Below are 50,561 nucleotides of genomic sequence, written 5' to 3'. Positions count from 1 at the left end.
TCTAACTAAACTACAAGGACGAAACAGTCTGCCGCTAGCAGCGTCGCCGCCCTCGTTGATCGCCATATAGACCTCACCTAGAAGGGAAGTCAACGGATAATTCTAAAATAATATGCATTTATTTCCACAGGCATAAGCCTATTGTTGAAAACATTATAGTCGCGCTCAAAAGTCAGTCACAAGCTTTGCCCGACAGAAATGAAAAGCGGTCTTTTAAAAAGTGGATTCGGTCGTCAACAAGTCCAAATGAAAACGGCGCCCACAGGAGCGCCGTTTTCGTTTCAACAAGATCGATAATTATTCAACCTTATCAAGATCGACGTCTTTGGTTTCCTTGACGAACAGGAGACCAATCACAAGCGTGATTGTTGCAATGATGATTGGATACCAAAGACCATAATAGATATCACCCTTGGCCGCACTCATTGCAAAGACTGTTGCTGGCAGTAGCCCACCAAACCAACCATTACCAATATGATATGGCAGCGACATACCGGTATAACGAATGCGGGTTGGGAACATTTCAACAAGGATAGCGGCAATCGGGCCATAGACCATCGTTACATAGATTACGAGAACGGTCAGGATCGCGATTGTCATTACCCAATTAACCTGTGCAGGGTCTGCAACCATTTTAAATGCACCGGCATTTGGAATGGTATAAACAGCCTGACTTGGTTCACCTGCGGCATCCGCTTCGATCTGCGTTACGATATTTGCCTTTACCAATTCCTCATTGGTCATCGTCGTGCTTTCGCCCGCACGAACGGCATCTGCATTCAGAGCCAGCTCTGGATTTGCAGCAATGAAAGCCTCAAGCTTGGAATCTGCAACCTTTGCCGGGCTACGAACCAATGGCCAACCGGCTTTTTGCAGAGCAAGGTTAATATCATGAGCTAGAGCAGCCTGTTTTGCTTTTGCATCAGCTCCAGCCTGGTTCGCATCGAAAGAAACAACTGTTACATCGCCAATCTTGACGGTTGCCGGCTGGCCCGCAGCGCCAGTTACGACATCATAAGGCACGGCACTGCGCGACAGGAAGCTGGTCGCAATATCGCAAGAGCTGGTGAATTTGGATGTACCGGTTGCATTGAACTGAAAATTACAATCGCCGGGAGCGGCTGTAACTGTTGCACTAATTGTCTGTTCTGCATGTGCAAGTGCCGGATTTGCCGCTTGAGTAAGAGCTTTAAATAACGGGAAATAGGTCACTGCCGCGAGAAGAAGCCCTGCCATAATAATTGGTTTGCGGCCAATCTTGTCCGAGAGCCAACCGAACACAACGAAAAAGCCTGTTCCGAGGACCAGTGCAGATGCAACCATGATATTGGCCGACTGGTTCTCAACCTTGAGGACGTTCTGCAAGAAGAAAAGGGCATAGAACTGACCACTATACCAGACAACAGCCTGACCCGCGGTTAGTCCGAAAAGAGCAATTAATGCGATCTTTGCATTTTTCCACTGACCAAAAGCTTCAGAAAGCGGAGCTTTGGATGTCTTTCCCTCTTCCTTCATTTTCTTGAATGCCGGCGATTCGCTCATCTGAAGACGAATCCAGACAGAAATGGCCAAAAGCACGATAGAAACCAGGAACGGAATACGCCAACCCCAGGATGCGAAAGATTCTGTGGTCATTACATTCTGGATGCTCAGAATGACCATCAAAGAAAGAAACAAGCCAAGCGTTGCGGTTGTCTGAATCCATGACGTGTAGAAACCGCGGCGGCCATTAGGCGCATGCTCAGCCACATAAGTAGCCGCACCACCATATTCGCCACCCAGTGCCAATCCCTGCAACATACGCAGAATGATCAGGATTGCGGGCGCAACAATACCAAGCGTTGCCGATCCAGGAAGAACGCCAACGAGGAATGTCGAAGCACCCATGATAACAATGGTGACAAGGAATGTATATTTACGACCGACGAGGTCGCCGATACGTCCGAAGACGAGTGCACCGAACGGACGGACAAGAAAGCCAGCCGCGAAGGCAAGCAGAACAAAGATATTACGGGTTGTTTCAGGATACTCATTGAAAAACGCAGCGCCGATAAAGGCAGCCAGCGTTCCATATAGATAAAAATCGTACCATTCAAAAACAGTACCAAGTGAAGAAGCGAAAATAACCTTCTTTTCTTCACGCGTCATTTTAGGTGCGCCAGCCTTGGCGCTTGATTGCATTGACATAGGGTTCCTCCCAACAGCATTTTTGCTGATATGTGCGGGCGTTCTCCTCCAACTTCCGCACACTTCTCCACCCGTTTATGATGAACTGAATCGGTTCAAACAGTTATTATCTTTTAGTATGAGAAACCGAGTTTTATCTATTGGTGGGGAGCGCAGGATTTAAACCCGTTAACAGATGGCTGTCTCAACGAATGCGCCAAGATTAAAGGCTGTGGTGAGCCTTGCCGTGGACAGTTTTCCGCTCTGCCGTTTTTTTGAAAAACCATGACGCATTGCATAATATTGCTGTGCAAACGCTCGTTTTTCAAAAACAATATCTATTTTGAGAAAACAGACATCCACAATCAACCTGTTCATTGTGATACACTTTAATATATTTCGTTTAGTGCTGATTGTCGCTTGCAGCCGCCACATCCTTTTCGTAATCATTCCAATAGAGCTAGAATCTGTCACGCACGCGGTGTGAACAGCATAATCAGTGGAGATTTTTAGTCGGTGTCAGGTCCATCCTTTTCTTTGATGGGAGCATATTTTCCATCCTGGATGCTATGTCTATTAATTGCGGTAGTAATCACGATCCTGCTGCGTGTGATTTTCATTCGCATTGGTCTTGATGACATTCTTCCTTTTCGCCTGACTGCTTACACTGCTATTGTCATAGCAATCGCCTCTGGTCTCGCGCTTTTTGTGTATGGTCGATAAATATGGAATCCAACGCTTACCGCAAAAAAGAATTCAGTATTGTTGGCGTGGCGCTAACCGGCATTCTGATTATTGTCGCCTTTGTAATGGCATGGCTTTATCTACGTGATTCCTATAAGAACCCGCTTTCCAACGATGCTGTGATTGGTGCTAATTATGTAAATATAGCGGCAACAGTTCCGGGTAAAATTATCTCCATCAATGTCACTGAAAATCAGGCAGTCAAAAAAGGCGATACTCTTTTTTCCATTGACCCTGAACCGCTCAGACTGCTGGTTGAACAGACAACGGCTGACCTTGCTATTGCTGAAGCTGCCCTTGATTCTCAAAGACGCGCTGTCGCTGCTGAATCACAAAATGCACTGATCGCTGATGAGCAAGTCACTCGGGCCAGAACGAACCTTGATCTTGCTGAGGCAACATTGAAGCGTTTGGAGGCACTTAGTCCAAAAGGCTATGTAACACGCCAGCAAGTTGACGATGCAAAAACCCTGCGTAATGATGCACAGATCAGTCTTAACCAGGCGGTGAAACAAGCTAAAACTGCGACCACTCTGGTCGGCACACTCGACAGTGCGCAGGCACTGGTCCGCGCCCGGCAAGCAGCCCTTGCTCTTGCGCAGCACAATCTCGATAACAGTGTTGTCAAATCACCCCATGATGGGCGTGTTGTTGGGCTGACGAATGGCACAGGCCAGATTGTTGCACCTGGGCAATCCTTGTTTACACTCATCGATACTTCCAGCTGGTATGCCACTGCTACTTTTCCCGAAACAGAACTGAGCGGCATCAAGGTCGGAGATTGTGCACAGGTACGAATTCTAGCCAACAGTTCGATTGTCGTGAAAGGCCGTGTTGAAGGAATTGGCTGGGGTGTTTCGTCGGAAGATCTCATCAATATTCCGCGAAATCTTCCTTACGTGCCCAAAAATCTTAACTGGGTTAGAATAGCGCAGCGTTTTCCAGTGCGTGTAAAATTAATCAACCCTCCAGCAGAACTTACGCGTTCAGGAGCGTCAGCCGTTGTGACAGTGCATGATGGCGACAAGTGTTAAATATAATCTATTCGATGCGATCCGTGAAACTTTAGCGGATCTCGCGCCATTTCCTGGACGAATGGCCACTGCATGGCGCGTAGCGGCTGTATGTGCCCTTGTGGCGGGCATTGCCATGATGTTTCACATCCCGGAATCCGCGATCAGCTGTTATCTTGTTATTTTTCTAATGAAAGCCGACGGCGCTGAAAATACCATTGTGGCAACCGCTGCCATTATAGCCATTACATTATTGGTAGCGCTGATGGTTCCGGTGCTGCAATGGACAATTGAATCTGCATTGCTGCGCATTCTTGTCATGATCATTGTATCATTTGTTTTTATATTTCTTGGTGCTGCAAGCAAACTTGGTGAAGGCGGCAGTATTGTCGCACTGATCATTGCATTTATTCTTAGCCTAATAAACGAAGTTCCCATAAATGGCGTTATTTCTCTCGCCTTGCGTTATGCATGGGAAATGGCGATTTTGCCGATGTTTGTTATTGCGGGATTCAGCCTGTTTTTTGGCCGCTGGAGCGTGTCATTGTTACGCGATGAACTGCGCGAGCGACTTTTAGTTGCCCGTAATTCATTGTTACGCAAAGATTCTGAGGCCAAGACCTCCCTGCAGGAAAAACTTGCTGCGGCTAATGATGATGAAAACAAGCGCTCAATGCTTGTTAAAATATTGCATCAAACGACGGCCAGGAAATCAGCGAAAATTCAATCTGATATTCCCGCATCCTATCAGTTACTCTTTGCAACGTCAGCGCTGCCTGAGGATATACCGGATGAGAGCCGGCAGCACTATGCGCAGCAAATTGATTCAATGGTTGAGGCCATAGATCAAGGAACGCCGATACCAGCGCCTTTAATTCAGGAAGAAGCCACTCTTACGCAAGAAGAGAAAGGGATAGTTCAGTCCCTGCGCAACATCGCAGGGATTGAAAAAACCGAATATAATAAAGGTTCAGGTGACAGTTTCTTCGCCGCTGATGCCTTCACCAACCCAGTTTATCAACGTTTCGCGCTGAAAACGACCTTGGCCGCTATCCTGTGTTATATGTTCTATGCTGCGATCAACTGGCAAGGCATCCATACTGCAATGGTCACATGCTATGTCGCATCAATGGGCACGGCTGGCGATACAATTCACAAACTGGCTTTGCGCATAGGCGGCTGTCTTATTGGTGCTGCGATCGGTATTGCGTCGCTTATTTACCTTATGCCACAGCTTGAATCGGTTGGCGGACTTATGGTGCTGGTTTTTGCTGTAGCGCTCGTTGCTGCCTGGGTTGCTGCAGGCAGCGAAAAGATTTCCTATGGTGGTGTACAAATTGGCCTTGCCTTTACGCTAACCGTTCTACAAGGTTTTGGCCCAACAACCGACATGGATACAGCACGTGATCGTATCATCGGTATTCTTGTCGGTAATTTTGCTGTCTATATTGTTTCAACACTCATATGGCCTGCCCCCGTTGCAACAATTATCCGGCAACATCTGTCAGATGTGCTCAACAAAATAGCAAAGGTTGCAAGTGTTGCTCCAGATGAGCGTATGAAACTGATTTCTACCGCAGCAGAAACAGAACGCCTTCTGGGAGAAATACGTTATTGTTTCTATTTGTTGCCTTTTGAACCGGCTGGTCTCAGACCTTCAGAAAAGCTTGAAAAAACATTCAGGGGCTTTGCTGATCAGCTTGCCTCGCTTAACAAGGAAGTCTACTTCTCTTGCGATTCTCAGCCCGGGGCTGTGGAACGATTAAACGCAATCTCGATGCATATTGGTTCTGAGCAACGCCAGGATAAGTTTGCTCCGAAAGAACAGACCGATACTGCCACAGGAGCAGGAAATACAGAGACGAGTAAAATCGATATGCATCTTGCGCATCTTGAAGCACTTTTGAAGGATGGTAAGGAATGAAAAGGCCTTTCAATCCGGGCTTTGTTGCCATGATTGCAATTATCGCTACTATGCTGAGCGGTTGTGCTACCGACGCCTTGAAGCTTGCGCCTGCAGCATCTGATGAACCATGGCAGCCAGAGCAGGACAAGAATGCTCCGGCCAAAAAAGTTGCGGCAGGCGAAAAGGATTTTAGTGTTCCCGCTAATCCTGAACTGGCGCTCATCTCAAGCCCGGTGTCTATTGACACACGCCCCTCCTACAATCTGGCAGAGTTAATCGACCTGGCACAGCGCAGCAATCCCACGACACGTAACGCCTGGGAAAAAGCACGGCAGGCTGCTCTTGCTGTAGGAATGGTCGAGGCAACCATGCTGCCGATCATTTCTGCCAATGTCATCGGTGGTGTTCAGAAAACATCAACCCCGGTTGATGTTCCGTTGATCGGTGAGCGCAATATTAATACAACTCTCAAAGGTGTTTCTCCCTCGATTGCCCTTCAATGGCTGGTTTTCGACTTTGGACAACGTGCGGCACTGGCCGATGCTGCAAAACAGGTCTCATTTGCCGCCAATGTGACATTCAATGCGATGCATCAGAAAGTGATTTTTGATGTTACACGCACCTATTATGAATATAGCGCCGCTGTTGCAGGACAACGCATTGCAGAACAAACACTACGCAACAGCAAGGCGGTTCTTGCGGCGGTTCAGGCAAAGTTGAATGAAGGTCGTGCCACAACTGTTGAGCTGGCTCTGGCCAGACAACAGGTAGCACAAGCTGAATTGCGTGTGGTCAAGGCACAGGGGCAGAAACAAAACACCTATCAGGCGCTTCTGGCATCGATGGGCGTTAATGCGATGCTCAATATCAATATTGAAAGCTCTATGAAAAAGCCACTGCCGGGCAAGTTCGAAGGCATTACACAGTCTGTCGTTGAAACAGCATTATCGAGGCGTCCTGATGTAATTGCCAGCTATGCAGCATTGCAGGCCAGCAAGTCGGGTATCAAGGTAGCCCAGGCTGAGTTTATGCCAAAAGTATTTGTGGCTGGTGCCCTTGCTTCAACGTCCAATCGCTTTGATGCAGGAAGTTTGCCATCAATTGGCAATCAATCCTCTGGTGCAGGCATTCTTGTCGGGGCAACAATGCCGCTCTATGACAGTGGTCTTAGAGCGGCGCAGCTAAAGAATGCAGAATCCACACACAATGCAGCAACCGAAACCTTCCGCAAGGTGCAGCTTGATGCCGTTGCAGAGATTGTTCTTGCATCAAACCTGCTCAAAACATCACTCGCTGCCAACAAGGCAGCCGGTGTTCTTGTGCAAACGTCGGCAACTGCGTTTGATGCGGCGCTCGAATCCTACAAAAACGGGCTTGGCACAATTACAGTGGTCAATGAAACGAACAATGCCCTGCTTGATGCAAAACTGGCGCAAACCGATGCCCATGCGACTTCACTCATTGCCGCAGCCAATCTCGCATTCTTAACCGGCAGTTTGACATCAAGTGCCAAAACAGGCTTGCCCGGGGTTGCATCCAGCCAATAGCACCTATTCTTAAGGCGAAATAGAATGACAAAATACTGGATAGCCGCAGGCATCATTCTGCTTTTGACGATTGTAGCCTTTGCTGTCTGGTTTATGATCCGTCGCAAGCGGACCTGGGCAAGAAGCATCATCGCCCATATTGCATTCGTCGTTTCAATGTGCGGATTGATTATGACTTTCCGGCAAATAGCATATATGCTGCTGGGTGATTACAAGATTACAGCGATTACGCCCGATCTTATTAATACAATATGTGCTTTCGCCATGGCGTTGCTTGTTATGCAGCAGCTATTTCAGCTCATCAATCGCCTTACCCACAGCCAGATCAACCGAGGTAACGATGCCACTACGGCACGCATGATTGCGCGGATATTAAAACTCGCATTATTCATGATCCTTGTACTGCTTTTTGGCGAGCATTTTGGCATAGGGCTTTCAGGACTGCTTGCTTTTGGCGGACTTGGCGGCGTTGCCATCGGTATCGCCGGAAAAGATATGCTGAGCAACCTATTCTCAGGCGTCATGCTGTATTTTGACAGACCCTTCAGTATAGGGGACTGGATCAGTTCTCCAGACAGAAATATAGAAGGCACAGTCGTAGAAATTGGCTGGCGTCTTACCAAAATAACCACATTTGATCATCGCCCGCTATATGTACCCAATGCAGCCTTTTCTACTATCAGCGTAGAAAACCCCGGACGCATGACCAATCGACGCATCAAAACGACAATTGCTCTGCGCTATGAGGATGCAGACAAGCTCGCTCCTGTCATCAATGACATCCGTGCAATGCTGAAAGCCAACCCAAAAATTGATCAGAAGCAGACGACTCTTGTTTATTTCAATGAATTTGCCGGATCATCGCTTAACATATTGATCTATTGTTTTACCAAGACCACGGTTTGGGCAGAATGGCTCGATGCCCAGCAGGAGATATATCTCAAAATTGTTGACATCGTGCACGCCCATGGAGCTGACTTCGCCTTCACATCCGAGACCCTTTATATCCAACAGGATAAGCCGGCTAAGGAAGAATCATCTGAGGTTAAAAGTGTCTCCTGACCCTAGGGTCAGGACCCTAAACAGCTTGTCCTGCACTCCAGCCAGATGACCATGCCCATTGGAAATTATAACCGCCCAGCCAACCGGTAACATCAATCACTTCACCAATGAAATAAAGGCCCCGAACAGTCTTTGATTCCATTGTTTTGGACTCGAGATCGCGTGTATCCACGCCGCCCAGTGTAACTTCTGCCGTGCGATAACCTTCCGAACCTGCCGGCTTCACACGCCACTCATTCACAACAGTCGAAACCTGACGCAGCACAGCATCCGGCAGGTCGGCCAGATTTGTTGGAGGAAAATCTGCGGCAACAAGCTGAGCCAGCTTTTTTGGAAGATACAATGACAAGGCAGTTTGCAATGCTTGCTTGCCATTTTTAGAACGCTGATCACGCAAGGCTTGAAACAGATCGAGCTTCGGCAGCATGGAGATCGCGATTTCATCCCCCTCCCGCCAATAAGACGAAACCTGCAATATAGACGGACCGCTGATACCACGATGGGTAAACAGCATTGCCTCTGTAAACTTCATTTTGTTGCATGAAACGACTGCATCAACTGCGATGCCCGCCAATGGTTTCAGGCGTTCAAGCAAAAGCGGCTCAAAAGTCAGAGGTACAAGACCGGGGCGCGTCTCGACAAGGCGCAGCCCAAACTGCGTGGCAATATTATAGCCAAAACCTGTTGCCCCCATTTTCGGAATGGATTTTCCACCCGTTGCAATGACCAGCGATTTGGCATTAACTCTTCCTGCCGAATGGCTAACCACGAAACCACGTTCATTTTTTTCAACACTCTCGATTGATGTTTCAAGCTGCAAACGAGCGCCGTTATGCCTCATCTCATCAAGCAACATATTGATAATTTGCGTAGCTGATCCATCGCAAAACAACTGCCCAAGTGTCTTTTCATGATAGGCAATATGATGCTTTTCTACCATTTTGATGAAATCAGATTGGGTATAGCGACTTAAAGCGGAAATGCAGAAATGCGGATTTTGCGACAGGAAATTCTTTGGACTTGCATGAATATTTGTGAAATTGCAGCGTCCCCCGCCGGAGATACGAATTTTATCACCGGGCATTTTTGCATGATCAAGCACAAGGACCGAGCGACCACGTTTAGCTGCTTGAATTGCGCACATCATGCCAGCAGCACCAGCGCCTATAATCAAAACATCGACGCTCTGCAAAATTCAACTCCAGCTTGATGACCAAACCGGCAACATATTCAGAGAATTTACAAGCGCAAGGTGTGTTTTGCAGTTTTTAACCGTATAGAAGGTAGAAGAACAAAAGTCTGACCAATTATACCGCACGGGGGAGCGTTTGAAAATTTTAGCCTCGACATCATCAGGAACAGCGCGGGGAAAGCCCTGTTTTCCGTTCGGAGCTGTCTTCTGGATGCTGCTCATTCTTGTAGCTCTTATTGGTCTGTTAAGCATCACGCTCACCGTTCCAATCGGCCCGATGTATTGGGACACATATCTCTATCTCGATGCTGCACAGCGCATCAATAGCGGACAAATACCGTCAGTAGATTTTTCAACACCTGCCGGACCGCTGGGATATTATCTTTTCACATGGGGCATGAAGCTTTTTCCACAAGCGCAATCAATGCTGCTTGCGCAATGGTCCTTCCTTGCAATTGCAGCGCCACTAATGACAATCGTGCTGCTGGAAACGGAGAGAAAAAGCAAAGCACTAAGCTTCGCACTTCTCATTCCATTTCTGGTTTTTGCAATCTCCCCGGTCAATGTGCAAAGCTATTCATCTTATCCCGGGCTTGACGGTTTTGGCATTTATAATCGTCAGGCAGCGCTACTGCTCTATGTCCTGACTTGCGGGCTGATCTTCATTACCGATAGCCGCAAACTTGCAGCTTTTTGTGCAGCTGTAATGCTCGCGCTGTTTCTAACAAAAATTACAGGCTTTCTGGTCGGCGGTCTGTTTGGCTTGACTGCTCTTCTTGCTGGGCGGATATCTATCAAGAGCATATTGATCGCAACAGCTATCGTTCTTGTAGTTTTCGCTTTACTTGAATTAAACAACCATATGATTTCGGCCTATATGGCCGATATTCAGCAGCTTTTATCGTTGAATGAAAGCGATTTGCTACCACGCTTCCTCACCGTTATTTCCGGTAAATTTGACGTCATATTGCCAGCAGCAATACTTGTGCTGTTTCTCTTCTGGTTTGAGACGACGCACAATATCACTTCAGCACACTTCTTTGATCGCGGATCAGTATGGCTTGCGATCACCCTTATCGGAGGTATTGTTTTAGAAACTCAAAATACCGGCAGTCAGGAATTCATCTTCCTCTGGCCCGTATTGCTTATGATCTATCAGCGCATCAAGCATATTGAAGGAAAATCAAAAGCCGCTTTCATAGTGCTCGCTGCCTTCTGTGTTATTCCCACTATCAGCAAGGTAACACACAGAACCTTACGCGCAATTGCCGTGGCACCAACCTATATCCAGCCACCTGTGAGCGAATTGAAGAATATGCGTCAGGTTTCGGCCAGACCTGACATCATGGATCGCGCAAAGCTTCTGCCAGAGCATTATGCCGACTATCCAGAGCCTTATGAAGCGCTTGCCAAACAGGGGCAATTGCCAAGCTGGCAACTTTATTCCGAACTTGATTATCAGATGTACTGGCTCATTTCAGCCGATGAGGCACTCAAGGCCTTAAATTTGTTTGAAGCAAAAACAGGCATACATCTTGACACGCTGATGACGCTTGATTTCACCGACCCCTTTCCATGGCTTCTCAACAGAGAGCCAACACGAAAAATCCAGATCGGCGCTGATCCATTTCGCACAGTGGGGGCAATGACACCGGAGACCAAGGCCGCAATTGAAGCAACAGATGGCATATTGCGCCCAAAATGCCCAATGACATCCTCGCGTCTTGCCTTGCAAAAAATCTATGCTGATGCGCTTGAAAACCGCGATATCATTGCGCTCACCCCTTGCTGGGACATTCTGTTGCGGCGCAATATGCTGCCCAGATAAAAACCGGGTGAAATCACCCGGTTTTATTCATTATTTGATCTGCGCTTTAACGAAGTCTTTGACAATGCGGACAATTCCGCGTCCGAGAACTTCGTCAAGAGCGTTGATAAACGCATCAACATGCACGCGGCCACAAATCAATGGCGGCTCTAGCCGGATAACATTACGATTATATTCCGTGAAAGCCACAAGAACACCGTGATCGCGTAAAAGGTGACTGCCGATAAAGCCAGGCAAAGAGCCTTTCAGCTTGTCATCAAGCATAGCCAGCACAGGGCGCAGCACGATTGGCATGGCATTGGAGAAGTCGTGGAATTCCAGCCCGACCATCATGCCTTTGCCGCGCACTTCTTTGATGAGTTTCGGGTAACGCGCATGCAACTCATTCAAACGTTCGAGCAGATAGTCGCCCGTTTCCGCTGAGTTATCGATCAAATGCTCGTCGTAAAGTATGTTGATCGTTTCAATGGAGGTGATACAGGCTTCACCAATACCACCAAAAGTCGCCATTGCATGAATCATTGCCGTCTTCGGTGTACCGTAAGCTTTCATATAGACGTCGCGCCTGGCAATCATTGCGGCCATTGCCGTCTTGCCGCCGCCAAGTGACTTGGCCAAAGCGGTGACGTCGGGAATAACGCCATAATGTTCAAAGGCATAGAATTTTCCAGTGCGGCCAAAACCGCATTGTACTTCATCGGCAACCCAGATCACGCCATACTGATCACAAAGCTGGCGAAGTTTCTGCCAGAATGCCATATCGGCCTGAATGATGCCGCCGCCACCCTGAACGGTTTCCAGCACAATGACACCAATTTCCGGGTCTGCACGGAAAGCATTTTCAATAGCATCAATATCACCAAACGGGACGCGCACCGTGTGATCAACCAGTTTGAACTCGCCACGATAAAGCCCGCCATCGGTGATCGATAACACGCCTTTGGTCTTTCCATGGAACGAGTTTTCAGCATAGACGATCTTCGGTTTTTTCGGGCCTGCGGCACGTTCTGCAACCTTGATTGCCGCTTCCATCGCTTCCGAACCGGATGAGCCTAAAAACACCATATCAAGATCGCCCGGCGAACAGGCTGCGATGTCATAGGCAAGGGCTGCCGCATATTGCGACATGAAGGCAATGGCGATTTCATGCCGCATTTCTTCCTGAAACTTGCGACGCGCTTCAAGAATACGCGGATGATTATGCCCCAGTGCCAGCGAGCCGAAGCCACCAAAGAAATCTAATATCTTGCGACCATCCTGGTCAAAATAATACATGCCCTCGGCACGTTCAATTTTCACCTTGTGGAAACCGAGCAGCTTCATGAAGTGTAACTGACCCGGGTTAAGATGGCTGGTGAACAGCTCGGTCATACGTGGCAAATCAAGTGCCTTGGCGTCTTCTACTGTCAGAAGCTTCGGCTTAGGCGTGGTGTTTGTCAGGATTTGATTGGTCATGGCCTGTCCTCATGCTTCCTTCGATGCAAGCTTTTTATGATATTCGCTATAGGCTGCAATCAGCATATCCTCATCGCGATATTGCGGTACCCAGCCAAGTTCTCGCTCGCCCTTCGACACATCGAGAACACACATTTCATCGGCAATCAGATATTGCTCCGGGTCCATCAAAGGCTTGTTAAGCCAGTCGAGAAAATCCAGTGTGCGCTTGACCGCCCAGGCTGGTGTCGGCACCAGAATGGATTTTGATCCAGCATGCTTGACCAGATCACCGAGCAATTTTCGTACTGGCGGCGGGTTGAGCGAGCCGAGATTATATACCTCGTTCGGCACGCCTGCCTTGAAAGCTGCATAGCATGCAGATGCACAATCAAAAACAGAAATGAATTGATAAGGGTTTTTCCCGGACCCGATCATCGGTACCGGCAAATTGTTATCGATCAGCTTGAACAGTTTTTCCAAAATACCAAGGCGTCCCGGACCGATAATCAGGCGCGGACGAAACAGAGTAATATTCATGCCGTGATTGCGCCATTCGGCAGCCAGTTCCTCGGTCTTGAGCTTTGACAGTCCATATTCACCGAGCGGGTTGCACGGGTGATCTTCCTTCTGCGGCCAGACATAGGTGTGACCATACACCATATCAGTGGTGAAATGCACAAGACGCTTTGCACCGGCCTCGTCCATAGCCTTGATGATGTTTTCTGTGCCGTAATAATTGACCGGAAAGAAGAAATCATGACGCTTGGCCCGCACCTGAAGCGGCGAAAGCATCTTGGCCGAGAGATTATAGACCATATCATCGGCACGCAGGCCGAGCTTGCGAATGGCCTGCGGGTCGGTCACATCCGTTTGCACGAAAGTTACCTGGCCATAATGCTCGAGATCGCTTTTCACAATATCCGCCACGATCACTTCATGACCATCAGCGAGAAGCATGGGAGCCAGATAACGTCCCACAAAGCCATCACCGCCGAAAATAATATGTCTCATAATTCTGCCCCGACTTTTAAAATTAGAATCTATCCCGACAAGTGTGAAACGCTTTGCGGGATAGCATTAAAGTAAATGATTATAGTGCTGAGCGGTCATGGACCGCTGCACTCTGTTCGGCATTGGTTGTTTTGCCGCTCTGTGCAATCAGCACTGTTCCAATGCAGATGAAAGCGATACCCGCAATCTTGTAAGCGCCCAACTCTTCCTTGAATAAAAGCCATGCGAAAACTGCCACGGCGACATAAGCAAGGCTCAAAAAAGGATAGGCAAAAGACAAATCAACCTTTGAAAGCACATACATATGGGATGCCATGGAAATTACGAACATGGTCAGACCAGCGAAAACCCACGGATTAAAGACAATCTGAAATATCCGGTAAATCAGCGTATCCGCTGTATAGCTGGCATTGCTGAATGACATCATGCCATATTTGAGCAGCAACTGTGCGGCTGCATTGGTCATGACCGTGAAAAGAATGAATGGGATATATTTCATCATCTGTCCCGTGGTTTAATTTTTTAATGCGGTACGCCGCCAGAAATCAGAGCAGAACCGTGTATCGCGCATGTCTTCAAGTTGCTGCCATTCCGGAAAGCCAGCCTTGAATGTTTCAGAACTCATGCGCTGGTCCTTATATGGATTGACGCGCCCGCCAGCCTCAATTGTCAGACTGTCAAGCTGATCAAGCAGATCCAGCGTCTTGCGTCCTTTATTGGGGAAATCCATTGTCAGCGTATAGCCGGGCTTTGGAAATGACAGCAGCCCGGGAGAGTGCAGATTGCCGAAACGCTTGAGAACTGTCAGGAAAGAGGATTGTCCGGCATCACGACTTGCTGCCAGCATTGCCGGAATTGTCTTCTCAGCCATATCAAAAGCTATGACGCTTTGATGCTGATACAGCCCGGATGGGCCATAGAAACGGTTCCAGTTACGCAGTCCATCCAGCGGATAGAAAAAGCTCGAAAAACCTGTCAGATGCGCTTCCTGCCTGCGTCTTTTGCCATGAAAATAAAGGGTGTTGAACGCAGTCAGGCTCAGCTTGTTGAGCATAGAAAACGGAAGATCAAAGGGTACACCCAGCCGTGCTGTTCCACTGCTTGCGCTACGATTGCCATTGATGGCATGATTACCGGTAATCAAAACACCACGCCCTTCCGAGCGTCCGCGTGCCAACTGATCAACCCATGCGACGGCATATTCATTGTCGCGATCTGATCTTTCCGCGATCTCAAAATATTCAGACAGGTTCTCAAAAGATGTGATGCGTTCCTCGACATCCAAAGAACCAACCGGCATCAGACGAATACGAGCATTGAGGATAAGCCCTGTCAGACCCATACCGCCAATTGTTGCCGCGAATAGCTCAGCATTTTCAGAACTGGAACAATGATAATGCACACCATCAGAGCGAAGCAACTCCAGGCTCTCGACATGGGCGCCAAATGTTCCGCGCACATGGTGGTTCTTGCCGTGCACATCATTGGCGATTGCACCACCAAGCGTCACAAAGCACGTACCTGGTGTTACCGGCAGAAAATAACCATATTGGGCAACCTTCTGGATAATCTCGTTCAATAGCACACCGCTCTCCGCTTCCAGAACTCCGGTATGCGGATCAAAACTCACAATGCGGTTATGCGCCTGCATAGGTACAAGCAAACCTGCATCATTATGGCAACTGTCGCCGTAAGAGCGTCCATTACCGAAAGCAAGCAAGCTTTCCGGCCCTTCCAGTCTGGAAAACACCTCATCGAAAACGATCGAACTTCGTTTTCTGCGGTCAATGCGCCCAAAACTGTCGAAAAACTGTTCCATCACCTTATTCCGGCTACGAACAGCAAGACCACACCAATTGCTATCACCACCTGACTGCGCCAGTCATGAGCAAGAAAGACAACCGGATCGTCATCCACCTCTTTGCGATGTGCGAGAATCCAGACACGCATAACGATATAAAGAACGATCGGCACAAGCGGCCAAACAAGCCAAGGGTATGTATAGAGCTGCTGAACAGCAGCGCTGTTGATATAAAGTGCCAAAACCACCACAGCCGTAAAGCCGGATGCAACACCACTCTGACCAACAATACCAATATCTTCAGGTCTGTACCCCCGCCCAGCAATACGGTCTTTTTCAGTCACCATTGAATTATCAAGCTCCACATAGCGTTTGACGAGCGCAAGTGACAGGAAAAAGAACATCGCAAAAGCCATCAGCCAGAATGATGGAGGAATTTCAGTCGCCGCCGTACCACCCAACAGACGCAAGGTGTAGAGCGCTGCCAGACAGAGCACATCGACCAGCAACATACGCTTCAATGCCAGCGAATAAGCCGTCGTTGCAATCAGATAAAGACCGATAACAAAACTGAACTCCAGTGGCAGAAAAAAGCATAATACTCCTGCAATCAACAAAAGCAAAACCGATATTTTAAGGCCAAATGGAATACTCAATGTGCCGCTTGCAAAAGGCCGCAATTTCTTTTTGACATGCTGTCGGTCAAGCGGAAGATCGATTATATCGTTGAGAATATAGATCGCAGATGCAGCTGAGGAAAAAGCGATAAAGGCAAGAATTGAAGCAATTAAATCATCTGGCAGAAAAATGGTATGCGCCAGAATAGCCGGAACAAACACAAGCAGATTTTTAAGCCATTGATGGACACGAAGCATTTTCAGATATGGCTTAATTCCAGTAACAGGCTGCTCAAATAAATGACTTTCACTAGCCTTTTGAAAACGCGATGCAGCACGATCAGGCGCCACCACAATCGCCTTGCGTGCAGCAGCAAAAACCGCAAGATCAGCACGATCATTGCCGGCATAGTCAAAGCCTTTGGCTCCATAATGTTCAGTCAGAGCCTGTGCTTTTAATCGAGACGAAAGATTAGTCCGCTCACGCGTTGCAAAAACGGTTTCAAACAGCCCAAGTTCATCAGCAACGGACTGCGCCAAAGGTTCTGCAGCCGCTGTCGCCAGCACAAGTCTGCGCCCGTTTTTATGTTGAAGACGCAAATATTCCAGAAAATCCTGCCGATATGGAAGCAGTGAAGCATCCAGTACAATACGTTTGGCAATCTGAAGTTTCAAATTAGCCTTGCCGGAAAGTAACCAGACAGGCAAACAAAACAGATATAAGGGATTTTTCTTCAGCAACACAAAAACGCTTTCCCACAACAGATCTGTTGCAACCAGCGTTCCGTCAAGATCAACGGCCAAAGGCACTTCATGGCTTTTAAGCCGTTCATCCATGATCGTTTATCCCCCTGATATAAACCCGCTTTAAAAAATTTGATCTGATCAAATCAGATTAGCGCTCTAATCCATCATTTGAACGCGCATCTTTGCCCGAAAAACGCTTCATATATTCACAGCGTGCATTAATCCGCACCTATAGAATGTGAACATAAATAAAATATATAAAACCCCCGATACAATCGATAATTGTTATCGGCCTGTTTGTCTCTATCAATCTGATATTACCGAAAACACTTATGGTTTTGGTTAATAAACCCGCAGCTATATAAACGCTGGTTAATTATAGATATCCATCATATAAGGCGTTTCCGGTGCAGCACCTGCCATGCATCAGTTACCATTTTGCTTCGGTCCGAGAGCCTGGTTATGAATATTGAATTCGCTTTGACTGACGGTGCCAATATTTTCGAACTTGCACCAATTTCTCTCTGGCTCGAAGACTATAGCGGATTGCGTAAGCAATTCGAACAATGGCGTCAACTTGGTGTTACGGATTTACGGGCATTTCTTAAAGAAGACACAAGCCGCCTGCGCATCTGTACAAGTCATATCCGTGTTCTCAAGGTTAATCGCAAGACATTGTCGCTCTACGAGGCACGTGATCTTCCTCATCTGGTTGAAAACCTCAGACATGTTTTTCGTGATGATATGGTTGATCCCCATATCGAAGAAATGGTCCAGCTCTGGAACGGCGACAACGCCTTTATGAGCGACACTGTAAATTACTCCCTTGGTGGCAAGCGCCTTGATATCCAGCTCAAGGGCGTGGTTTTGCCCGGCCATGAACAAAGCTGGGACCGCGTTCTTTTATCCATTGAAGATGTAACTGCCCGCGAAGAAGCACGGCGTGAACAGAGCAAGCACAAGCAACATGCCGAAGGGCTGTTTGAGCATTCACCTGTCTCGCTCTGGGTTGAAGATTTCAGCCGTATCAAACAAATGATGGACGATATTCGCGAACGCGGTATTGTCGATTTCCGTGTCTTTACCGATGTGCATCCTGAATTTGTACGTCAGTGTATGAGCGAAATTCGTGTTCTCGACATCAATCATGAAACACTCTCGCTGTTTCTCGCCTCCGATAAACCAACCCTTCTCAAAAATCTGCCAAATATATTCAAGGCAGATATGGAAACGAATTTTCGGGAACAATTGATTGATTTGTGGAATGGCATTTTGTTTCAGCGCCGTGAAGTGGTCAATTATGCGCTCGATGGCTCGGAAAGGCATTTGCTTCTGCAACTTTCTGTTTTGCCCGGCCACGAGAAAGACTGGTCGCTGGTTCAGGTGGCGCTCACCGATATTACGGCACGCAAGAAAGCAGAAGCTTATCTCGAATATCTTGGAAAACACGATGTGCTGACCAAGCTGCATAATCGCGCATTTTATGTCGATGAACTCAACCGGCTTGAGCGCAAAAACCACACGCCGGTTTCCATCATTATTATTGATCTCAATGGCCTGAAAAAAGCCAATGATCAGCTTGGACATGCAAGTGGTGACAGCTTGCTGCGCCGTATTGGCGAAGTTTTGAACGAAGCTGTAAAGCTGCCCGGACATGCCGCCCGTATCGGTGGCGACGAATTTGCAGTCGTCCTGCCTTATGTGGATGAACGCGGCGCAGAGACAATCATGGAAGATATCCGCCGGTTGATAGACATCAACAATCAATATTATTCGCAACTCAGGATCGAACTGTCGATGGGGGCTGCGACCAGCATGCCCGGCGAAAAACTCGAAACTGTTGCAAAACGCGCTGATCTTGAAATGTATAAAGACAAACGCCAGCATTATTCCGCGGAAACTATACGAAAAGCGCAAACTTCCTGATCATTCATCGAATTTGATAATCGTCTTCCCGCGTGTAAGATCGGTGGCAAGCTGCGCCAGTTCAGCTTGCATCGCAAGTGGCATGGTACCAATCATTTCTACACCCGTTGCAGTGAAGTTTTCATTCTCAATCTTGACGTGCTCCACAGCTGACAGACGCGCTTTTAAAAGCGCATGATCCGAAAAATTGCAGGCAAGTGCAAAACCAATAATAGGGATTACTTCGGTCTTTTCCGCCTGCCGCAAACACATTGCTGCCGTGCCGCCATAAGCACGCATCAAACCGCCGCTTCCTAACAGAATACCGCCAAACCAGCGCGTGACAAGCACCACAATATTATCAAGCTGCTGTCCATCAATCGCTTGCAGGATGGGTTTTCCTGCCGTTCCGCTCGGCTCCCCATCATCGCTAAAACGATAATTCTGCCCGATACGCCATGCCCAGCAATTATGGGTGGCAGCTAGATCCGAATGCCCATTGAGAAAATCCTTCGCTGCCTGCTCATTTATCACCGGCGCGGCCAGACACAAAAAACGGCTTTTCTTTATCTCCTGCGAGATGGTTTCAATGCGGCTGATGGTAAACATGACGACCCTGCAAATAGTATTTTTGCGGACTAGCATTTTACGTGGCTGATGACGACCCCTTCCGCCTGCCTTTGCATTGCGCCCGTACAAAGTTGGGTATAAGGCAATGAAAAGTGAACGTGCATTCTGCCCAGACTATGAAAGGTTTATCAATGTTCGACCTGATTGTGAAAAATGCCAATCTGCCCGACGGACGTGAAAAACAGGATATTCTGGTCAAGGATGGCAAGATTGCCGACATCGTTCCATCAAAGGGCGAGTTTCAGGCAATCAGGGAAATCGATGCTTCCGATCGCCTCGTCACACCACCTTTTGTCGATCCGCATTTCCATATGGATGCGACCCTCTCGCTCGGGCTACCACGTCTCAACCGCTCAGGCACACTTCTGGAAGGCATTGCGCTCTGGGGTGAATTAAAGCCCATGCTGACGGTTGAAGCCATGGTCGAACGTGCCTTGCGCTATTGCGATCTTGCAGTCAGTCAGGGACTGCTTGCCATTCGCAGCCATGTCGATGTCAGCGATCCACGCCTGCTGACCGCCGAAGCGATGATTGAAGTACGCGAAAAGGTGAAACCTTATATCGACCTGCAGCTCGTGGCTTTCCCGCAGGATGGCTATTATCGCTCGCCGGGTGCAGTCGATCTGGTCAATCGCTCGCTCGATATGGGTCTTGATGTTGTGGGCGGCATTCCGCATTTCGAACGCACAATGTCAGACGGGGCGGCCTCTCTTGAAGAACTTTGCCGCATTGCCGCCGAACGTGGTCTGCCAGTCGATATTCACTGTGACGAAACCGACGATCCGATGTCGCGTCATGTCGAGACACTGGCCGCACAGACAATGCGCTTTGGTCTGCAAGGTCGCGTATCCGGTTCGCATCTCACTTCCATGCATTCCATGGACAATTACTATGTCTCAAAACTCATTCCGCTGATTGCGGAAGCCCGGATGAATGCCATTCCCAATCCACTCATCAACATCACATTGCAGGGCCGCGCTGACACCTATCCAAAACGCCGTGGCATGACCCGGGTGCCGGAACTGATGGCTGCCGGTGTTAATGTTGCATTTGGCCATGACTGCGTTATGGACCCATGGTATTCAATGGGTTCTGGTGACATGCTGGAAGTCGGTCATATGGCGGTTCATGTAGCACAGATGACGTCGATTGAAGGCAAAAAACAGGTCTTTAATGCGCTTACAGTCAATTCGGCAAAAGCCCTTGGCCTTGAAGGTTACGGTCTTGAAAAGGGTTGCAATGCAGATTTTGTCGTGCTTCAGGCACGCGACCCGCTGGAAGCATTGCGTCTGAAAGCCAATCGTCTCACAGTCGTCAAACGTGGCAAGATCATTGCTGAAACGCCACCACGTATCAGCACGCTCAACCTCGAAGGACGCCCATCATCTGTCGACGGTGCAAATTATGCACCACGCGGATAATACCCACAGAAATGCACCGGATAACTGATGCCTGTTTTTCAATCATCTGATAAAAGCGCTTGAATTAAAGGCAGACTCGTCTGAAATACGTGACATTGTTCATAAGCCTCATGAAAAAAGGCAAAGCAATCAGTTGCGCATAATTGCACGTCTAAACTCACCCAAGAGGGGTTCCTATGACCATTACGTCCAAATTCTCTCGCCGCAGCGTTCTCGCAATGGCGGCAGCACTGAGTGCGAGTGCTCTCACGAGCAATGTTTTTGCTGCCGATGAAAAGCTTAAAGTTGCAGGCATTCATGCTTCGCCTGTTGAAAATGCATGGAATTCGCGCCTCCATGAAGCACTCAAGCAAGCCAATGACGAAGGCGTTATTGAATATGTCTTCTCGGAAGGCGTATCGGCCAGCGACTATCCGCGCGCCATGCGTGAATATGCCGAACAGGGCATCAAGCTGATTATTGGTGAATCCTATGCAGTTGAGCGTGAAGCACGTCAGGTTGCAGCCGATTATCCGCAGACAACATTCATTATGGGCTCCTCCGGCAAGGAGCAGGGTGATAATTTCGGTGTCTTCGGCACATGGAATTTTGAAGCAGCTTACCTTGCTGGCATGTTGGCAGGCGGGATGAGCAAGACCGGCACTTTTGGCTCAGTCGGCGCAATTCCAATTCCTGAAGTCAACATGCTGATCAATGCGTTTCAGGACGGCGTGAAGGAAACCCGGCCGGATGCTCAATTCAATGCTTCTTATATCGGCACCTTTTTCGATCCACCCAAGGCACGTGAAGCAGGTCTTGCACAGATCGATGCCGGGGCAGATATCCTGTTTGGCGAACGCATTGGCACGGCAGATGCTGCCAAGGAACGCGGCGTCAAGGCAATCGGTTCGCTGATCGATTACACTCAACGTTATCCTGATACCGTCTTCGCCAATGCGATGTGGTATTTCCGCCCGATCCTCAATGCAGCCATTGCTGACGTCAAGGCAGGAAAACCGACTGGCAAGGATTACACGCCGTTCAGCCTGATGAAGGAAGGTGGCAACGACATCGTCTATGTCAAAGGCTCAGCACCAGCAGAAATTGAGGCCAGGATGGAAGCACGTCGCGCCGAGATCAAGGCTGGGACTTTCAAGGTCGAGCCAAACCCGGCTGAACCAAAGTAACCGATTTCAGGACCGCAGACATGGCACTCGATATGAAGCAACAGGATGCAACAGCGCTCGCATTCGCTATTGCAAAAGGTGCTTTGAGTGCACAAGAGGCTGTGGATGCCGCGATCGAAGCCGCCAAAAAATGGCGCCCATTGGGCGCCATTACATATCTTGATGTTGAGTTGGGCCGTCGAAATACAACTACGCTTGATAAAAAAGCCCCCTTCGCCGGTGTCCCATCATTGTTCAAGGATCTTGGCGGGCCGTGCGCTGGCTTACCGATCCGCCTTGGCTCCCGCGCTTGTGCAAACGCACCACGCGAGCTTGATTCCGAACTCGCCGCTCGTCTGCGCAAAGCCGGTCTTAATTTCTTCGGTACAACCACTGTGCCAGAATTCGGTCTGGCGCTTTCAAGTGAGCCGATAGATGGCCCCCTCGCCCACCACCCATTTGATGAAAAACTCTCGCCTGCGGGGTCATCGGGTGGTGCAGCCGCAGCCGTTGCAGCAGGAATTGTTGCGATTGCACATGCAACCGATGCAGGCGGCTCCATCCGCGTTCCGGCAGCAACATGTGGGCTGATAGGTCTCAAACCCAGCCGCGGCGCAATGCCAGCTGGCCCGATTTTCGGTAATTATCTTGCAGGGATAGCAAGCGAATTTGCCATTTGCCGTTCAATCCGCGATGCAAAAACACTGTTCCCGCTCGTTGCAGGAAAGATTGAAAGCTTTTTGCCCGATGTAACGCTCATATCCGATACTGTGCCTTCAAAATTGCGTATCGGCATTGTTACTGGCAATCTGGCCAAATATCCAGTCAATGACGAACGCCGGCAAGTGGTTGCCGATGCAGCCCATTTTCTAGAGGCACAAGGCCATAGGATCCGCAATATTGATGCAGCGACGCTAACACCGCTTATTGATGCCAGTGCAATAAGCTTTGACCATATCATTTCGACTAATCTTGCATCAGCAATCGATGCGCTATCGATTGATGAAACACAGCTTGAGAAACTCACACAGGCCGTCGCATCTCGTGGGCGAAAGATGAGCGCAGTCGCACTTTATGACGCCATGAATGGCGGCGTATTAACAGCCTATCAGCTCTGGCAGATTTTCCATGATATTGATGTTCTGATCACGCCAATGCTGGCAAGCGGGCCGCAGCCTGTCGGTTCTTATTCAATGGATCATGACGATGTGGATGCCCACTGGCATAAGATGAATGCGTTTGCGCCTTATGCAGCACTGGCAAATATTTCCGGCTTCCCGGCGCTTTCCATGCCTTTTGGTACAGATTCACAGGGGATGCCGGTTGCAATTCAGTTGATTGGACCAATGGGAGAAGACAATCTTCTCTTGAACCTTGGCGAGCAGTTGGAAGAGGACCAGCGCTGGCAGCACAAATTTGGCGTTGCGGGGTTGAACACATGACCACCACAGTTCTCGAACTGCAAAACATCACCAAGCGCTTTGGCACACTGGTGGCCAATGACGATATTTCATTAAAACTTGAACGCGGTGAGATACTCGCTTTTCTGGGTGAAAATGGTGCTGGCAAAACCACGCTGATGAACATCCTCTTCGGCCATTATATCCCGGATGAAGGCCGCGTTTTTATCAAAGGTGCGGAAATACCTCATGGCAAGCCACGTGCTGCAATTCATGCGGGCGTTGGCATGGTGCATCAGCACTTTACCCTTGCGCCCAATCTCACAGTTCTTGAAAACATTATCACCGGCACCGAAAGCCTCTGGAAGCTGAAATCGGCGCATGGTACGGCCCGTACAAAAATCACAGATATTGCCAAACGTTTTGGCTTACAGGTCAATCCGGATGCGCGACTTGGTGATCTTTCAGTTGGCGAGCAGCAACGGGTAGAAATTCTCAAAGCGCTTTATAACAATGCCGACATCCTGATCCTTGACGAACCAACCGCAGTTCTGACCACACAGGAAGCCGAAGGTCTGTTTGCAACGCTTAAAGAAATGGCGCGTCAAGGCCTGTCGCTTATTTTTATCTCGCACAAGCTGCATGAAGTCATGTCTGCTGCGGACCGGGTTGTGGTGCTGCGCGGCGGAAAACTCGTGGCTGAACGCAAGACTCACGAGACTTCAAAAGAAGAACTGGCCGAACTTATGGTCGGGCGCCGTGTTTCACGTCCCTCACGGGCTGCAGCCACCCCTGGCAAAACCATGCTTGAAGCACAAAATGTGAGCGTGGTTGAGGATGGCGCGATGCGCCTGACAAACCTCGACTTTCATTTGCGCGCTGGCGAAACGCTGGGCATCATTGGCGTTTCGGGCAATGGACAGGCTGCACTCGGACGACTGGTAGCTGGCCTCAGCCAACCTGCCAGCGGCTCGCTTATCCTGTTTGGGCAGGCAGTAAAAAAATTTGATCCCCGCCAGTTTGTAGCAAAAGGCATTGGCCGCATCCCGGAAGATCGCAATGCTGAAGGTGCAATCGGTGATCTGACCATTTGGGAAAATGCTGTGCTTGAACGCATATATGAGCCCAAATTTTCCAATGGAATTCTGGTCAATCGCACAGCGGCGCGTGAATTTACTGACCGCATCATCAAAGATTTCGATGTGCGTGGAGGAACTCCCGATAGCCGTATCCGTCTGCTTTCGGGAGGCAATATGCAAAAGCTTATTCTAGGCCGGAATCTCGAAACAGCGCCGCGCATTCTGATTGCAGCGCAACCAACTCGCGGACTTGATGAAGGAGCAGTTGCAGCCATTCATGCCCGTATTCTGGAAGCACGCAGCAATGGCACCGCCGTATTACTGATCTCGGAAGACCTCGATGAAGTGCTCGGCCTTGCCGACCGCGTACAGGCAATCGTCAAGGGCAGATTGTCGCCACCAATTGATTCAGATGAAGCCAATGCGCAAAAGCTTGGACTGATGATGGCTGGCGAATGGCAGAATACTACAGCGAAAGGGCTCAACTGATGCGTATTGAACGACGCGAAACGCGGCCCATGGCTCTCGTGGCAACGGCTCCTGTTCTGGCTGTTCTTGCTGCATTTGTTCTTGCTGGACTGTTGATTGCAGCCGCCGGTGCTCCAGTGTTTGAAGCCTTTAAACAAATCGCAATTGGAGCCTTTGGCACAAAGCTTTCAATCACCGAAACACTGACCCGCGCAACTCCTCTGATGCTGACTGGCCTTGCTGCCGCAGTCGCTTTCCGTTCCAAACTCTGGAATATCGGTGCTGAAGGACAGTTTTACATGGGTGCGCTTGCAGTTGTCGCTTGCGGCACACAATTGGCGCTGCCGACACCTTTGCTTATTCCGCTCCTTCTGATCACTGGCGCAATTGCTGGCATGATTTTTCTGCTGATCCCGCTTGGTCTGCGCCTGCGTTTTGGCGTCGATGAAGTCGTGACAACCTTGCTGCTTAATTTTGTGGCTGTTCTGTTCGTATCCATGATGATTGAAGGTCCAATGAAAGACCCGCTTGCTTTCGGCTGGCCCCAGTCAGAACCCATACCAGATGCAGCCATATTGCCAAAAATCATGTCAGGCATGCGTTTGCATATCGGCATCGTGATCGCAATAATTCTCGCCCTCATCATTGCCTATGTGCAGAAGCGAACTGTGTTTGGCCTTGAAACCAAGGCAGCCGGGCTTAACCCGCAAGCAGCTCGGTTTGCCGGTGTCCCACTTAGCAAGACACTGGTAAAAGTTGCCTGCATTTCCGGTGGCCTTGCAGGTCTTGCAGGCGCAATTCAGGTCATGGGCGTCAAAGGCTATGTCACAACCGATCTTTCACCGGGCTTTGGCTATTCGGGCATTATTGTTGCAATGCTCGCCAACCTGAACCCGATTGGAGCAATTTTCTCTGCACTTTTTGCCGCTGCCATGTTTGTTGGTGCTGATGGCATGAGCCGCGCCATTGGCATTCCAAGCTTTATCGCTGATGTTACAGTGGCGCTTTCTTTGCTAACCATGCTGGTTGCTCTTTTCTTCACCCAATACAGGATCGCCCGATGAACGAGTTGATGGATATCCTGCTTTCGGCTGGCCTTTGGGTCTCGGTCCTGCGCATTGCAACGCCACTCATTTTCGGCACATTGGGTGCGCTTTATTGTGAACGTGCAGGCGTTCTTAATCTTGGCATTGAAGGTATCATGACCTTCGGCGCTATGATCGGCTGGCTGAGCGTTTATAACGGGGCCGATCTTTGGGTAGGCGTATTAGCAGCCGCAGCATCCGGCGCATTGTTCGGCCTGCTTCATGCAGCACTCACCGTACCGCTGGGTCTCTCACAACATGTAGTTGGTCTCGGTATCACGCTGTTTGCATCAAGCCTCAGCTATTTTCTGTTTCGCCTTCTGGTGCCCCTGTCTTCAACACCACCATCCATTACGCCGTTCCAGCCGGTTAATCCGTCATGGCTTGTAGATATTCCGTTTATCGGACAGGTTCTTGGCACACAGACTGCGCTGACATGGCTTGCCATTCCGCTGGCACTCCTGCTTGGCTATGTGCTGTTTCGTACACCTCTGGGCCTTGCCATTCGCATGACCGGCGAAAATCCACATGCCGCAGAAGCGCAAGGCATCAACCCCATCCGGGTACGTATTTTCACAATCATGTTCGGCAGTGCACTTATGGCTGTTGGCGGTTCATTTCTAACGCTTTCCGCGTTCAACTCTTTCTTCCCAACCATGATGCAGGGACGCGGCTGGGTCTGTATCGCTCTTGTTGTCTTCGCTTCGTGGAGACCAGCGCGTGCACTTCTGGGGGCATTGCTCTTTGCACTGTTTGATGCATTTCAGCTGCGCTTGCAGACGATTTATGGCAAGCTTGTGCCCTACCAGCTTTTCCTGATGATCCCTTACATCATGTCGATTATCGCACTTGTTGTCATGGCGCGTCGTGCACGTGTGCCCCAAGCACTGATGCAGCCCTATCGCCGCGGCGAGCGCTGATCAAAAAATGGCGGCGTATTTGCCGCCGTTTTTGTCTCCGATCAAGCACTATAGCGTTTCTGACCATCCATCCAGGTTTCACTAACCTTGATTTTACTGATCCTGGTCGGCTCGACTTGTGTTGGATCCTCTTCGAGAATGGCGAAATCTGCGCATTTGCCCTCCTCCAGACTACCCACGAGATCGTCCATTCTGCAATGATAGGCAGCATCAATTGTCACACCACGAAGGGCTGCTTCAACCGGAATACGTTCATCGGGAAAAAACACATCGCCCCCGTCATTCATGATACGTGCAACCGCATCTTCAACATAGCGCAATGGTTCAATCGGCGTCACATTCCAGTCAGAGTGGAAGGAAATACGCAACCCTTGAGCCAATGCAGTCGCACAGGGATCATAGAATTTTGCCCGATCAGGCCCAAGAATTTCATCGCGGAACGCTTTACCCCACCAGCGGACATGCCCAATGAGAAATGTCGGCTGCAAGCCCAGCTCTTTCATTTTTTGCATTTGCTCAAGGTGAAAAACACTGCAATGTTCAATGCGGTGGCGATGATCATCACGTGGCGTCTCTTTCAGCACGCTCTCATATGCTGCAATGACAACGTCGATTGCCGCATCACCATTTGTATGAACCCCGACCTGCCATCCACCTTGATGGGCGCGACGAATAGCAGCCGTCAGTTGCTCGGGCGTGTAATTCATCGCACCACGCGCATCAGTACCAAGATAGTTTTCGCGCTGATAACCTGTACGCGCCTGATTGGAACCATCTGCCCAGGCCTTGATACCATCATACCGATAAAGATCATTGCCACGGCCCGGCTTGATATTCATCTTCTCCCATTGGTCCATGGCAGTTGATACCAGCATGCCGCGATAGCGGACCGGTGGATTCTGCGCCATGACCTCATCAAGTAAGGCCAGATGTTGCGCCGGAGCCATCATGCCTACGCCGCAATCATGCAATGTTGTGCACCCGACTGAGGCAGCATTATCCAGCATATGCCGGATATTTGTTGCAACTTCAGAAGCCGTTGGCAGAGGCATTTTTTCAATAAATGCATTAAATGCAGGTGACTCTTCCAGACGCCCGCTCAGCTTGCCATCACTGGCTTTGCCATAACGTGCCTCAGCCGGATTGGGGGTCGCATCCGTGATGCCAGCCAGTGCGAATGCCTTGCTATTCGCATAGGCAATATGACCGTTATTTTCCATCATGAAAAAAGGGTTATTGGGTGCGAGCGCATCAAGTTCCGCCAATGTCGGAATATGAGCACCTTTCGTGATGCTTGGATCAAACTGCTTGGCGCGAACCCATTCGCCTTCTTTGGCCTTATCGATATTGCTACGCAGCTTGGACCACACATCATCAAATGTCGGCGTGATAATAGGGCCGACATCAATCCAGTCATCCATCACAACAAAAACCGAATGCATGTGCGGATCAATCAGACCCGGCATCAATGTTCTGCCTTCCAGTTCGACAAGCTGCGTGGTCTTTCCCCGAAATTTCTCAACATGTTCCAAAGAGCCGACCGCTATAATACGGTTTCCACGCACAGCAATTGCCTCCGCACGCGGATTTTCATCGTCAAGCGTCAGGACCGTTCCTTTATGAAAAATTATATCGGCTGGCGTATTAACCGCTACCGAATTTCCCATAGCAAAGGCCGGTTGGACTGCCGTTGCTGCAAAAGCGGAAGCCGCAGCTCCACCCATATATTTCAAAAAATCACGTCGTGAAGTCGTGTGCTGGAAAACAGCCATCATTCCAGGATTGCAAGCTAGACACATCTTTCGCAACTCCTACAACTATAAATTATAATATAAATTACACAGACAAATGAACAGCAAAACTCTAAACAAATCAATAAATAAAAATATTGTGCAAATATTACAGAAAACTAATATAAACTCTTCTTACGAAGATATGATTTTTACTTAATAATACAGAGATGGCGCCCGAAGGCGCCATCTCAATTTGATAATATATTACCGATCAGGCAACGCCCGATCTGCCACTTTTTTCAAAACGCTTACGCTCATTTGGATCAAGATAGAGCTTGCGCAAACGGATCGATTTTGGCGTTACTTCGACCAATTCGTCGTCCTGAATCCATGACAGAGCGCGTTCCAGCGTCATACGGATCGGCGGCGTCAGCTTCACAGCTTCATCCTTACCCGCAGCACGAATATTGGTGAGCTTCTTGCCTTTCAGCACGTTCACTTCCAGATCGTTATCGCGCGAGTGAATGCCGATCAGCATGCCCTGATAAACCTTGACACCGGCATCGATGATCATCGGGCCGCGATCTTCAAGGTTGAACAATGCGTAAGCAACCGCTTCACCCTGATCGTTGGAAATCAGAACACCGTTGTTGCGACCAGCAATCTCACCCTTAAAGGGCTGATAATCATGGAACAGACGGTTCATGATCGCCGTACCGCGTGTATCGGTCAGAAGTTCCGACTGATAACCGATAAGACCACGGGTTGGTGCATAGAACACCATACGAACGCGGCTTCCACCTGAAGGGCGCAATTCGACCATTTCAGCCTTGCGCTCGGACATCTTCTGAACGACCGTACCGGAATATTCTTCATCGACATCGATGACGACTTCTTCCACCGGTTCCAGCATTTCGCCGTTTTCGCCTTCCTTCATGACGACGCGCGGACGCGAAACACCAAGTTCAAAGCCTTCACGACGCATGTTTTCAATCAGAACGGCAAGCTGCAATTCGCCACGCCCGGAAACAAAGAAGGAATCCTTTTCACCAGATTCTTCAATTTTGAGCGCAACACTGCCTTCAGCTTCTTTCAACAAGCGATCACGGATAACACGGCTTGTTACCTTGTCGCCTTCTGTTCCTGCCAGCGGACTGTCATTGACAATGAACGACATGGTTACAGTTGGCGGATCAATCGGCTGCGCTTCCAATGGTGCAGTCACAGAAGGATCGCAGAACGTATCTGCGACCGTACCTTTGGAAAGGCCTGCAATCGCAACAATGTCGCCTGCATGGGCTTCTTCAATCGGCTGACGCTCGATACCGCGAAAAGCGAGAATCTTCGAGATACGGCCATTTTCAAGAAGTTTTCCTTCCTGATCAAGAACCTTCACCGCCTGATTGGGCTTGATTGAACCTGAGTGAATACGGCCAGTAATGATGCGACCCAGAAAAGGATCGGCTTCAAGGATCGTACCGATCATGCGGAACGGACCTTCAGCAACCTTGGGCGCAGGCACATGTTTGAGCACCAGATCAAACAAAGGTGCCAGACCTTCATCCTTTGGGCCATCAGGGCCAAGGGCCATCCAGCCATTACGGCCTGAACCGTAAAGGATCGGGAAATCGAGCTGTTCATCGGTTGCATCGAGATTGGCGAAAAGGTCGAAGACTTCGTTGATGACTTCTTCATGACGGCCATCCGGGCGGTCAATCTTGTTGATCGCAACGATCGGACGCAGGCCAACTTTCAGCGCCTTGCCAACGACGAATTTCGTCTGAGGCATCGGACCTTCAGCAGCGTCAACGAGAACAATAGCACCGTCAACCATCGAAAGAATACGCTCGACTTCACCGCCGAAATCGGCATGACCAGGCGTATCGACAATGTTGATGCGGGTATTCTTCCAGACCACAGAAGTGGCCTTGGCAAGAATGGTAATGCCGCGTTCTCTTTCGATGTCGTTTGAGTCCATCATGCGTTCTGCAACGCGCTGATTGTCACGGAACGAGCCGGACTGTTTCAGGAGTTCATCGACCAGTGTTGTTTTGCCATGATCGACGTGTGCGATAATAGCGATATTACGCAATTCCATATGGAGATCACTTCTTTTATGGGTTTGGAGCCGCGCCAGAATGGGATGCACGGAAAATCAATGGGCCGCTCTTACAGGTTTTTTTGCGTTTTAGAAAGGGGCAGCGCGAAACTGCCCCTCAATTAACGCAGAAAATCCAGAATTGCGCGTTTATTTACACTGCAATTATGACAGTTTTGCCGAATAGATTGAGACATTTTACAACAATGTACCCGACAATATAACAAGCGCTACACTGAAATAAATCACCAGACCTGTCACATCCACCAATGTGGCAACAAAGGGTGCAGACGCGCTCGCCGGATCAAAACCCATTCTTTTAAGAACAAATGGCAGCATAGAACCCGTTACCGAACCAAATGTCACAATACAGACCAGCGCCATACCAATCGTTGCGGCAACGAGAATCCAGTGTTCGCCATAGTCGTAAATACCCAGCATCTGCCAAATCACAATACGGACAATACCGATCAGGCCGAGAAATGCACCCAGCGCCAGACCGGTTGGAACTTCACGAACAGCAACCCGCCACCAATCTTTCAATTTGACTTCCTGCAAAGCCAGCGCACGGATGATCAGTGATGTTGCCTGCGAGCCGGAATTGCCGCCCGACGACATGATGAGCGGAATGAAAAGTGTCAGAACGAGCGCTTTTTCCAGCTCCATCTCGAAATACTGCATGGCACTTGCCGTGAGCATTTCTCCCAGAAAAAGAATTCCAAGCCAGCCACCGCGTTTTTTTAGCATCTCGCCAAAACCGATGCGCATATAGGGCTTGTCGAGCGCCTCCATACCACCAAAGCGATAGGCGTCTTCACTGGCTTCTTCGGTCATGGCATCCAGCACATCATCGACAGTAACAATGCCGATGATGTGGCGGCTGTCATCAACGACAGGAACGGCCAGTAGATCGTGCTTGCGGAAAAGGCGCGCAACATGTTCCCGATCTTCAAGCGGCGAAATCGTAATCGGATCATCATCACGCGCAAGCGAAAGGATAGGTTCATCCAATTCGCGAACAATCAGACGACGAAGACTGACAACGCCAAGCAGAACCCGGGTCTTTGGATCAACCACATAGATTGCATAAACAGTCTCACGCGTACGCTCGACCTGGCGAATATGGTCAAGCGTCTGCCCGACCTTCCAGTCTGAAGGAACAGTGATGAACTCAATCGTCATCAGACTGCCAGCCGTATTCGGCGCATAACCCATCAGCTTCTTGAGCGCAGCTTTTGTCTCTGGCGCAAGAATTGGAAACAGGCGTGCGCGATCAGCATCATCGAGCTCGTGAAACACATCGGTTGCACGGTCAGCAGACATGCCATCCAATAACTGGCTGGCAGTATTAGGTGGCAAAGCTGCCAGAATATCGGTCGCACGTTCAAGTTCCGGCTGATCGAGCAGGCGGATAGCATCTTCGTGTGAAAGCTGGGCAATAACGGCAATTGCGTCATCAGCATCCAGTTCATTGACGATTTCTACTGCGTCACCAGTACGGACATCAGCAATGCGGCTGGCAATTGCAGCAGCAGAGAGGTCGGCAACATTGAGAACTTCAGTGAAGTTGTTGTCGGTCATGGGCTTGCCTTTCTGTCGATCCGCCGTCCAAGGCTGATCGTGCAAGCCGACCGCAAGCGATCAGATCACGAACTGCCTTGACGGCTGAAACAATCGACTGTGACTGTCGCTTGGCATAAGAGAATAATACTCCGGTTGAAATGCAGCTTAAGAAATGCGGCTGCACAGCTGATTTGCGCCGGGTTGCCCCGAAAGTCAACCCCTGCCCCCAATCATGAAAGGTTTTTCATAATCCGGTTACACCCTTGTCTCATTCGCTGCAAAATCCTAAGTCTCATATCTATAGAATTCATTTTATCCGGAGTTAATCATGTCCGTAAAACAAGCTTATAATCATGCGCTTACCGAATGGAACGGACCACTTGGCCTACCGGATTTTACAGCCTTCAGCGATGAAGATTTCGCTGGTGCTTTTGATATGGCCCTTGTTTCAAACCTCGCCGAAATAGAAGCGATCATCAATGACCCGGCCGCGCCAACTATAGATAACACACTCAAAGCCTTGCAGCTTTCCGGCAAGCCACTTAACCGTATTTCTTCAATTTTCTGGCTGCGTGCCGGCGCTCACACCAACAATAGCATTCAGGCACTGGAGCGGGAAATCGCACCAAAAATGTCGCGTCATTATTCGCATATTATGATGAACCCGAAGCTGTTTGCACGTGTTGATACGCTTTATGAGAAGCGCGACCATCTCGGGCTGGATACACAAACAAAACGTGTACTGGAAAAGACATGGAAAGGCTTTGTCCGTTCTGGCGCCAGACTTGACGAAACTGGAAAAAAAGAACTCGCCGACATTAATGAAAAGCTTGCTGGCCTTGGTGCACGTTTTGGGCAAAATGTTTTGAAGGATGAATCAAGCTGGGTGTTATTCATTACCAATGATGCCGACCTTGCAGGCCTTCCGGATTTTCTGAAAAATTCCATGCAGAGTGCCGCCGCCGAGCGCGGCCAGCCAGACGCATGGGCGGTTACATTATCGCGATCAATCGTCGAACCATTCCTGACATTCTCGGAAAACAGAGCATTGCGTGAACAGGCTTTCAAAGCATGGAGCCAACGCGGTGAAAATGGCGGCGAAACCGATAATCGCGAAATTGTACGTGAGATGCTGGAGTTGCGGGAACGCAAAGCGCAACTGCTCGGTTATGCTAATTTCGCTGCCTACAAGCTTGACGACACTATGGCCAAGACGCCAAAAGCGGTTATGGATCTGCTTGAGCCGGTATGGGTCAAGGCACGTGCGAAGGCTGGTGAAGAAGAGGCTGAACTCCAACGTCTTATCGCTGCCAATGGTCACAATCACAAGGTCGCGCCTTGGGACTGGCGTTTTTATGCCGAAAAGCTTCGCGCCGAACGTTTCGCTTTTGACGAGGCGGAATTGAAGCCTTATCTGCAACTTGAAAAAATCATTGAAGCAAGCTTCGATGTCGCAACCCGTCTTTTCGGAATTCGTTTTAAAGAGAAAAAAGACATTGCCACATGGCACCCGGACGTTCGGGTCTTTCAGGTTCTGAACGCCGATGGCAGTGAACGCGGCCTTTTTCTTGGTGACTATTTTTCCCGTACATCCAAGCGTTCCGGCGCATGGATGAGTGCATTGCAATCAAGCCACAAGCTTGATGAGGGGCAAAATCCGATCATCTATAATGTCATGAATTTTGCAAAACCAAAGGCGGGAGAGCCTGCGCTTCTTTCGCTTGATGATGCCCGCACGCTGTTTCACGAATTCGGCCATGCATTGCATGGACTTTTGTCAGAAGTGACATGGCCAGCTATTTCCTGCACCGCCGTTTCACGTGATTTTGTCGAATTACCATCGCAGCTTTATGAACATTGGCTGACCGTGCCGAGCGTGCTCGAAAAATATGCCGTGCATTATCGCAGCGGAGAAGCAATGCCAAAGGCATTGCTCAACAAGCTATTGGCCGCACGCTCATTCAATGCAGGCTTCAATACGGTCGAGTTCACCTCATCTGCACTTGTTGATATGGCATTTCATACCGGTACAGAAAAAATCACTGACCCTTTGGCTTTTGAAACAGCAACGCTCGAAAAATTGTCGATGCCTGATGCAATCATCATGCGCCACCGCACACCACACTTCACCCATGTCTTCTCCGGTGACGGCTATTCCGCCGGTTATTATTCCTACATGTGGTCGGAAGTGCTCGATGCAGATGCATTCTCGGCCTTTGAAGAAACTGGTGATGCCTTCAACCCGGAATTGGCTGCAAAGCTCAAACAATATATTTATTCGGCCGGCGGCAGCCGCGATCCGGAAGAGCTTTACAAAGCCTTTCGCGGCAAAATGCCGACCCCGGATGCAATGATTGAAAAACGTGGATTAAATTAGGGTCCCGACCCTAAAAGAAAGGCCGGGAAACCGGCCTTTTTTATCTTCTCAATATTCGCCCAGCTTGATATCCGGCGTATATTCAACGCCTTCAACTTCCTTGATAACCGGCTGTCCACAATGCATAGTGCCAGTTGCCGCATTAAATGCATAGGTTGGCGAACCATGAAGCTGCCAACCCTTGTTCAATGCTGCTGTGACCCGATGGCAGAATGCGGAATCGTCCGGTCCGGTGATAAAACGATACAGCTTCATAAATTTTCGTCCTTCCAGCAATTACGACTTTATTTTAGCAAGAACACGCTTGGCCATTTCAAGATGCAAACGCTCAACCATCTGGCCTTCCAGAGAAACAACGCCTTTATCTGCATTCTCCGGCTGTTCAAATACAGCAACCACCGCACGGGCATAAGCCACATCTTTATCAGATGGCGAAAAAGCACGATTGGCCGTTTCAATTTGTGAGGGATGAATGAGTGTTTTCCCGTCAAAACCCATTGCGGCCCCCTGCTGACATTCAGCCTCGAAACCAATGCTATCGCGAAAATTATTATAAACGCCATCCAGAATATCAATGCCGCCAGCACGTGCAGCCAGCAATATCTGCATCAGCCACGGAACCAGATAAGGTCGTCCCGCCTGGCTGCGCACCCCTGTTGCAAGAGCGATATCGTTTGGCCCCACCACAAAACAGCCAAGACGCGCCGCAGACCGATGCCCCAGAATTGCAATTTCATCCGCATTAAGAATACCGCGTGGCGTTTCGATCATCGCCCATATACGCATTGCAGGATCCGCATCATGACGATCAAGCAGGCTGGCTGCATCAATAACATCCTGCGGCCGCTCAACCTTGGGCAATAAAATCGCGTCTGCACCAGCCGATGCTGCCGCAATCATATCGGCATTACCCCATAGCGTATCATGTGCATTGACACGCACGATACGTTCGAAGCCAACCTGCGGATGTGCACCAAAATGCGCGACCAGTGCTTCACGCGCCGCATTTTTACTCTCTGGCGCGACAGAATCTTCCAGATCATAAATGATGCAGTCCGCTTCAAGCACCAGCGACTTTTCAAGTGCACGAGGATTAGATGCAGGTACAAACAAGACGGAGCGGCGGGAACGAGCAATGGTTTTCATACCCGATTTGTGCACCGAACGGCAGCCTTGTGCAAGCACTTCAAAGAAGCATTATATGCTCAGACATGAAAGCAACAGGGTTGCGACCTATTGGGCACTTTCCGCCTCAAAGATTGACTCTGTGCTATGCTGATGTAAATCAGACTGTCAATTTACAATACCCAACCGACAGGTCAGGAACATGGACAAGTTCACCAAGCTCACGGGCGTCGCCGCCCCCCTGCCAATCGTCAATATCGATACGGATATGATTATCCCGAAAGATTATCTAAAGACGATCAAGCGTACAGGTTTGAGCAAGGGGCTTTTTGCCGAAATGCGCTTTAATGAAGACGGAACTGAAAATCCGGATTTCGTGCTTAACAAACCCGGCTATCGCAATGCGCAGATCCTTGTTGCAGGTGATAATTTCGGATGCGGCTCCTCGCGGGAGCATGCACCATGGGCGCTCCTCGATTTCGGTATCCGCTGCGTGATCTCGACATCTTTCGCTGATATCTTCTACAATAACTGCTTCAAGAATGGCATCCTGCCGATCAAGGTCAGTCAGGAAGATCTCGACAAGCTGATGGACGATGCATCACGTGGTGCCAACGCCACCTTGACTATCGATCTTGAAACAAAAGAAATTCACGGTCCCGATGGTGGCTCGATTGCATTTGATCTGGATGATTTCAAACGCCACTGCCTGCTCAATGGCCTGGATGACATTGGCCTGACAATGGAAAAAGTGACAAACATCGATACATTTGAGGCCAAGAACGTTCAACAGCGTCCCTGGGCATAATGGAAATGGCGTTGTGCACTTTTGACCTATGCGCGGTGGCCTGAACCATTGAATAGGACACGGTTGGCTGAAATGGCCCGAGAAGATCAAAGCGGTGACTGGGCGGGACGTCTTTCGCCCTCGCTTGATGAAGTGGAATCGATAGCGATCGAAGCGCTTGCGCATCTTCCGCAGGAATTTCGTGCGCTTTGCGGCGACATCATTATCCAGATTTCGGACTTTCCCGAAGAGCAGATCGTCGAAGATATGGGTCTGGAAACGCCTTTTGATCTTCTGGGTCTATTTGAAGGTGCCGGCATTGGTGAACGATTTAGTTTGCAAAATGCCGAAAGCCCAAACCGTATCACACTTTTCCGGCGCGCAATTCTGGATTATTGGTCTGAGAATGAAGAAACTCTCGGCGACGTCATCACTCATATATTAATCCATGAAATCGGCCACCATTTCGGTCTTTCAGATGACGATATGGAAGCGCTTGAAGCGCAGGCTGAATAACGTCTCATTACTGATTTGGATGATCACGCTTCTGCTGCAAAACTCCGCTGTCCTCCTGAAACTGAACAGTTGCCGGCTCAGCTCATCCTTTAGTCAATAAAGCGCAAAACCTCCTCCTGGAAGAGGAGGTCCGCAAAATTGATACACTGCCATAAAGAAACGCAGTGTATCAGGGGTCAGGACCCTGGATTTCAAAGTCTATTTAATGAATTGCGTCCAGACCCTTCTCTAATAGATAATCGAGCTGGTCAATTTCTGCTTTTGTAAGTCGCACGCCTTCAATTTCCGATTCCGCACGCGCCTTGAAACGGCGCTGTGATGGCAAACGTGCGCCCTGACCAACAATTGCCTCGAAGAAGTTTTCCGCACGGACGAACGGATCGCCAGAGCGCCCTTTTGCAAAAGCTTCCGGTGAAAATGCAATTATGAGTTCACCATGAACTGGTGACAATGTCGTCGTACCCAGAAAATCCAGCACTTCCGGGCTGGTCAGATCGCCAATCATAATAGCAGCCAGCAATTCAACCATTGTGCTGATTGCTGATCCCTTATGCCCACCAAACGGTAACATGGCACCCGCAAGTGCAATTTCCGGGTCGGTCGTTGGGTTACCGTCTGCATCAATAGCCCAGCCTTCCGGTAATTGCTTACCAGCGCGGCGATGCAATTCTATCTCGCCTCGTGCTGCAACAGAGGTCGCAAAATCAAAGACGTAAGGCGGAGTGTCCTTGCGCGGCCAGCCAAAAGCAAAAGGATTGGTGCCAAGCAACGGCTTGTTTCCACCGGTAGGCGCTACTGTTGCATAGCTTGGACACATGACAATGGCAGCCAGCCCTTCATTCGTTAGCTCTTCAACTTCCGGCCAGAGTGCTGAAAAATGCGTGCAGTCATTGATAACAAGCGCTGCGATACCATTTTTACGTGCACGCTCGGCAAGAACTGGTACACCTAATTCAAAAGCGGGATTCGCAAAACCGTAATTTGCATTAACCCGCACAATACCGGAGGCTTCATCATTTACAATTTCAGGAATTGCGTCTGCTTTGACCTTCCCCGCCTTGACTGTGCGAAGCGCACCTTCAATACGATATATGCCATGAGATTTGCAGTGATCACGTTCGCCCGCAACAATCACACGAGCAACGGCCCCGGCTTGTATGGCATTTAAACCTGCCTTACGAAAAATGGCCTCTACGCGTTCGTGAAGCTTGGAAATGCTCAGTATGGTAGTTTCGCTCATCATGCATCTTTCATAACTTTGCCCGGCGGGAAGAGCCCACAAACAATTGATATCTGCGCACACACTGTATACAAAGATTCAGGATATACAATCATTAGGCAAATGCAATTTAGATGCAGCCAAACACGGCCTAAATTGCACATCGATTTCTACAGGAGGATGAACGAATGGCCTTTATACCTAAAGGAAAACACCTTGTTGCTGGTGAATGGCTCGATGGAGCTGGCACTTTTGAATCTTCACCAGCGACCGGGCCAGCCCACTCGTTTGCAGTCGGTACAGTCGACCTGGTGAAACAGGCCTGCGAAGCAGCAGAAGATGCTTTCTGGTCTTATGGCTATTCAACGCGCGCAGAGCGAGCTACATTCCTGCGCACAATTGCTGACGAAATTGAATCGCGCATTGCTGATATTGTGGTGATCGGCTCGCAGGAAACCGGTTTGCCAGAAGCCCGTCTTCAAGGTGAAACCGGGCGCACCACCGGCCAACTGCGATTGTTTGCTGATCATATTGAAAAAGGTGACTATCTTGATCGCCGCTTTGATGCAGCGCTACCTGATCGCCAGCCGGCACCACGCCCTGAAATCCGTCTGGTTCAGCGTCCAATCGGACCTGTAGCGGTTTTTGGCGCATCAAACTTCCCGATGGCATTTTCAACCGCTGGCGGCGATACCGCAGCCGCCCTTGCTGCGGGTTGCCCCGTGGTTGTAAAAGGCCATTCAGCACATCCGGGAACGGGTGAAATCGTAGCACAGGCTATTGAAGCTGCGATCAAAAAGACCGGTATCCATCCGGGCGTGTTCTCGCTTATCCAGGGAGGTCGCCGTGATGTCGGTCATGCACTGGTTCAGAACCCCTATATCAAAGCTGTAGGCTTTACAGGTTCGCTTGCGGGAGGTCGTGCACTGTTCGATCTTTGTGCGGCACGTCCTGAGCCAATTCCATTCTTTGGTGAACTTGGTTCAGTCAATCCAATGTTTATGTTGCCAGAAGCAATGAAGGCACGCGCCGAAACACTAGGACAAGGCTGGGCTGGTTCGCTGACCATGGGTGCAGGCCAGTTCTGCACCAATCCTGGCATCGCTGTTGTGCTCGACGGAGCAGATGCTGACCGATTTACAGCAGCGACCGTTGAAGGTCTCAAGAAGGTCGCTCCGCAAACCATGCTGACGGACGGTATTGCGCAGGCATATCATGAGGGTAAAGAGCGTTTTGATACACGCAATGCCGTCAAGCCACTTTATGAAACTCAGTCAAAAGGCCGTCAGGCTTCACCAAACCTTTTTGAAACAACAGGCGAGCGTTTCCTTTCCGATCATGCTCTGGGTGAGGAAGTATTCGGGCCTCTCGGTCTGGTTGTGCGCGTCGGTTCTGTTGATGAAATGGAAAAGCTTGCACGCGGCTTTGAAGGTCAGCTGACTGCTACCATCCACATGGATGCTGGCGATATTGGTGAGGCACAAAAGCTTCTGCCCGTTCTGGAACGCAAGGCAGGCCGCGTTCTCGTCAACGGTTTTCCAACTGGTGTTGAAGTGGTTGACTCAATGGTTCATGGCGGACCATACCCGGCCTCGACAAACTTTGGAGCAACCAGCGTAGGCACCATGTCGATCCGTCGCTTCCTGCGCCCTGTTTCCTATCAGAATTTCCCGAAAGATCTTTTGCCAGAAGATTTCGAATAGTCTTTATATAATAAACAAGCAACGGCGTTATTGAAAAGCGCCGTTGCATACATCTTATTTGTCTTATTTTAAAATAGCGACCAAGACCCTTGATATTTACTTTATTAACCGCAGCGCAAAATGTAACAACCATGATGTGAAGCGCTGCCACATGGTATGAAGCTCATAAGTGTTAAAGCCATTCGGTGAAACTCAGGCAACTTTGAGCAACATTACTTTTCATCCAGCGATAACGTTTTTGCAACGCACTGGGCTCTGATCAGCGGAAAAATTAGAAATTGCAGGAACAAAGTGGTTTCTGGCAGCTGAGAAAATTGATACGAAGTGTTGCAATTGCCACCATGACATTAAGTGTGGTGTAACGGCGCCACTTTTCCCATTTCAGAAAATCTTTACTTACTACCGGTGCAATTTGTGCCGAACCTATCCGTTTCTTTTCAACCGGCGTAGAGCAATGGCACCGGTCAATTGAACATATCTCTGTATTGACTGGTATGGTAGTATGGTATAATGAAAATTGAGGAGGAAATCATGCAAAGCTCATTGTTGCGCCCAAAGCACGTCAGTGTGGTGGATCAGCTATATGCTGCATTGCGGGCGGCCATCATTGATAATGCATTATCGCCCGGTACGCGGATTTCCGAGGCTGAAGTGGCGCAACAATATGGTGTCAGCCGCCAGCCTGTTCGCGAGGCGTTTATTACGCTGGCCAATGAGGGTCTGCTTGAAGTTCGTCCGCAGCGGGGAACCTTTGTCGCGAAAATCTCACTTCAGGCTGTCATGGATGCGCGTTTTGTGCGCGAAGCTGTTGAAGCCGACATTGTCAAGCTTCTGGCCCGGGCACCGGACGAGGCGCTTGTGAGAGAGCTGCGGATGCAACTCGTTCGTCAGGAAGAACTCATTGGCGGTTCAGCTCGGGATTTCATGGATGCTGACGAAATATTTCACCGCACCATGGCTGAAGGAGCTGACAAAGGGAAAGCCTGGCGCGTTGTGGTTGAGATGAAAGCGCAGATGGATCGGGTGCGTTTTCTTTCAAGTATGCATTTTCCGGTTGCCCGCCTGATTGCCCAGCATCGTGACGTTGTTGAAGCCATTGCAACGGGAGATGCTGCGCGGGCTGAACAATTTATGCGGCAGCACCTGCAAGGGATTCTGATCGATCTTCCCGTCATCGAGCAGGAGAGGCCGGAGTATTTTCTATAGCGCCGGACAAACGGCATTGAATGCATTCAAGAGGAGGAAAGAATGAAGTTTCAGAACCTTAAACACATAGCAGCAACCTGTGCCTTATTCGCATTGATGGGCGGTACATCGCTGGCACAGGAGGTTACGCTTAAACTTGGCCACCTCGCCAATGAAGAAAATATCTGGCACAAAGCAGCGTTGAAATTTGCCGACGAAGTTAAGGCCCGCACCGAAGGGCGTGTAGCGGTTGAAGTCTATCCGAATGAATCGCTCGGTAAGGAAATCGACGTCATCAACGGGATGCAGCTTGGTACTGCCGACATGACAATCACTGGCGAGAGCCTGCAAAACTGGGCGCCGAAAGCTGCCTTGTTGGCTTTGCCATATGGATACAAATCGCTTGAACATATGGACAAGGTTGCATCGGGTGAAATTGGCCAGCAGATCGAAGCCGAGATCATTGAAAAGGCGGGTATCCGCCCCCTGACTTACTTCGCGCGCGGGCCTCGCAACCTTTCGGCCAATCGTGAGATAACAAAGCCGGAAGATCTGAAAGGCTTCAAGGTTCGCGTACCGAATGTTCCAATTTTCGTGGCTGCATGGCAGGCGCTTGGTGCCAACCCAACCCCAATGGCTTTCTCGGAAGTGTTCACCTCGCTTCAGAACGGCACTATCGAAGGGCAGGAAAATCCGCTCGCTCTCTTCAAGTCGGGTGGCTTTTATGAAGTGCAAAAGGTCGTTAACAAGACTGAACATGTTCGTTCGTGGATTTACTTGACGATATCTGAACGCAGCTGGGACAAATTGTCGGAAGCAGATCAGGCTGCTTTGAAGGAAGCAGCTAAAATCACGCAAGCTTATGAACGTGAATTGTTTACAGCTGACGAAAAAGCGCTGGTTGCTGATCTTGAAGCCCATGGTGTGAAATTCGTGGAAGTGGACCAGACGGCATTTGCGAACAAGGCAAAAGACGCAGTCATTGCATCTGTGCCGCAGGAAATCCGACCTTTGGCCGAGCAGGTTTTCAACGACTGAGATAAAGGCTCTGCCGGATTTAATCCGGCAGCCAGCCTGTCGAGGACACCATGACAAAAACATTCAAAGGATTGGAGGGCGTGTGTCGCCTTCTGATACTCGCAACATTTCTTGTGCTTATGGGATCTGTTTTGCTGCAGGTTTACGCCCGCACATTTTTGAGTACAGCTCCAGTCTGGACGGAAGAACTGACAAGGTTCTGCCTGCTCTATATCGGAGCACTCGGCGCAGGTCTTTCCTTGCGCAGCGGAGATATGGTCAATGTTGACCTCTTATGTGAAAGCTTGCCCGGACGTATGCCCTGGCTCTTACGACTGGTCAGCGCAATCCTGACAGTGGTATTTGCAGTCGTTCTTTTGCCCGCCGCATGGGACTACACCACCATCGGCAGCCGTCAAACGGCGCCTTCTCTTGGCTGGCGTATGGATTTCATCCACGCATCGCAGCTTATTCTCATCGTTGCGCTGACCATTTGGGCGCTGATGCGTATCATCGAGATGCTGACAGGTCGCCATGACGGGCGCCCCATCCCCAATTCGGAGGAAAACTGATGGGTCTGACCCTTCTTCTTGGCACCTTTGTGCTGGGCCTAGCCATTGGCTTGCCCGTAGCTGTGACATTGGGTCTGTCCTCAATGGCATATCTGTTGTTTGCCGATATCCCGCTGGTTGTCATTCCCCAGAAAATGTATGCCGGGATGGACAGTTTCGTATTGCTGTGTATTCCGGGTTTCATTCTGGCCGGAAACCTGATGAATTCCGGCGGCATTACCGAGCGGATCATTCGCTTCGCCAATGCTTTGGTTGGCTGGATGCGCGGCGGCTTGGCACAAGCCAATATCGCAGCCTCCATGCTCTTTGGTGGCATTTCCGGAACTGCGGTCGCGGATGTGGCATCAGTTGGCGGCATGATGATCCCCGGCATGAAAAAAGTGGGATATCCCGCAGATTTCTCCGCTGCCGTCACCGCTGCTTCATCGACCGTCGGCCCGATGATCCCACCAAGCGTTCCCATGATTATTGTCGGTTCTCTTTCCGGTCTTTCGGTTGGAAAACTATTTCTGGCTGGCGCAATGCCCGGCTTGCTGATGGGCTTTGCGATGATGGTTACAACCTATTTCATTGCAAAGAAAAAAAGCTTCCCGCGCGAAGACTGGAAGGGCATTAAAGAGCTGCTCACATCGTTCACAGGTGCGATCTGGGCTATTGCAATGACTGCCTTGATCGTCGGCGGCTTGCTGATTGGCGTTACCACACCGACAGAAACAGCTGTTGTGGCATGTCTTTATGCAGCGCTTGTCGGTCTGTTTATCTATCGGGAATTACCGGTAAGCCGGATCCCCAAGATTATCATCGACAGTGCAATCAGTTCGGCTGGCATTCTGGTACTGGTTGGTACTGCCAATGTCTTTGGTTGGATTCTGGTCGCAGAGCGCATTCCGCAAACACTTGCGAACGCAGTTCTCTCCATTACAGACAACAAGTTTCTTGTCATCCTGTTGATCAATATTCTGCTTTTGTTTGTTGGCATGTTCATGGAAACAATTGCTGCATTGATCATTCTGTTTGTGCCCTTGCAGGCTTTGGCTCTCGCGGTCGGTATTGATCCGATACATTTTGCCTGTTTTGCAGTTTTGAACCTGATGATCGGTCTGACGACTCCCCCGGTTGGCGTCTGTTTGTTTGTCGCGTCCAATATAGCGCGACTGCCTCTGTCACCGGTGATCAAGGCAATCATTCCCTATATCATCACCAATATTATTGTTCTTCTGATGGTCAGCTATTTCCCGCCTCTGGCGACGTGGTTGCCAAACACTTTGATGCCTTGAGGTTATGATGACAGAACAATTGGTAACACGTGTCGTTTGCCTTCATGCGCAAGATGATCTGAGAATAGAAAACAGGGCTTTCGAAGCACCAGGCCCCGGCGAAGTCATGGTCGGTGTTCAGGCTGGCGGTATTTGCGGCTCTGACCTGCATTACTGGCAGGAGGGTGGAATTGGAACAATTCGTGTTCGTGAACCAATCATCCTCGGGCATGAGGCATCGGGATATGTCGAAGCACTTGGCGAGGGTGTAACAAACCTCGCCATCGGCCAGCTTGTTGCCATGAACCCATCCCAGCCTTGCGGGAATTGCAGTTTTTGCCAGCAAAACCTGCCGCGCCATTGCAATGCGATGCGTTTTAAAGGTTCAGCAATGTACCTTCCACATCAGCAGGGTATGTTTCGTGACAAAATGGTGATTGCTGCGGATCAATGCTTTGCAGTGCCTGATGACATTGACCCGGGTGCTGCGGCCTGTTCGGAACCGCTGGCAGTGTGTTTGCATGCAGCCAATCGTGGCGAAGCAATTGCCGGCAGCTTGTCTGGCAAAGTCGTGCTGGTGACAGGAGCGGGGCCGATTGGAGCGCTTTGTGTGGCCGTTGCGCGAATGCGGGGCGCTTCCGAGATTATCGTGACAGATATTCAGGACGCAACACTGGCGATTGCTGCAAGAATGGGCGCCGATCATACCGTCAACATTATGACCGATCCTTCTGGTCTTGAGCGATGGAAAGAGGGCAAAGGAAAGATTGATCTGGTATTTGAATGCTCGGCTGCAGCACCTGCAATCAATGATGCGATTTCGTGTCTTCGGCCACTCGGCACAATGGTGCAAGTGGGAGTTGCCGGGCCAACCACCATACCGTTGAATGTGATGGTTGGTAAGGAAATTCAATTCATCGGGTCGCAGCGTTTCGATACTGAATTCGCCGAAGCAGTACGTCTGATCGGATCGCACGCAATCGATCCGCGCCCGATCATCACGGCCACACTTCCTGTAAATGAGGCGCTTTCCGCATTTCATGCGGCTACTGATCGATCGCAATCGGTCAAGGTTCAAATCACTTTTGCCGATGCATCCGCAAGGCACTGACAATAGAGAGACGACAATATGAGACAGACCTGGCGCTGGTTCGGCCCCAAGGACCTGGTATCCATTGATGACATGCTACAGGCGGGTGTGGAAGGTGTTGTAACAGCCCTGCACCATGTAGCAACTGGCGCGGTTTGGCAGCCTGCGGAAATAGAAAAGCGAAAAGCAGACATCGCTCAGATGAAGAACGGAGATGCCTCCGGTCTTAAATGGGAAGTTGTTGAAAGCCTCCCGGTTTCCGAGGATATCAAACGCCAGACGGGTGACTGGAAAACGCATATCGCGAATTGGAAAACCTCAATGCGAAATCTGCATGACGCAGGTATTGAGGTCATATGCTATAATTTTATGCCGATCCTGGATTGGACACGCACCGATTTGGCTTATCGCTTGCCAAACGGCGCTACCTGCATGCGTTATGATGCCATCGATTTTGCGGCTTTTGATCTGTTTCTTTTGCAGCGCGAAGGCGCATCCGATGATTACAGTTCCGAAGTTCTTGAAGCGGCACATAAGCGTTTTGCAGCTATGTCTGACGCCCGACGTCTGGAGCTTTCGGGCAATGTTGTATTTGGCTTACCTGGTGCTGCCGAACGCATGTCGATGGAGGACGTGAAAGCTCACCTTGCACATTATGACCATATATCGCCTGAGCGCCTGCGCGGGCATCTTATTGATTTTCTAGCCGAGGTAACTCCGCTGGCAGAAGAACTCGGCGTGCGGTTATGTTGCCACCCGGATGACCCTCCTTTTCCGCTACTGGGTTTACCGCGCGTCATGTCGACTGAGGCCGATTATAAGGCCGTGATGGACGCGGTGAATATTCCGGCAAATGGCATTACGCTTTGTACCGGATCACTGGGAACTCGCGCCGATAATGATCTGCCGGGAATGATGAAACATTTGGGTGATCGGGTACATTTCCTGCATTTGCGCAATGTCGCGCTTGAAGAACCGCATCTTGGCGGATCTTTTCACGAGGCGGCTCATCTGGAAGGTCACACCGATATGGTTGCCATGATTGCAGCTATTCTCGCTGAAGAAAACCGCCGTAAAGCCACAGGCCGTAAAGACTGGCAAATTCCAATGCGGCCTGATCATGGTCAGGATATTCTCGATGATTTGAACAGACAGGCGCAGCCCGGTTATCCTTCCATTGGACGACTGAAAGGCTTGGCAGAGCTGCGCGGGATCATGACTGCGCTATCGCATCCAGAGGTCAGAGTTGCAGGATGAAAAGACTTTCAGCATCGGCGAGTAATGGAACAGCAGCCATTTGGCCCGGATATAGACCGGAAAACCATGGAGTTGGCATCGTCCATCTAGGGCTTGGCAATTTTGCGCGTGCTCATCTTCTGGCTTATACTGATACTGTTCTTGCACAAACGGGTGGTGACTGGCGTATAGTCGGCGTGTCATTGCGTGGAACTGTGGTTGCTGACAGTTTGAACCCGCAGAATGGTTATTACACGATGATTACACGCGGCTCGTCTACACAGGCGCGTGTGATCGGTGCGCTTGATCGAGTATTGGCCGGGCCTGATGTCATCCGCGACGCATTGGATGCCATGCTGTCACCCGACTGTCGCATCGTTAGTCTGAGTGTGACGGAAAAAGGCTATGGTATCACCAGTGACGGTCAGCTTGATCGCAACCATCCCGCAGTCGCTGCCGATCTTGCAAATCCTGAATCACCCACTGGAGTGATCGGTTTGATTGTCGCAGCTCTCGCCCGTAGAATGGTGTTGGGCTTGTCGCCATTCACTGTGCTGAGTTGCGATAACTTATCTCATAATGGCCAGAAACTGCGAAACACAGCGCTGAGTTTCGCGCAGGAAACTCATGGTGAACAGCTATCCAGCTGGATAGAAAGCAATATCAGCTTTCCATCATCCATGGTGGATCGCATCACTCCGGCATCAAGTGCCGCGACGATCAAACTTGCTGCAGAACTGACAGGGCTGGAGGATCAGGCTGCAGTTGAAACCGAACCATTCACTCAGTGGGTAATCGAGGATCAATTCTGTGCTGGACGACCGGAGTGGGAATGTGCAGGCGCTCTGTTCGTCGATGACGTTACCCCTTATGAACGCATGAAACTTCGTATGCTGAATGGCACGCATTCCATGCTGGCTTACAGTGGACAATTGTCAGGCAAAATATTGGTGCGTGACGTTATGGCGGATACTGATCATGCGGCTCTTGTCCGTCGTCATCTTGCGGCGGCTGCGGCCACAGTTGAAGGATTGGCTATTGATCTCGACGATTATGCATCTGCCTTGTGTGAACGATTTTCCAATCCGGAAATAGCTCACTCTACAGCACAGATCGCAATGGATGGCACCCAAAAGCTTCCCCAGAGAATAACGGCACCCGCATTGGAGACAATTGCAGCGGGCGGATCAACCCATCCTTTTGTGTTTTCGCTGGCATCCTGGCTTGCCTATCTCGTCCGCAGAAACCCTGCCGATCAACTCATGCCGTTGAACGACCCAAAAGCTTCAGAGCTTGAGACCGCACTCAGTGCTGCAAAGACGCCCGAAACTATTATACATGCAGTCGCACGCATTTGCCCCGATATCTTGCCTGCTGAATTGACGAATGGCCTTTTCGGTTCAGCTCTACAAGCAATGCTGTCGGCCATTTTATCTGAAGGAATGTCGGCCGTTATCAAGAAGGAAGCAGCAGAAATAAATTGCTGTGGCGCTCCGATTAAAGCCAGGAGCACCACAATGTTCAATAGTCGTTAGGAAGAATTACTTCTTCAAAGCTTCAACATCAATATCGAGCTTGAAATTAGGTCCAAGACCGGATTCAGCGAGTTTTGGAATGCTGAATTCCGTTGCGTCGAACTCTCCGGTTGCTGAAAAACCGGTCTTAATCTTGCTTGCATCCCAAGGCAAACCGGATTCCTCATTCCAGACCACTTCAAGGGTTACAGGCTTGCTGTTTCCTGCAATCGAAAGATCTCCGGTAACTTTAGCAGTCTTATCTCCGGTCTTTTCGATTTTCGTGCTCTTATAGGTAATTTCAGGGAATTCTTCAGCATTTAGAAAATCAGGGCTTTTCAAATGCGTATCACGCTGCTCGTGATTGGTGTCGATGCTTGCTGCCTGAATTTTCAGATCGATCGAGCTATTCTCAACATTATCTTTATCAAATGAAATTGCACCGGATACATCTTTGAATGTGCCATGCGCATTAGCCCAACCATTGTGATTGGTCTTGAAGCTAACCCATGCATGAGTAGGATCAATATCATAAGCGTCTGCGGCAAGGGCATTTCCGGCCATTAACAGCCCGAGTACAGTTGCGGTTGTCGCAAGAAATTTCATTTGGTTTTCCTTTTTTGATTGAAAATATTAGCCAGCAAATTGCATGCCAGCAACGAGAATACCTGCAAGTGCAGGGACGGCCACTATTACTCCTAAAAGGAGTGGTCGAAGCATATAAGGAATACGAGCAGCAACAGGCGCGTAAATATAAGCCAATGGTACGGCTGCAAGGGTAAAAACAGCCAGAACGAGTGCCAAACCTGAGGCTTTGGGAGCAAGAATGCCAGTAACGAGCACGCCAATAAAAGCGACCCAGCTCATTGCCAGTGCGCCTTGCCCATTAAGTGCAAAAGCTTGTGCATCGCCTCTGAGATAGCGCACATATGAAATGAACAGATAGCCACCAAACATAACAGCAAGTGCGGTATTGAACATCAACATGCCCATATATCCACCCATTATAGCAATCAAAGCACCAGCAATTGACGTGGCGAACAGAGCTTGTGGAAGAACGTTAGGCAGAGGCTTGGCCTTAGCCACAGCAAAATATCTGTACAGCACAGCACCAGCTACGGTTAGCAGAACCAGGATCATGACGACGGTCGCTTTTTGACCGTTATTCACTAAGATTGATTTACCCATCCACCAGATTGGCAGAACAATCATCAATACAAAAGCAAGGCTTGAATAAATGATATTTAAACGCGGAGAACGCCATGCGAAGAATGCAAAAAATAAACTTCCAGCAAAAAGTATATATGGAAATTTATGCGCAGCCCTAACCGGTGGAAATGCTGGAAAACCATCTAAAACAAGTATGATAATACAAGCAAACAACGGAGCGAGAAAAGCGAGAACCAGATTTTTCTGTCGCTCAAATCGGTATGATGCAAGCGCAATAATTACGCCAAGCAGCAAGGGGAACGCAATGACTTTAAGGATGATGGATTGTAGCATTTGATCCCGTTTAAACAATTTGGTTCATTAGAGATATTTATACAGCTTAAGTTTGATATTCGATCATAACGTTTTTTTTATCCCGAAAAACAGAGTGTCTACAGAAACTAAACAGTGATATTCATATCGTGATTTAAAAGGATGGCACTTTAATACCAGAATGCGTATTCTGATTAATACTTAATAGATTTCCACTCTACTTTTTAATATTATTGGTTCAATTGCTTCTTTGTGTCAGTTTCATCGTTCGCCAAGATAGATAAGTGCCAACAAATGCCATGATTGCAAGGCTACCAAGCCATGCCAGTGGGTTGAGAACTGCAAGATATGCTGCCAATGGCGTGGCAGCGGCACCAAGCATCAATGGTACAGCACCAAGAACGGCAGCGCTTGATCCTAAAGCGCGTTTGCGTGTCGCCAAAGCAATTGACATCAACGTTGTTTCCGCAATGCCCAGCCCCGCAAGCGAAATAAACATGCCGACAACAATTCCCGGCAGTTTGACAAAGGTGATCGCAGAAAAGCACGCGATGATAGCGCCACATAAAATGGCAAAAGACCCTATCAAAGCCAATCGTTCAACAGCAATGCGGGAGACCAGTTTTGCACTTAACATTGCCCCTAAAAGCACGGCAAAGCCAGTTCCACCGAAAACAAGACCAAAGCTTGATGCTGAAAGCCCATATGCTTCCTGATAAGCGAAAGCCGAGCCGCCTATATATGCGAATAGAAATATAAAGGTCACTGCCAATGCGAGAGCCGGAGTAAGAAAGTGCCGGTCGGATAAGATTTCTACATATGCACGGGCGACAAAATCCAGGTTTAGTTTTGTGCGTTTTTCTTTTGGCAGAGATTCCGGCAGCATGAACAGAGGTGGTTCGGTTTGTCTGAACAGTTTCGGGCGTTTCGTTAAGTGGATTTCCGCCGCGATTATGCCGCCACC

General features: G+C 49.4%; 42 protein-coding genes. 24 read left to right on the top strand and 18 right to left on the bottom strand.

Annotation, left to right across the window (positions count from 1 at the left end; all coding sequences use genetic code 11):
- Nucleotides 1–297: 297 nt before the first annotated feature.
- Nucleotides 298–2,187, bottom strand: a complete 1,890-nt coding sequence (locus FHY56_RS16230; protein ID WP_140906193.1) for an MFS transporter — start codon at nt 2,185–2,187, stop codon at nt 298–300.
- Between the two features lie 168 nt (nt 2,188–2,355).
- Nucleotides 2,356–2,544 carry a hypothetical protein gene (locus tag FHY56_RS16225; protein WP_140906192.1) on the bottom strand — a complete coding sequence of 63 codons (189 nt, stop codon included), beginning with the start codon at nt 2,542–2,544 and terminating at the stop codon, nt 2,356–2,358.
- 138 nt (nt 2,545–2,682) lie between these two features.
- Here FHY56_RS16225 and FHY56_RS18405 point away from each other — a divergent pair, with 138 nt between their 5' ends.
- From FHY56_RS18405 to FHY56_RS16200, 5 genes are read left to right on the top strand one after another with little or no spacing between them, the layout of a single operon-like run.
- Nucleotides 2,683–2,889, top strand: a complete 207-nt coding sequence (locus FHY56_RS18405) for a YtcA family lipoprotein (RefSeq protein ID WP_140906191.1) — start codon at nt 2,683–2,685, stop codon at nt 2,887–2,889.
- A gap of 2 nt (nt 2,890–2,891) precedes the next feature.
- A complete protein-coding gene (mdtN, locus tag FHY56_RS16215) occupies nt 2,892–3,944 on the top strand; it encodes a multidrug transporter subunit MdtN (protein WP_140906190.1) in 1,053 nt (350 codons plus the stop codon).
- Nucleotides 3,925–5,847 (top strand): FUSC family protein, encoded by a 1,923-nt coding sequence (locus FHY56_RS16210; RefSeq protein WP_140906189.1) that lies wholly within the window; start codon nt 3,925–3,927, stop codon nt 5,845–5,847. The genes mdtN and FHY56_RS16210 overlap by 20 nt, the downstream gene beginning before the upstream one ends.
- Nucleotides 5,844–7,376: a TolC family protein gene (locus FHY56_RS16205; protein WP_140906188.1), complete on the top strand. Its 1,533-nt coding sequence runs from the start codon at nt 5,844–5,846 to the stop codon at nt 7,374–7,376. The genes FHY56_RS16210 and FHY56_RS16205 overlap by 4 nt, the downstream gene beginning before the upstream one ends.
- Before the next feature lie 24 nt (nt 7,377–7,400).
- Complete coding sequence (locus FHY56_RS16200) at nt 7,401–8,438, top strand: mechanosensitive ion channel family protein (protein ID WP_140906187.1); 1,038 nt, start codon at nt 7,401–7,403, stop codon at nt 8,436–8,438.
- A 16-nt stretch (nt 8,439–8,454) separates the two neighbouring features.
- Here FHY56_RS16200 and FHY56_RS16195 read toward each other — a convergent pair whose 3' ends face one another.
- Nucleotides 8,455–9,630 (bottom strand): BaiN/RdsA family NAD(P)/FAD-dependent oxidoreductase, encoded by a 1,176-nt coding sequence (locus FHY56_RS16195; protein WP_140906186.1) that lies wholly within the window; start codon nt 9,628–9,630, stop codon nt 8,455–8,457.
- Between the two features lie 211 nt (nt 9,631–9,841).
- Between FHY56_RS16195 and FHY56_RS16190 the strand changes: the two genes are divergently transcribed.
- Nucleotides 9,842–11,458 carry a hypothetical protein gene (locus FHY56_RS16190; protein ID WP_235889525.1) on the top strand — a complete coding sequence of 539 codons (1,617 nt, stop codon included), beginning with the start codon at nt 9,842–9,844 and terminating at the stop codon, nt 11,456–11,458.
- A 30-nt stretch (nt 11,459–11,488) separates the two neighbouring features.
- Here FHY56_RS16190 and FHY56_RS16185 read toward each other — a convergent pair whose 3' ends face one another.
- From FHY56_RS16185 to FHY56_RS16165, 5 genes are all read right to left on the bottom strand, one after another.
- Nucleotides 11,489–12,913, bottom strand: a complete 1,425-nt coding sequence (locus FHY56_RS16185) for an aspartate aminotransferase family protein (protein WP_140906185.1) — start codon at nt 12,911–12,913, stop codon at nt 11,489–11,491.
- Nucleotides 12,914–12,922: 9 nt separating this feature from the next.
- Nucleotides 12,923–13,906, bottom strand: a complete 984-nt coding sequence (locus FHY56_RS16180; protein WP_140906184.1) for an NAD-dependent epimerase/dehydratase family protein — start codon at nt 13,904–13,906, stop codon at nt 12,923–12,925.
- A gap of 79 nt (nt 13,907–13,985) precedes the next feature.
- Nucleotides 13,986–14,405 carry an EamA family transporter gene (locus tag FHY56_RS16175; RefSeq protein ID WP_140906196.1) on the bottom strand — a complete coding sequence of 140 codons (420 nt, stop codon included), beginning with the start codon at nt 14,403–14,405 and terminating at the stop codon, nt 13,986–13,988.
- 15 nt (nt 14,406–14,420) lie between these two features.
- Nucleotides 14,421–15,725 carry an FAD-binding oxidoreductase gene (locus FHY56_RS16170; RefSeq protein ID WP_140906183.1) on the bottom strand — a complete coding sequence of 435 codons (1,305 nt, stop codon included), beginning with the start codon at nt 15,723–15,725 and terminating at the stop codon, nt 14,421–14,423.
- Complete coding sequence (locus FHY56_RS16165) at nt 15,725–17,161, bottom strand: UbiA family prenyltransferase (RefSeq protein ID WP_140906182.1); 1,437 nt, start codon at nt 17,159–17,161, stop codon at nt 15,725–15,727. Before FHY56_RS16165 ends, FHY56_RS16170 begins: the two co-directional genes overlap by 1 nt.
- 372 nt (nt 17,162–17,533) lie before the next feature.
- Between FHY56_RS16165 and FHY56_RS16160 the strand changes: the two genes are divergently transcribed.
- Entirely contained in the window at nt 17,534–18,997 is a 1,464-nt protein-coding gene (locus FHY56_RS16160) for a sensor domain-containing diguanylate cyclase (protein WP_140906181.1), read from the top strand.
- On the opposite strand, the gene FHY56_RS16155 is transcribed toward FHY56_RS16160, so the two are convergent.
- Complete coding sequence (locus FHY56_RS16155; RefSeq protein WP_140906180.1) at nt 18,998–19,585, bottom strand: IMPACT family protein; 588 nt, start codon at nt 19,583–19,585, stop codon at nt 18,998–19,000.
- A gap of 152 nt (nt 19,586–19,737) precedes the next feature.
- Between FHY56_RS16155 and FHY56_RS16150 the strand changes: the two genes are divergently transcribed.
- From FHY56_RS16150 to FHY56_RS16125, 6 genes are all read left to right on the top strand, one after another.
- A complete protein-coding gene (locus FHY56_RS16150) occupies nt 19,738–21,027 on the top strand; it encodes an amidohydrolase family protein (protein ID WP_140906195.1) in 1,290 nt (429 codons plus the stop codon).
- A gap of 176 nt (nt 21,028–21,203) precedes the next feature.
- Nucleotides 21,204–22,193: a BMP family protein gene (locus FHY56_RS16145; RefSeq protein ID WP_140906179.1), complete on the top strand. Its 990-nt coding sequence runs from the start codon at nt 21,204–21,206 to the stop codon at nt 22,191–22,193.
- A 20-nt stretch (nt 22,194–22,213) separates the two neighbouring features.
- Entirely contained in the window at nt 22,214–23,614 is a 1,401-nt protein-coding gene (locus FHY56_RS16140; protein ID WP_140906178.1) for an amidase, read from the top strand.
- Nucleotides 23,611–25,140, top strand: a complete 1,530-nt coding sequence (locus FHY56_RS16135) for an ABC transporter ATP-binding protein (protein WP_140906177.1) — start codon at nt 23,611–23,613, stop codon at nt 25,138–25,140. Before FHY56_RS16140 ends, FHY56_RS16135 begins: the two co-directional genes overlap by 4 nt.
- Nucleotides 25,140–26,183, top strand: a complete 1,044-nt coding sequence (locus FHY56_RS16130) for an ABC transporter permease (RefSeq protein WP_140906176.1) — start codon at nt 25,140–25,142, stop codon at nt 26,181–26,183. The genes FHY56_RS16135 and FHY56_RS16130 overlap by 1 nt, the downstream gene beginning before the upstream one ends.
- Nucleotides 26,180–27,124, top strand: a complete 945-nt coding sequence (locus FHY56_RS16125; protein ID WP_140906175.1) for an ABC transporter permease — start codon at nt 26,180–26,182, stop codon at nt 27,122–27,124. The genes FHY56_RS16130 and FHY56_RS16125 overlap by 4 nt, the downstream gene beginning before the upstream one ends.
- 41 nt (nt 27,125–27,165) lie before the next feature.
- Here the strand turns inward: FHY56_RS16125 and FHY56_RS16120 are convergent, their stop codons facing one another.
- From FHY56_RS16120 to mgtE, 3 genes are all read right to left on the bottom strand, one after another.
- A complete protein-coding gene (locus FHY56_RS16120) occupies nt 27,166–28,923 on the bottom strand; it encodes an amidohydrolase (protein WP_140906174.1) in 1,758 nt (585 codons plus the stop codon).
- A gap of 205 nt (nt 28,924–29,128) precedes the next feature.
- Complete coding sequence (gene typA, locus FHY56_RS16115; RefSeq protein ID WP_140906173.1) at nt 29,129–30,955, bottom strand: translational GTPase TypA; 1,827 nt, start codon at nt 30,953–30,955, stop codon at nt 29,129–29,131.
- Nucleotides 30,956–31,153: 198 nt separating this feature from the next.
- Nucleotides 31,154–32,536, bottom strand: a complete 1,383-nt coding sequence (gene mgtE, locus FHY56_RS16110; RefSeq protein ID WP_140906172.1) for a magnesium transporter — start codon at nt 32,534–32,536, stop codon at nt 31,154–31,156.
- 310 nt (nt 32,537–32,846) lie between these two features.
- On the opposite strand from mgtE, the gene FHY56_RS16100 reads away from it, so the two are divergent.
- The gene (locus FHY56_RS16100; protein WP_140906170.1) at nt 32,847–34,895 is read left to right on the top strand and encodes a M3 family metallopeptidase; all 2,049 of its coding nucleotides are present in this window, start codon (nt 32,847–32,849) and stop codon (nt 34,893–34,895) included.
- A gap of 48 nt (nt 34,896–34,943) precedes the next feature.
- On the opposite strand, the gene FHY56_RS16095 is transcribed toward FHY56_RS16100, so the two are convergent.
- On the bottom strand, nt 34,944–35,150 hold the full coding sequence (locus tag FHY56_RS16095; RefSeq protein WP_140906169.1) for a DUF1737 domain-containing protein: 207 nt from the start codon (nt 35,148–35,150) through the stop codon (nt 34,944–34,946).
- Nucleotides 35,151–35,171: 21 nt separating this feature from the next.
- Nucleotides 35,172–36,041: an HpcH/HpaI aldolase/citrate lyase family protein gene (locus FHY56_RS16090; protein WP_140906168.1), complete on the bottom strand. Its 870-nt coding sequence runs from the start codon at nt 36,039–36,041 to the stop codon at nt 35,172–35,174.
- Nucleotides 36,042–36,222: 181 nt separating this feature from the next.
- On the opposite strand from FHY56_RS16090, the gene leuD reads away from it, so the two are divergent.
- Nucleotides 36,223–36,828 (top strand): 3-isopropylmalate dehydratase small subunit, encoded by a 606-nt coding sequence (leuD, locus tag FHY56_RS16085; protein ID WP_140906167.1) that lies wholly within the window; start codon nt 36,223–36,225, stop codon nt 36,826–36,828.
- 72 nt (nt 36,829–36,900) lie between these two features.
- A complete protein-coding gene (locus tag FHY56_RS16080) occupies nt 36,901–37,323 on the top strand; it encodes a metallopeptidase family protein (protein ID WP_140906166.1) in 423 nt (140 codons plus the stop codon).
- A 202-nt stretch (nt 37,324–37,525) separates the two neighbouring features.
- Here the strand turns inward: FHY56_RS16080 and FHY56_RS16075 are convergent, their stop codons facing one another.
- Nucleotides 37,526–38,563, bottom strand: a complete 1,038-nt coding sequence (locus FHY56_RS16075) for an Ldh family oxidoreductase (protein ID WP_140906194.1) — start codon at nt 38,561–38,563, stop codon at nt 37,526–37,528.
- Between the two features lie 167 nt (nt 38,564–38,730).
- On the opposite strand from FHY56_RS16075, the gene FHY56_RS16070 reads away from it, so the two are divergent.
- From FHY56_RS16070 to FHY56_RS16035, 8 genes are all read left to right on the top strand, one after another.
- Entirely contained in the window at nt 38,731–40,245 is a 1,515-nt protein-coding gene (locus tag FHY56_RS16070) for an aldehyde dehydrogenase (NADP(+)) (RefSeq protein ID WP_140906165.1), read from the top strand.
- A gap of 531 nt (nt 40,246–40,776) precedes the next feature.
- Nucleotides 40,777–41,451 carry a GntR family transcriptional regulator gene (locus FHY56_RS16065; RefSeq protein WP_140906164.1) on the top strand — a complete coding sequence of 225 codons (675 nt, stop codon included), beginning with the start codon at nt 40,777–40,779 and terminating at the stop codon, nt 41,449–41,451.
- A gap of 42 nt (nt 41,452–41,493) precedes the next feature.
- A complete protein-coding gene (locus tag FHY56_RS16060; RefSeq protein WP_140906163.1) occupies nt 41,494–42,468 on the top strand; it encodes a TRAP transporter substrate-binding protein in 975 nt (324 codons plus the stop codon).
- A 50-nt stretch (nt 42,469–42,518) separates the two neighbouring features.
- Complete coding sequence (locus tag FHY56_RS16055; protein WP_140906162.1) at nt 42,519–43,019, top strand: TRAP transporter small permease; 501 nt, start codon at nt 42,519–42,521, stop codon at nt 43,017–43,019.
- A complete protein-coding gene (locus tag FHY56_RS16050) occupies nt 43,019–44,296 on the top strand; it encodes a TRAP transporter large permease (protein WP_140906161.1) in 1,278 nt (425 codons plus the stop codon). The genes FHY56_RS16055 and FHY56_RS16050 overlap by 1 nt, the downstream gene beginning before the upstream one ends.
- A 7-nt stretch (nt 44,297–44,303) precedes the next feature.
- The gene (locus FHY56_RS16045) at nt 44,304–45,386 is read left to right on the top strand and encodes an L-idonate 5-dehydrogenase (protein ID WP_140906160.1); all 1,083 of its coding nucleotides are present in this window, start codon (nt 44,304–44,306) and stop codon (nt 45,384–45,386) included.
- 18 nt (nt 45,387–45,404) lie between these two features.
- Nucleotides 45,405–46,622 (top strand): mannonate dehydratase, encoded by a 1,218-nt coding sequence (uxuA, locus tag FHY56_RS16040; RefSeq protein ID WP_140906159.1) that lies wholly within the window; start codon nt 45,405–45,407, stop codon nt 46,620–46,622.
- A complete protein-coding gene (locus FHY56_RS16035) occupies nt 46,619–48,136 on the top strand; it encodes a mannitol dehydrogenase family protein (protein WP_140906158.1) in 1,518 nt (505 codons plus the stop codon). The genes uxuA and FHY56_RS16035 overlap by 4 nt, the downstream gene beginning before the upstream one ends.
- Nucleotides 48,137–48,142: 6 nt before the next feature.
- On the opposite strand, the gene FHY56_RS16030 is transcribed toward FHY56_RS16035, so the two are convergent.
- The 3 genes from FHY56_RS16030 to FHY56_RS16020 form a co-directional block, all read right to left on the bottom strand.
- Nucleotides 48,143–48,721 (bottom strand): YceI family protein, encoded by a 579-nt coding sequence (locus FHY56_RS16030; protein ID WP_140906157.1) that lies wholly within the window; start codon nt 48,719–48,721, stop codon nt 48,143–48,145.
- 27 nt (nt 48,722–48,748) lie between these two features.
- The gene (locus FHY56_RS16025; protein ID WP_140906156.1) at nt 48,749–49,618 is read right to left on the bottom strand and encodes a hypothetical protein; all 870 of its coding nucleotides are present in this window, start codon (nt 49,616–49,618) and stop codon (nt 48,749–48,751) included.
- Nucleotides 49,619–49,835: 217 nt separating this feature from the next.
- Nucleotides 49,836–50,561: multidrug effflux MFS transporter (locus FHY56_RS16020; protein WP_168927619.1), on the bottom strand; the 726-nt coding region annotated here is incomplete at its 5' end.

It is taken from the genome of Brucella gallinifaecis (assembly GCF_006476605.1).
Taxonomy (GTDB): domain Bacteria; phylum Pseudomonadota; class Alphaproteobacteria; order Rhizobiales; family Rhizobiaceae; genus Brucella; species Brucella gallinifaecis.
Note: the sequence above shows the minus strand (reverse complement) of the source record. Positions and strands in the feature narration are given on the sequence as shown.

Bases quoted from the DNA above. Each gene is read 5' to 3' on its own strand.
- FHY56_RS16230 (WP_140906193.1), bottom strand. From the start codon at position 2,187: ATGTCAATGCAATCAAGCGCCAAGGCTGGCGCACCTAAAATGACGCGT.
- FHY56_RS16225 (WP_140906192.1), bottom strand. From the start codon at position 2,544: ATGAACAGGTTGATTGTGGATGTCTGTTTTCTCAAAATAGATATTGTT.
- mdtN (WP_140906190.1), top strand. From the start codon at position 2,892: ATGGAATCCAACGCTTACCGCAAAAAAGAATTCAGTATTGTTGGCGTG.
- FHY56_RS16210 (WP_140906189.1), top strand. From the start codon at position 3,925: ATGATGGCGACAAGTGTTAAATATAATCTATTCGATGCGATCCGTGAA.
- FHY56_RS16205 (WP_140906188.1), top strand. From the start codon at position 5,844: ATGAAAAGGCCTTTCAATCCGGGCTTTGTTGCCATGATTGCAATTATC.
- FHY56_RS16200 (WP_140906187.1), top strand. From the start codon at position 7,401: ATGACAAAATACTGGATAGCCGCAGGCATCATTCTGCTTTTGACGATT.
- FHY56_RS16190 (WP_235889525.1), top strand. From the start codon at position 9,842: ATGCTGCTCATTCTTGTAGCTCTTATTGGTCTGTTAAGCATCACGCTC.
- FHY56_RS16185 (WP_140906185.1), bottom strand. From the start codon at position 12,913: ATGACCAATCAAATCCTGACAAACACCACGCCTAAGCCGAAGCTTCTG.
- FHY56_RS16180 (WP_140906184.1), bottom strand. From the start codon at position 13,906: ATGAGACATATTATTTTCGGCGGTGATGGCTTTGTGGGACGTTATCTG.
- FHY56_RS16175 (WP_140906196.1), bottom strand. From the start codon at position 14,405: ATGAAATATATCCCATTCATTCTTTTCACGGTCATGACCAATGCAGCC.
- FHY56_RS16170 (WP_140906183.1), bottom strand. From the start codon at position 15,725: ATGGAACAGTTTTTCGACAGTTTTGGGCGCATTGACCGCAGAAAACGA.
- FHY56_RS16165 (WP_140906182.1), bottom strand. From the start codon at position 17,161: ATGGATGAACGGCTTAAAAGCCATGAAGTGCCTTTGGCCGTTGATCTT.
- FHY56_RS16160 (WP_140906181.1), top strand. From the start codon at position 17,534: ATGAATATTGAATTCGCTTTGACTGACGGTGCCAATATTTTCGAACTT.
- FHY56_RS16155 (WP_140906180.1), bottom strand. From the start codon at position 19,585: ATGTTTACCATCAGCCGCATTGAAACCATCTCGCAGGAGATAAAGAAA.
- FHY56_RS16150 (WP_140906195.1), top strand. From the start codon at position 19,738: ATGTTCGACCTGATTGTGAAAAATGCCAATCTGCCCGACGGACGTGAA.
- FHY56_RS16145 (WP_140906179.1), top strand. From the start codon at position 21,204: ATGACCATTACGTCCAAATTCTCTCGCCGCAGCGTTCTCGCAATGGCG.
- FHY56_RS16140 (WP_140906178.1), top strand. From the start codon at position 22,214: ATGGCACTCGATATGAAGCAACAGGATGCAACAGCGCTCGCATTCGCT.
- FHY56_RS16135 (WP_140906177.1), top strand. From the start codon at position 23,611: ATGACCACCACAGTTCTCGAACTGCAAAACATCACCAAGCGCTTTGGC.
- FHY56_RS16130 (WP_140906176.1), top strand. From the start codon at position 25,140: ATGCGTATTGAACGACGCGAAACGCGGCCCATGGCTCTCGTGGCAACG.
- FHY56_RS16125 (WP_140906175.1), top strand. From the start codon at position 26,180: ATGAACGAGTTGATGGATATCCTGCTTTCGGCTGGCCTTTGGGTCTCG.
- FHY56_RS16120 (WP_140906174.1), bottom strand. From the start codon at position 28,923: ATGTGTCTAGCTTGCAATCCTGGAATGATGGCTGTTTTCCAGCACACG.
- typA (WP_140906173.1), bottom strand. From the start codon at position 30,955: ATGGAATTGCGTAATATCGCTATTATCGCACACGTCGATCATGGCAAA.
- mgtE (WP_140906172.1), bottom strand. From the start codon at position 32,536: ATGACCGACAACAACTTCACTGAAGTTCTCAATGTTGCCGACCTCTCT.
- FHY56_RS16100 (WP_140906170.1), top strand. From the start codon at position 32,847: ATGTCCGTAAAACAAGCTTATAATCATGCGCTTACCGAATGGAACGGA.
- FHY56_RS16095 (WP_140906169.1), bottom strand. From the start codon at position 35,150: ATGAAGCTGTATCGTTTTATCACCGGACCGGACGATTCCGCATTCTGC.
- FHY56_RS16090 (WP_140906168.1), bottom strand. From the start codon at position 36,041: ATGAAAACCATTGCTCGTTCCCGCCGCTCCGTCTTGTTTGTACCTGCA.
- leuD (WP_140906167.1), top strand. From the start codon at position 36,223: ATGGACAAGTTCACCAAGCTCACGGGCGTCGCCGCCCCCCTGCCAATC.
- FHY56_RS16080 (WP_140906166.1), top strand. From the start codon at position 36,901: ATGGCCCGAGAAGATCAAAGCGGTGACTGGGCGGGACGTCTTTCGCCC.
- FHY56_RS16075 (WP_140906194.1), bottom strand. From the start codon at position 38,563: ATGAGCGAAACTACCATACTGAGCATTTCCAAGCTTCACGAACGCGTA.
- FHY56_RS16070 (WP_140906165.1), top strand. From the start codon at position 38,731: ATGGCCTTTATACCTAAAGGAAAACACCTTGTTGCTGGTGAATGGCTC.
- FHY56_RS16065 (WP_140906164.1), top strand. From the start codon at position 40,777: ATGCAAAGCTCATTGTTGCGCCCAAAGCACGTCAGTGTGGTGGATCAG.
- FHY56_RS16060 (WP_140906163.1), top strand. From the start codon at position 41,494: ATGAAGTTTCAGAACCTTAAACACATAGCAGCAACCTGTGCCTTATTC.
- FHY56_RS16055 (WP_140906162.1), top strand. From the start codon at position 42,519: ATGACAAAAACATTCAAAGGATTGGAGGGCGTGTGTCGCCTTCTGATA.
- FHY56_RS16050 (WP_140906161.1), top strand. From the start codon at position 43,019: ATGGGTCTGACCCTTCTTCTTGGCACCTTTGTGCTGGGCCTAGCCATT.
- FHY56_RS16045 (WP_140906160.1), top strand. From the start codon at position 44,304: ATGACAGAACAATTGGTAACACGTGTCGTTTGCCTTCATGCGCAAGAT.
- uxuA (WP_140906159.1), top strand. From the start codon at position 45,405: ATGAGACAGACCTGGCGCTGGTTCGGCCCCAAGGACCTGGTATCCATT.
- FHY56_RS16035 (WP_140906158.1), top strand. From the start codon at position 46,619: ATGAAAAGACTTTCAGCATCGGCGAGTAATGGAACAGCAGCCATTTGG.
- FHY56_RS16030 (WP_140906157.1), bottom strand. From the start codon at position 48,721: ATGAAATTTCTTGCGACAACCGCAACTGTACTCGGGCTGTTAATGGCC.
- FHY56_RS16025 (WP_140906156.1), bottom strand. From the start codon at position 49,618: ATGCTACAATCCATCATCCTTAAAGTCATTGCGTTCCCCTTGCTGCTT.